Origin of the sequence: Streptomyces spinoverrucosus (genome assembly GCF_015712165.1) — a bacterium.
Lineage (GTDB): Bacteria > Actinomycetota > Actinomycetes > Streptomycetales > Streptomycetaceae > Streptomyces > Streptomyces spinoverrucosus_A.
This window is the reverse complement of record NZ_JADPZX010000001.1, coordinates 5,448,829-5,504,515: the sequence shown is the minus strand read 5'-3', so window position 1 is coordinate 5,504,515 and position 55,687 is coordinate 5,448,829. Positions and strand designations below refer to the sequence as shown.

Sequence of the window (55,687 nt, the reverse complement as noted above, 5' to 3'; positions counted from 1 at the left end):
GCCTGTTCGACCTCGCCTGCGGTCAAGTAGGAGTCGGCGAGCCAGGACAGGTACAGGCTCTTGTCCCGTGCGTGCGCGTCGTCGTACCGCGCAAGCGCGGCCTCGAGGACGGGGACCGCCCGGAGTGGGCGCCGCAGTTCCGTCCAGCAGCGGCCGGTCATGATCTGTAGCTCGTTCTCGTCGACCCACGTCACCCAGTCCGGTTGAGGACGCTCGTCGATGTCGGCAAGCGCGGCCTGCGCGGCATCGAGGGCGCGCTCCGTTTCGTCGGCGAGTCCGGCGACCGCGTACGCCCAGGCGAGCCGCTCGTACAGCAGCGCTCGTACGCCCGGGGCTGCTTCGGGGCCGGCCTCCTCAACGGACCGCGCGGAAATCTGGATCCCGGCGCGCCGGTCGCCGTCGACGGCCTGGTACGCCAGGAAGGCGAGCGCGTTGCCCGCCAGCTCTGCGTCCCCCGCGTCGACCGCCACCTGGTGGCTGGCCTCATACAGGCCGGTCGCGTCCTCGTGCCTCCCGCAGTCGAACGCGGCCCAACCGGCCTGCTGCGCCTGCTCGGCCAGCACAGAGAGCAGGGCCCGGCCGGTCGCTTCCGTGTAGCTCGCCTCCCGCAGCAGAGCTTTCGTGGCCTCGTACTCGCCGAGGTAGACGCGGTAGGTGTCGCCGCCTCCGAGAACGTCATCGAGGCGGCGTAGGCGGGCCGCACGCTCCCGCAACCGTTCAGGAAGGTCGCTTCCGACTCGACTGCCCGCCTGGGGGCGGGTCAGTTCGGGCAATGCGACGACAAGGCCGGCCCCGGCCGATGCCTTGAAGAACTCCCTGCGCCGCACGTCGTCTCCGTCCGCGTCGGGGGTGTGGGCAGGCGAGCGAACCGTACGGTGCAGCGCAGCCGGCGCTTCCCACTCGCGTGGGGCAAGACCGAGCAGGTGACCTGGGATCCGAAGAGCGTCGGCGATACGCGCGATCTTCTCGAACGTGGTAACGCTGCCCTGACCGCGCGCCAGGAGGCCGACACGCTCTGGCTTCATGTCGCACTCAGCCGCGATTTTCGAATAGCTGATCAGCGCTTCGGAGCGCGCGAGCCGGAATACCTTGCCGAAGTCGTGAGCCGCGATCGCGGCCTTCATGTCCTCGCGGTCAAGGAGCGCCCGCGGGAGTGCCGTTGGCGGTTCGTATCCGGTCATGGGATGCCCCGTCGCGCCTGATGTCTCACTGCCTGGGCAGCAGCGTACCCATCGTGGGGATACTCACGGACGGGAAGTCAGTAGCCGAACTCCCTGGCAGGTTGAGGCATTCAGGACCCCGGCGACCGCTGTCACGGCCCCGGGGCATGGCCGACTGCGAAGGAGTCGACAGTGAAGTCTCTACCACGACTGCTCGAAGGGGCCCTTGGAGCGCGCTCGCGTCCCGGCCGCGCGTGCAGGGGAGGCGCAGTGGTGATGACCGCGTACGAGCCGCGCGTCGGCGAGACGGTCGAAGACACGGGCACCAGGAAGACGGGCAAGGTGATGGGCTTTCAGGGCCCCTACGTGCAGCTGCGGCCCATCGGCGGCGGTCTGGAGTGGGACGCCGGCCCGGAGAACCTGAAGCCGGTCCCGGCAGGAGACGCGCTCAGCGAGGGTGTCGCGGCCGCCAACGCCCGATCCAGGGGTGAACTGCCGTGACAGTGACCACCGACCTTACGAACATGCGCGTTACGGCCCAGCGGGTGCTCGCGCGGGGAGCCGCGCCGCTGTCCGACGAGGCACTGGAGGCGCTGCGGCTCCAGCTGCGCGGGCACATCCAGTTGCTCGGCCCCGAGGTCGAGCGGGCGGCTAGCCGCCTTCCCAGGGGAGACATCCGACGCGAGGTTGCTCTGACCGTGGCCGGGGAGGCGCGCATGCGGCTCCGACTGGGACCGGGGAGCACCCTCTACGTCCGCTACGCGGTCGTACAAATGCTCGCCCGCTCGGTCAGTGCCCTGTGCGACCACCACGAAAAGCTGCGAAGCGGGACCGCATAAAGACGACCACGCGTCCCGCGGCGGACGCGCCGGCGCCGTTGGCCGAGCTACCGCACGCCACAGGGGTCCTGCTCCAGCACCGGTGCGGCTGTGCCTGCCACCCCTGGACCGGCGCCCCGTGACCGTCATCCTCGGCCTGCTCGTGTACGTGGCAGCCGTGACCGCTCCCGTCCTCGCCCTGGTGCCGGCGCGGACGCCGTCCTGACGCACCCCCGCGGCGACCACCGGGTCGGGGTCGCAACCAGAGACGGCCGTCCCGTCGGAGGAACGTAAGCCTCCGGCGGGACGGGGCCACCGAACTTCCGCCCCGAGTCCACTGGAACACCTGGACGAAGGAGTCCCTGTGTTGACATCCACTTCCCCGCGCACGACCAGGCGCCCCTTACCACCCGCGCGTGCTGACGCATGTCCGGACTGCCACGGCGGCGGCGCCAATCCTCGCACCGGCAAGAGCTGCGACACATGCAACGGGATGGGCGAGATCTACTGCACCGCCCTCCGCACGGGAGAGGAGAAGACGTCGTGCCACACAAGCTGATCGCCAGCCCGTTCCTCGACGGGCACCTGCTGCTGCGCCCCGGCGCCCGGTCGGGTACGCGAATCCCGGCCGCCCACTACGAGCGGCTCCGAGCCGCCGCAGCCGCCGGGCAGACCGTTCCCCACTGGGTGGCCGACACGGCCGCCGGCATGTGGGGGCTCGACGTCGCCGGGCGCCCCATGGAAGGCACGCTCTTGGTCCGTGAGCCGTCGTCGTACGGCTACTGCCGGGCCTCCTGGGAGATCAACCTCGGATGCAATTACGGCTGCCCGCACTGCTATCTCGGTGAGCGGCCTGTCGCCGGTCTCGGCTGGGAGGACAAGGTCCGGCTCCTGGACGTCGTGCGCGAGGCCGGGGTCCTCTGGCTCCAGATCACAGGCGGCGAACCCACCATGGACCGCGACTTCGAGGGCGCCTACCGGTACGCGTGGCTCGCCGGGATGATGCTCACGATCTCCACGAACGGCTCCCTGCTGTGGCGCCCCGATTTGCTGCGCCTCTTCCGTGACTGCCCGCCCTACCGGCTCGTCATTAGCCTGTACGGCGCCAGCCAGGCCAGCTACGAGAAGGTGACCCGGCGCCGCGGCTCCTGGAAGGCGTTTCAGCGTGGCATGGCCGCCGCCCGCGAGGCCGGCCTGCCGCTGCGCCTCAACCTTGTGGTCACCGAAGCCAACGCCGGCGAGTCCGACGAGATGCGCGCCCTCGCAGAGAGGTGGGGCATTGAGCATCACGCCTACACGAACATGACCCCAACGATCAGCGGCGGCGGCGAGCCGCTGCTTGCCCAGTCCGCCGCCCACCTGCGCCGGCGCAAGCCCTTCGCCGGGTGCAACGCAGGCCACACGTTCTTCCACGCCGATCCTCACGGCCTGGTGTCGATCTGCAAGGTCGGCCGCGACGACCAGATCGACCTCATGGCTGAGGGCGTGGACGGACTGCTGCGGCTCGGCTCGATCGCCGACCACCTGATGCTTCGCACCGGTGGGTGCGAGGGCTGCGCCCTGTCCGGCACATGCCGAGTCTGCCGCCCCCTGGCCAAGCATTACCAGCAGGCCAAGGCGCCGCTGCACAGCTACTGCCAGCACGGAGACACGAAGGAGACCGTCACATGACACCACGACCCGTATCCGTAGAGATCCTGTCCGGCCCGCCCGCAAGCGCCCGTCGCGCGGCCCCGCCTGTGGCCGCCGCCTCCATCACTGCCGTCGCCGACCTGGACGAGATTGTGGAGAGCGCCGAGTGCTCCTGCGACGCCGGTGACGACAACCCCCACTAGGTGTCCGCAGCGCACCAGCTGAACCCTCTGGACCTGGCGGGATCGTCAGGTCCAGAGGCGTGCCCCCCAGAACCACTAAGGTGCCACCATGTTCTTCCGCTGGGACTGGCTGCGCCCGGTGCTCACCGCACCGATCGTGCCTACCCTCGGTCCCGTCCACCCCCACGCGCTCACCGTCGACCTCTTCGAGGACATCCGCGCCGCGGCGGCCATGGGCCGCTTCTTTCTCCACTACGACAAGGACCGCCGGTGGGGCAGTGAGAAGGACGAGACCGTGCTCGCCGACGGCATCGTCCACCAGCCCGATCGCACCCTGATCCCGACTCTGTCGACTCGCGGCCGGGGCGCCACCAAGGTTTTCGCCTACGGCCACCAGACCGACATCGTCGACCAGGCCGCCGAGCTCGCCGCAAAGCTCGCTGCGGAGCACGGCGTGGCAGGTGCCCGCGTCGTACGCCCCTTCGGTCCCGAAGCCAGGCCCGCCGACGGGGTCAGAATCCAGCTCCAGGACTTCACCACCCGCCCCTGCGAGAACCCCGGCGGGCCCGTGCGTGCATTCACCGAGTGGCCGGACGAAGTACGGGAGACCTTCGATTCGTATGCCAGGGCCATGGCCGCTGACGGCTTGCTCTTCCTGTACACCCAGATGCAGGCAGAAGGCACCGGCCCCGTCCTCACCGCCGTCGTCGACGGACGCATCGTCGGGGCCATCGGGCCCATGGAGATCCGCCCTGACGCGGTCGGCTACCGCCAGCTCATGCCGCAGTACTTCGCGGTCCTGCCCGAGGCCCGTGGCAACGGTCTGGGGCGCCTGCTGTGGCGCGCAGCCATGCACTGGGGCCAGTCCCACGGCGCCGACTACCAGCTCCTCCAGACGCAGGTCGGCGGCGCCTCGGACCGTCTGTGCCGCGCCGAGGGGCTGGCCTCCCTCGGTTTCGTGTGCACGCGGAAGATGTGACGGGAAACGGGCGACACAGCATCTGCTATCGCAGACTCACCAAATGCGATGACGTCTCAGTCCGGGAACACCGCCTTCCTGTACCCAGTAATCTTCTTGACCTCCTCCATCTTCGCCGGCCCCTGGAATTGACTCAGATGGGACGCCATCGCGGCCGGGTCCTGGACCTTGAGTAGATACTCGGCCATTTCCTCGTTCTTGATCACGTCACGCAACTCGTTCTCGGTCAGCGGGACGAGCTCTTCCTTCATCGATTCTTTTCGCTCAACCGCGACGATGTCGTAGGGCGCATCCTGCTTCGCGATCCAGCCGCGCTCGGAGCCAGAAGAACCCTTCGCCAGATACTTTCTCTTGATCCGGATGGTGAGCACGTACCCATAACGGGATTCCGACGCGAATTTGGTGGCTATTCCAGGATCTGTGGAGAACTCGATCAGTTTCGCGATCTCATCGTCGCGATGCTGACTCACATATCCCTGGACGTGCTCAGGATCGGGCCTTGTAGTGTTCTCGTCGGGCTTCTGGAGTATCTTCGGGAAACTGACGAAGGAGCCGCGAATTATCTCCTTCTGCAGATGCATCCGCTGCGTGGGCGTCACACCGCGCTTCAGAACGACTTCCTGTTCGCTGTCTTCGGGCAGCGCCGCGATGTGGTCTTCGGCGCTGAGATCCGGAGCTTGATCCTGCAGGGCGATCCGCCTCCCGTCCTGGGCCTCCTCCGACTGCTCCCCCTCCTCCATCATCCGCTGGACGGGGTCGTGCGAGCCGTTCGCCGCTTTGCGCGGGGCGACGACGGAGGGGGCGGTCGGCTTACCCGCGGCGTAGGCGTTGCCGTCCTGCTCGGCTGCCCGTTCGGAGTCCTGCTTCGGGTCGGTGACGGTGACTCCGGCGCCGTTGCTGTGGCCCGTCTCGGGCAGGCCTTTGAGGTTCTTGTCGACGTGGCTGAGCTCGTGGCCGATCAGCTTCTCGCCCGCGGTCCCGGCAGAGAGGAAGATGTGGTTGCCGACGGTCATGGCCTGGGCCCCCATCGCCGCCGTGGCGCGTTGGGCCACCGCGCCACGGTGGACACGGGTGGAGGAGAGCGCGTCGTTCTGATAGAACGCCCCGGCCTTCGCCACGACCGACGAGGGCAACGACTCGCTCGGCGATTTCATGGCGGCGGCCAGCAGGGCGCTCTGCCCTTCCGGGCTGGTGTCCTGCACCCTGCCGCGGACATGCTCGTCCTCCTCCTCGGCGCGCGCCACGGTGACGTCGTCCGAGGAGCGCTGTACGGGAGATTCCTGCGACTGGTGCCCGCATCCAGGACCGTGCTGATGCTGGTCCTGCGCTCCCGGGTGCCCGGCCCGCCGCAGCATCTGGACAACGGCGTTGTTCCCGAAACGGCTCTGCAAAGCGGGCATCCGCTGCACGGCCGTTCCGGCGGATGCGGCAGTCTCTCGCCGACGCTGAGGTGCCCGCTCTTTCCCCGTCGTGGTGTTCTCGTCCCGGGCCAGTCTCATGCGTGTTCCTCCGGCAATCACAGGCGAACCAACCGCCCCACGCTCGCACGGAGGACGGCCACGTTCCAGGTTCCGCGGGGGCAGACCTGGGGCACACTTGCGGCCCTGAAGGGCCCCGTCACAACGCCCGTACGGTCTTCGGTGCGGTCGACTTCACGGTCCTTGCCCGGGATCGTCCGAGCCGAAGGCTGTCGCGAGGTGGTCGTGCAGGAGCGCGGCGGATGGGTGGGGGTCGCGGCGAGGTGTGATCGTGTAGATGCCGCGGGTCGGGGGGTCGACGAGGGCCACCGTGGTGACGTCGGTTCGCAGCGCGCCGGTCAGCACGCCGGGTATCAGCGCGATGGCGTGGCCGGTTGCGACCAGGGCCGTCTTGCCCGGCAGATCGGCGGCGGTGAGGTCGATGCGGGCGGTGACTCCGGCGCGGGCGGCGTGCTGGCGCAGCAGTGCCGCCGAGCCGTCGTTGTCCTCGACCCAGGTCTCGTCGGCCAGTGCCCGGATGTGCACCGGGCCGTGCCCGGCTCGCGGGTGATCGGCGGGCAGTACGACGACCATCTCGTCCATCGCCAGGAACTGCCGTTCGACACGCGGGTCATGGCGTAGACCTGGTGGCGCGTCGGTGACCACGGCGACGTCGAGATCGCCGGCGATCACGCGCTCGTACAGTTGTCCGCTCAGCCCGGGCGACAGGCTCCACCGCAGGGCGCCGGCCGTCTCCAGCAGGCGGCGGATCGCGGCGGGCACGATCCCAGCGGCCAGAGACGGCGTCGCACCGACCGTCAGTGGTCGACTGAGCGCCTCGCCCCACCCCTCCCGTACTGCACGCACGGCACGGTCGGCCTCGTTGAGGGCGACCAGCGCGTGATGACGGAACACCTCCCCGGCAGGCGTCGGACGCACCCCGCGCACATGCCGCCGCACCAGCGGTACCCCGAGCCTGCGCTCCAGCCCGGCGATCTGCCGGGAGACGGCCGACTGCGTGTAGCCGAGTTCGGTGGCCGCCGCCGACAGCGACCCCAGCCGACACACCGTCACGAACGTGCGCCACGCGGTCAGGTCCATGGCGCAAGTATGCCGAGGCGGTATGCGTCGTCCGCATGGCTGTCCTGCCAGACCTGCGCTTGTCGCAGGCATGGCGATCCCGGAGGCTCGGACGTATGACCACACCGCACACGATCGCCGTCCTGGGCCTGGGCCGCATGGGCGCCGCGATCGCGACACGACTCGCCGACCGCGGCTGGGACGTCGTCGGCTGGACCCGCTCCGGGCACTCGGCAGGCGCCGTCGAGACGGTCGGTGACCCGAACGACGCCGTGGCCAAGGCCGACCTCGCGCTTCTGGCGTTGTACGACGGCCGGGCCTGCCGGCAGGTCGTCGACCGCGTCCGCGACTCGCTGCGAACGGACACCGTCGTCCTGAACGTCAGCACCATCGCCCCGGCCGAGGCCGCGAGCCTGGCCCGGCAACTCGGCCCGTCATACGTCCACGCGCCCGTGCTCGGCTCCGTGCCGGCCGCCGCGAGTGGCGCCCTGCGGATCCTGGCCGCCGCCGACCCGGACGCGCTCGACCGGGTCCGACCGGTGCTGGAAACGCTCGGCACCGTGCGGCGCGTCGACGACGCCGCCACCGCCGCCGCGCTGAAGCTGATCGCCAACGACAGCCTCGCCGGCGCCGTCCTCGCGCTGCGCGACTCACTGCGGCAGGCCGACGCCCTTGGCCTGCCCCGTGCCCAGGTGCTGGACGTCCTCGAACTCGGCCAACTCGGCGGGCTCGTGGCCCGCAAGCGAGCCTTCCTCGCCGGCCAGTCGGCCGCCGCCCCGGCCGAGTTCACGATCGGTGCGCTGGCCAAGGACCTGACGCTGCTGGCCGCCGCGTCGAACTCCCCGCTGGGCGGCGCGGCCGTCCTGACCGGCACTCCCGCCGACCCCGAGGACGACATCGCCGTCGCCGCCACGGTCCCGGCCGTGGATGACGCCGTGCTCGAACCGCTGCGCGCCTACATCCGTGGTCATGCCACCGGCGATCCCGCACACTTCCGCGACGCGTTCCTGCCCACCGCCCACATCGAGGGCATCCGGGACGGAGCATTCGTCTCGTGGGGCCTGGACGAGTACTGCGCGCTGTTCCACGGGCGGCCGGCCCCGGACGAGTCGACCCGCTCCCGCCGCATCGACGCCGTCGACGTCCACGGCACCGTCGCGACCGCGACCATGATGCTCTGGCACGGCGCCGACACCTTCACCGACGTCTTCCTGCTGGTCCACGTCGACGACGGGTGGCGCATCGCCAACAAGGCCTACCACCGGGACCAGTAGGCGTCAGCCCTCCGTCGTACCCCACCGTGTCTCCGGGTCCGGCAGGACCTTGCGCAGTTCCGCCTCGACCTCCGCACGCGTCGTCCCCTCCGCCTTCGCGTACTCGGTCACCGTCTGCCCCAGATCGCGGTCGAGGTCGCGCCAGGCCCGCCAGGCCGTCTCGTACGTCTCGCGCTGAGGCTCGTTCCAGCCGCCCTCCTGGGTCGGCGGACCGTAGGCGTCCCGTAGCTCCAGGACCCTCGTGTGCGCCTCGTCCGCGGCCCGCTGTTTCGCCAGAAGTTCCTCGAAGGTGTGTGCCACGCGCGGATCTTATGCACGCCCCGAGGGGCCCGCGCCCCGACCGGGCCGACCGGATGACGCCCCCTGACTCACCCGGCGCAACCCGGGCCGTACAACGACGCCCTTGACTCACGCAGCGCAACCCAGGCCATGTGACGACGCCCCTGACTCACCCGGCCCAACGCAGGCCACACGACAACGCCCCCGACACACCCGGCCCAACCCAGGCCACACGACAACGCCCCCGACACGCCCAGCCCAACCCAGGCCATGTGACGACGTCCCCCGACACGCCCAGCCCAACCCAGGCCATGTGACGACGTCCCCCGACACGCCCAGCCCAGCCCACCACTACGACGACGCCCGCTCCACCAACTCCGTCGCCAGCACCACCTGCCGCCGCTCCAGCCCCCGGGACACCGCCGGGCGTCGGTCGGCGATCTCGCTGAGGAGCAGGTCGATCATCCTGCGGCCCATCTCCTCGATCGGCTGACGGACGCTGGTGAGCGGCGGGTCCATGTGGCGGGCGATCGCGGAGTCGTCGTAGCCGACCAGGGCCACGTCCTCGGGGATACGACGGCCCGCCTCGCGCAGGACCTGGCGGGCGCCCGCCGCGGTCACGTCCGAGGCCGCGAAGACGGCGTCCAGGTCGGGACAGCGGGCCAACAGCTCCGTCATCGCCCGCCCGCCGCCCTCCTCGGTGAAGTCACCCGCCTCGATCAGCCGTTCGTCCACCGCGTGCCCGGCGTCGCGCAGCGCGTCGCGGTAGCCGTCGATGCGCCGCTGGGCGCCGTACACGTCGAGGCGGCCCGTGATGTGGGCTATGCGATGGCACCCCCGAGCGAGCAGGTGTTCGACGGCGGAGCGGGCGCCACCGTAGTTGTCCGAGTCCACCGAGGCCAGCGACTCCTCCGCCGATCTCGGACCGCTGATCACCGCCGGGATCTCCAGCTGGGCCAGCAGATCCGGCAGCGGGTCGTCCGCGTGCACCGAGACCAGCAGGACACCGTCCACCCGGTGCGCCGCCAGATACTGGGCGAGGCGCCGACGCTCCCGGTCGCTGCCCGCGAAGATCAGCAGCAGCTGCATCTCGGTGTCGGACAGCGCGGCTCCGACACCTCGCAGCATGTCCGAGAAGTACGGTTCCGCGAAGAACCGGGTCTCCGGCTCGGGGACGACGAGGGCGATCGCGTCGGTGCGGTTCGCGGCCAGGGCGCGGGCCGCCGTGTTCGGGACGTAGCCGAGCTCGGCGACCGCCGCCTCCACCGCCGCGCGCGTCGCGTCGCTGACCCGGGGCGAGCCGTTGATCACCCGGGAGACCGTGCCCCGGCCCACGCCGGCGCGCGCGGCGACCTCCTCCAGGGTGGGCCGGCCACCGCTCCGGCCCCGCGCTCCGTGGCTTGCCATGGGCTCCGCCTTCCGCCGACGTTCATCACGCTGGCCTGGAATCTAACAGCCCCATGTGCTGGGGTGACGATCGCCGGATCGGGCCCCGGAGGGGCCGAAAACCCCTCCCGCGGGGCGCCCGTCCCGGACTCTCTGGTTCCAGTTAACAGCCCGATAACTGAACACATCTCCCGCTGTCCGCTCCCTTGACACCCCCGCGGGAACCGACGACCCTTCAACACATCACTGGTGGGAGCGCTCCCACAGTACCTGACACATACACAACCCGCACGTTCCCCGCCCGAGCCGCAGCGAGTAACTTACGGGCCCAACCATGCAGTTGGCCGGGGGGTCGGCACGTCAGGGCAACAGGAGGACGCAATGCGAGCACGTAAGTCGGTGGTCCTCGCGGCCATCGCGACGCTGGGCGCCGGGCTGCTGGCCGGCTGTGCCGACGACGGCGGCGACGAGGGCGGCTCCGGCTCGTCCGGCGGCGGCGAGGGCAAGACCACGATCACCCTGGGGCTCTTCGGGACGATGGGCTTCAAGGAAGCCGGCCTCTACGACGAGTACATGAAGCTCAACCCCGACATCACCATCAAGGAGAACGTCACCGAGCGCAACGAGAACTACTACCCCGCGCTCGTCAACCACCTCACCACCAACAGCGGCCTGATGGACATCCAGGCCGTCGAAGTCGGCAACATCGCCGAGGTGGCACAGACCCAGGGCACCAAGCTCGTCGACCTGTCGAAGTACGGCAAGGAGAGCGACTACCTGGAGTGGAAGTGGAAGCAGGCCGCCACTCCCGACGGCCAGACGATCGGCCTCGGCACCGACGTCGGCCCGATGGCCATCTGCTACCGCAAGGACCTGTTCGAGAAGGCCGGGCTGCCCACCGACCGTGAGGAAGTGGCCAAGCTGTGGGCGGGCGACTGGGAGAAGTTCGTCGACGTCGGCCGCGACTACCAGGAGAAGGCGCCCTCGGGGACCACCTTCATGGACTCGCCCGGCGGTCTGGTCCAGGCCATCCTCAGCAGTGAGACCGAGCGGTTCTACGACTCCTCCGGCGAGGTCGTCTACAAGACCAACCCGGCCGTGAAGGCCGCCTTCGACCTGACCGCGGCGGCCGCCGAGGACGGACTGGTCGGCAACCAGACGCAGTTCCAGCCCGCCTGGGACACCACCATCGCCAACAGCAAGTTCGCCGCGATCTCCTGCCCGCCGTGGATGCTCGGCTACATCAAGGGCAAGTCGAAGCCGGAGGCGGCCGGCAAGTGGGACGTGGCCGCGGCTCCCAAGTCCGGCAACTGGGGCGGCTCCTTCCTGGCCGTGCCCAAGTCCGGCAAGAACGTCGAGGAGGCGGCGAAGCTGGCCGCCTGGCTGACCGCGCCGGAGCAGCAGGCCAAGCTGTTCAAGGTGCAGGGCAACTTCCCGAGCACGCCGCCCGCGTACGAGATGGACGAGGTCAAGAGCGCCAAGAACGAGATGACCGGTGACGCCCCGATCGGCGAGATCTTCGCCGAGGCCGCCAAGAGCGCCCCGGTCCAGGTGATCGGCCCCAAGGACCAGATCATCCAGCAGGGTCTGACCGACAACGGCGTGATCCTGGTCGCCCAGGGCAAGTCCGCCAAGGAGGCCTGGGACACGGCCGTGAAGACCATCGACAACAACCTGGACCAGTGACCCGTATGACCACTGGGCACGACACCGCCGCCGCGTCCCCCGCCAAGGAGGGGGGCGCGGCCCCGGCCCGCCCGTCGGCCGGCGCGCCGGTCTCCGACAAGGAGCGGCGGCGCCGGGCCCGGCTGTCCCGCCGCTGGCAGCGGGACATGCGCTTCAGCCCGTACGCCTTCGTCTCGCCGTTCTTCCTGCTGTTCCTGGCCTTCGGGCTGTTCCCGCTGGTCTACACGGGGTGGGCCTCGCTGCACCAGGTGGAGCTGACCGCGCCCACCGACATGAACTGGGTGGGCCTGCGCAACTACACCCGGATCTTCGACGATGACTTCTTCTGGAACGCGGCCCGCAACACGCTCACCATCGGCATCATCTCCACCGTCCCGCAGCTGCTGATGGCGCTGGGCCTGGCCCACATCCTCAACTACAAGCTGCGCGCCTCGACCTTCTACCGGGTCGTGATGCTGGCCCCGTACGCCACCTCGATCGCCGCCGCCTCGCTGGTCTTCGTGCTGCTCTTCGGCCGCGACTACGGCATGATCAACTGGGCGCTGGGGGCCGTCGGCGTAGACAACATCGACTGGCAGAACGACAAGTGGCCCTCGCAGATCGCGGTGTCGGTGATCGTCATCTGGCGCTGGACCGGCTACAACGCGCTGATCTACCTGGCCGCGATGCAGGCGATCCCGCAGGACCTGTACGAGTCGGCGGCGCTGGACGGGGCCAACCGCTGGCAGCAGTTCGTCCATGTGACGCTGCCGTCGCTGCGGCCGACGATCCTGTTCACCGTCGTCGTGTCCACCATCGGCGCCTCGCAGCTGTTCGGTGAACCGCTGCTGTTCGACGCGAACAAGGGCGCCTCGGGCGGGTCCCAGCACCAGTTCCAGACGCTCGGCCTGTATCTGTACGAGCAGGGCTGGGTCAACCAGCACCTGGGCCGCGCCTCCGCCATCGCCTGGACGATGTTCCTGATCCTCATCGTGATCGGGATCGTCAACTACGTCATCTCGCGCCGGCTGCGCGCCAGTAGTTAAGGAGACCGGCCGTGACGACGACACTGACCGAGGTGGACCGGGAGGCGCAGGCCCCCAAGGGGCGCGTACGCCGTCCCAAGGCCGCGCGCGCCGGCGGCACCCTGCACGCCGGGCCCGTCGCGTACGGGATCCTCGCCCTGTTCACCATCGGCTCGCTGTTCCCGCTGGTGTGGACGGCGATCGCCGCGTCCCGCGACAACCAGCGGCTGGCCGAGACGCCGCCGCCGTTCTGGTTCGGCTCGAACCTGATGGACAACCTGGAGATCGCCTGGAAGGACGCCAACCTGGGCGAGGCCTTCCTCAACACCACCATCGTGGCCGGGATCTCGGCGGTCACCATCGTGGTCCTGTCGACGATCGCCGGGTTCGCCTTCGCCAAGCTGCGGTTCAAGGGCCGTAACGCGCTGATGCTGATCGTCATCGGCACGATGATGGTGCCGCCGCAGCTCAGCGTGATCCCGCTGTACATGATGGTCGCCGAGCTGGACTGGACCGACCAGCTCCAGGCGGTGATCCTGCCGTCGATCGTGAGCGCGTTCGGCGTCTTCTTCATGCGCCAGTACCTGTTGCAGGCGCTGCCCGACGAACTGATCGAGGCGGCGCGGGTGGACGGTGCGAGCAGCTGGCGCGTGGTGTGGCACATCGTGTTCCCGGCGGCCCGGCCCGCGATGGCGGTGCTCGGCATGCTGATGTTCGTCCAGACCTGGAACGACTTCCTGTGGCCGTTCCTGGTGCTGACCCAGACCGGCAACCCGACCGTCCAGGTGGCGGTCGCGGGTCTGGGGCGCGGTTACACCCCCGACCAGTCCCTGATCATGGCCGGTGCGCTGCTCGGCACGCTACCGCTGCTGCTGGTCTTCGCGATCTTCGGCAAGCAGATCGTCGGCGGCATCATGCAGGGCGCGGTCAAGGGCTGACGCCCGCTCACCCAGGGGGCCGGGTCACCGCCGCCTCGGCCCCTCTCCTCCTCCCCTCCCCCATCTCCTGATCTCTTCGTCGGTCTCCACGACCTCAATGGGAGCGCTTCCATGCCTGAACCCGAATCGTCGGTGTCCTTCCCTCCCGCCTTCCTCTGGGGCGCGGCCACCTCCGCCTACCAGATCGAGGGCGCGGTGCGGGAGGGCGGCCGTACCCCGTCCATCTGGGACACCTTCAGCCATACGCCGGGCAGGACGGCCGCCGGCGAGACCGGTGACATCGCTGTCGACCACTACCACCGCTTCCGCGAGGACGTGGCGCTGATGGCCGAGCTGGGCCTGACGGCGTACCGCTTCTCGGTCTCCTGGTCCCGGGTGCAGCCGACCGGCCGGGGGCCCGCCGTCCAGGTCGGCCTGGACTTCTACCGGCGCCTTGTCGACGAGCTGCTGAACGCCGGGATCAAGCCGGCGCTCACGCTGTACCACTGGGACCTGCCGCAGGAGCTGGAGGACGCGGGCGGCTGGCCCGAGCGGGACACGGCGTTCCGGTTCGCCGAGTACGCGCAGATCGTCGGCGAGGCGCTGGGCGACCGGGTGGAGCAGTGGATCACGCTCAACGAGCCGTGGTGCAGCGCATTTCTGGGCTACGGCTCCGGGGTGCACGCTCCCGGCCGTACGGAACCGGCTGCCTCGCTGCGGGCGGCCCATCACCTGAACCTGGCGCACGGGTTGGGCACGTCGGCCCTGAGGTCGGTGATGCCTTCCCGCAACTCGATCGCGGTGTCCCTCAACTCGTCGGTGGTCCGGCCCGCTTCACAGGACCCGGCCGACCTGGTGGCGGTCCGCAAGATCGACGACCTGGCCAACGGCGTCTTCCACGGCCCGATGCTGCACGGCGCCTACCCGGAGACGCTGCTTGCCGCGACGGCAACGGTGACCGACTGGTCGTACGTCATGGACGGCGACCTGGGCACCATCAACCAGCCGCTGAACGCGCTGGGCCTCAACTACTACACCCCGACGCTGGTTTCGGCGGCGCGGACCGAGGTGAAGGGCCCGCGCGCCGACGGCCACGGCGCCAGCGACCACTCCCCCTGGCCGGGCGCGGACGACGTGGCGTTCCACCAGACGGCGGGCGAGCGCACAGAGATGGGCTGGACCATCGACCCGTCCGGCCTGCACGAGCTGATCATGCGGTACACGCGGGAGGCGCCGGGCCTGCCGCTCTACGTCACCGAAAACGGCGCCGCCTACGACGACAAACCCGACCCCGACGGCCGCGTCCACGACCCCGAGCGCATCGCCTACCTGCACGGCCACCTGTCGGCGGTCCGCCAGGCCATCACGGACGGCGCCGATGTCCGGGGCTACTACCTGTGGTCCCTGATGGACAACTTCGAGTGGGCGTACGGCTACGGCAAGCGGTTCGGCGCGGTGTACGTGGACTACGCGACGTTGGAGCGGACGCCGAAGTCCAGTGCGCGGTGGTATGGCGAGGCGGCGCGGACCGGGGTGTTGCCGGAGGTTGGGGCCGAGTAGCTGTGTGGGGGGGCGGGGATCTGTGCGGTGTGCGGGTTGGGTGTGGCTTGTCGCGCCCACGCGGCGGAGCCGCACATCGAATACGGCCCCGCGCCCCTGACGTGCGTCAGCCGTCCGCCGATCTACTTGTATGCGGCGAATGCCTTGCTGAAGGCGGACGGCTGCTGGTCGATCGATGAACACGTCGGGTCGGCCGCGGGCTTCGGGCCGCCCGGGCACGCCTTGTCGCGGGTGCCGGACCACATGGAGAGCCAGCCGAGGCCCTTGGCCTTGGCGAAGTTCACGAGCTGCGTGGCGTCCTCGACCTTGAAGACCTCGGTGACGACGTCGTTGACGCCGATCATCGGGGTGACGGCGACCGTCTTCCAGGCCGCGCTGTCGGACAGGCCGAGCACGCTCTTGATCTGGGCCTGGGTGGCGGTGGCGGCCTGCTCGGCGTAGGTGCCCATGTCGCCGCTGTACGCCGGGCCGTAGTCCATCGCCATGATGTTGACGGTGTTGATGTCGACGCCGTTCTTCTTGGCGTCGGCCAGCAGGTTCACGCCGTCCTGTGTGAGGCCCTCGGGCATGACCGGGAGGGTGAAGGAGACGTCCAGGTCGGGGTGCTGCCGCTGGAGCTCGGCGATGGCCTGGGCGCGGCGGGTGTTGGCCGCGGTGTTGGGCAGCGCGCCGCCCTCGACGTCGAAGTCGACCTTGGTGAGGTCGTAGGCGTCGACGACCTTCCCGTACGCCGCCGCCAGCGCGTCCGCCGACGAGCACGCCGTGGCCAGCTCGCTGCCGGCGGCGCCGCCGAAGGACACCCGGACGTCGCCGCCCTTGGCCCGCAGGGCGCCTATCTGCTGGGTCACGGCGTCGCTCGCCAGGTCGGTCACCCCGCCCCACTTCGGCGTACAGCCGCCGCCGTCGGTGACGAAGGCGAGGTTGTAGTCCTTCACGCCGGTCGCGTCGGCGGCGGCGACGAGGTCGAAGGCCGGGTAGAGGGAGGTGTCGACGTACGGGGCGAAGCCGGCGGTGGTGGCCGTGCCGGTGCCGGTGCTCTGGGACGGGGTGGGGGTCGGGGTCGGGGTCGGGGTCGCCGTGGGCTTCTGGGACGGCGTGGCCGTCGGGGTCGGGGTGGGGGTCGGGGTGCCGGTCGGGCGGCCCGTCGGCTGCGGGGTCGCGGAGTCGTCCGTCGAGCACTTCGCGTCGTCGATCAGGCAACCGGTCGGGTCGGCCGAGCCGTTGACGACGAAGCCGACGGTCACCGACTCGCCGGGCGCCAGGCCGTCCTTGTCCCAGGACGGCGGCCGCACGGTGACGTGCTGCCCACGCACGCTCGACTCGCCGTTCCACAGCGAGCTGAGCCTCGCACCCGACGGGAGGTCGAACTCCAGCGTCCAGTCGGCCTTCGCCCGACCGCTGTTGTTGGTGACGACGTACTGCCCGGTGTACCCGGTCGACCAGTCGCTGGTCTTGGTGTACGCCGCGCCGATCCCGGCCGCCTGCGCGGTGCCGGTGAACAGGAACGCGCCACCGCCGGCCACGGCCGCGGCGACCACGCCGCCGATCGCCTTGTTCCTGCCACTGATCCTGCGCCGGTGCGTGCTCATCACGTGCCTGCCTTCGCTGCTCACGGGGGTGGACTGCGGCAGCACGCTAGCGAGCCGGAATCGGGCAAAACGCCTGATCCAGACCGGCGTTGGGGATCTTATGGTGCGCTTAAGGAAGGGATCTGGGGCGGTTAAAGCTCGTGCTCGATCTGCCCGGTCTGCGGCGTCTGACGGACCCGCGGTGGCTGCGCCGCCCGGGCGGCCGCTCGCGCCCGTCCAGCTGGATCCAGATCCGCACCTCCGTGCCGCCCAGTACCGACGAACCGATCCGCACGTCGCCGCCCGTCGACTCCGCGAGCCGCCGCACGATGTCCAGCCCGAGCCCGGTCGAGCCGTCGCTGCCGGAACCCCGGCCGCGCGCCATCGCCGCCTCGGGGTCGGGTATGCCGGGCCCCGCGTCGGAGACGAGCACGATCACCGCGTCCTCGCCGTTGTGCACATCGACCGCGAAGGCGGTGCCCTCGGGGGTGTGCCGGAAGACGTTCCCGAGCAGCGCGTCGAGCGCGGCGGCCAGGTCGGCGCGCGCCACGGGTATGCGTACCGGCCGCTCCACGCCGGCCATCCGCACCTTGCGGCCCTCGTCCTCGGCCAGCGCCGACCAGAACTCCATCCGCTCCCGCACCACCTCCGCCGCGTCGCAGCCGGCGCCGGGACCGGCCGCCGCGGTCTGCGGCTTGGCCTCCCGGGCGGTCCGGATGATCGTGTCGACCTCACGCTCCAGCTGGGCCACCGCGGTCCGGGTCTGCTCGGCGGCGGGACCGTCCCCGAGCGAGGCGGCGTTCAGCCGCAGCACCGTCAACGGTGTCCGCAGCCGGTGCGACAGGTCCGCCGCCAACTCCCGCTCGTTCGCGAGGAGCTGGACGACCTGGTCGGCCATCGAGTTGAACGCGACCGCCGCCAGCCGCAGTTCCCGCGGCCCCTCCTCGGGCACCCGGGCGCCCAGCCTGCCGTCGCCCAGCTCCCGCGCGCCCTCGACCAGCCGCTGCGCCGGCCGCACCATCCGCGCGCCCAACCGGTCCGCGACCGCGACCGACCCGACGATCAACGCGAGCCCGACCCCGGCCAGCACCGCCCACGCCGTACCCACGCCCTTGGCGACCGCCGTGTCGGGGATGAACACCTCGACGACGGCGAACTGGCCCGAGCTCAGCGCCACCGGCTGGAGCAGGGCCGAACCGCCCGGCGCCTCGGCCGTGGAGGCGCGGCCCAACTCCCGGGTGGCCTCGATGTCCGCGTCGGCGGCGCGCTGCCGCCCGATGCCGACGGCCTCAGTGCCCTCGTCGCCCGGTATGTGCAGGGCCATCCCGTCGCCGGAACCCGCGGCGGCGATCGCGCGTTCGAGCTGGGCCCGGTCGGTGGTGATGGACAGCGCGGGGGCGATCTCCGCCGCGTCCCGCTCGGCGTCGGAGAACGCGCGGTCGCGGGCCATCTCCTTGATGACCAGACCGAGCGGCACCGCGAAGGCGACCACGACCATGGCGGTGACCGCCAGCGAGACCTTGACCAGTGCCCACCTCATGGCCGCGCCTCCGCTCCCGGCGGCTCCAGCTTCACACCGACACCGCGCAGGGTGTGCAGATAGCGCGGCCGGGCGGCCGTTTCGCCCAGTTTCCGTCGCAGCCAGGACAGATGGACGTCGATGGTCTGGTCGTCGCCGTACGACTGCTGCCACACCTCGGCGAGCAGCTCCCGGCGCGAGACGACGACTCCGGGCCGCCCGGCCAGGAAGGCCAGCAGGTCGAACTCGCGCCGGGTGAGGTCCAGTCGTACGCCGTCCAGCTCGGCCTGGCGCCGCAGCGGGTCCACCGTCAGTCCGCCGACCCGGAGCACCGGGGACGGCGGAGCCTCGCCCGCGGCCGCGCGGGAGCGGCGCAGGACCGCGGCGATCCGGGCGGAGAGGTGCTCTACGGAGAACGGCTTGGTCAGATAGTCGTCCGCACCGGCGTTCAACAGCCGCACTACCTCCGCCTCGTCGTCCCGGGCGGTGGCGATGATCACCGGTACGTCCGTGATGCCGCGCAGCATCTTCAGAGCCTCGGACCCGTCCAGGTCGGGCAGGCCGAGGTCCAGGATGACCACGTCGAAGCGGAAATGGGCGACCTCGCGCAGCGCCTCCAGTGCCGTACCGACGCTGCGCACGGTGTGCGAGGCGTCGGTCAGATGCCGGATGAGCGCCGAGCGTACGAACTGGTCGTCCTCGACCACGAGCACACTTGCCATGCGCCGCACCGTACGCCATGCGAGCGAGGCGGGTCCGGCGCCTGTGGACAACCCGGCCCTTGTGGACAACTTCTCGTTCCCCGTGACCGATGGGACAGGTGTGGCGTGGGTGAGGCAGTATGGCCCGCGATGCTCAGAGGAGTCGTACACGTACTGGCCTGGTCGCTCGCCACGGGCGCGGCGACCACGCTGTCGTGGTGGGGTGTCCACTCGGTCATGGCGGGCACGGTGTACGACCCGCCGCGCGCCCTGCCCGTCACCGCGGCCGACACGGCGACGCGGGAGCCGGAGCCGAGGTCCACCGCCGCGAGCACGCGGCGGCCCGAACCGTCGAGGAGCCCGAGCCCCTCGCCGACCCGCAAGCCGACGCCCTCGGCCGGCGCGAGCACCGGCCCCAGCCCGAGCCCGAGCGCCTCCGCTTCCGCGTCCGGGCAGGTCAAGAGCTACGCGACCGATGGCGGCCGGGCCGTCTTCGACCTCGGTGAGACCTCCGCGACGCTGGTGTCGGCGACCCCGGACGCGGGCTGGTCGATGCAGGTGTGGAAGACGGAGACGTGGATCCGGGTCGAGTTCGCCGCGGGCGCCGAGCGGGTGTCGGTGTTCTGCACGTGGCACGACGGGCCGCCGCGGGTGGAGATCGGTACGCATTAGGTCACGCGGCGGGGCGTTCAGCGGAAGACCGACGGTGGTGGGGCTCGGGACGTATTGGGTCACGCGGCAGGGCGTTCAGCGGAAGACCGACGGTGGTGGGGCTCGGGACGTATTGGGTCACGCGGCAGGGCATTCAGCGGAAGACCGACGGTGGTGGGGCTCGGGACGTATTGGGTCACGCGGCAGGGCATTCAGCGGAAGACCGACGGTGGTGGGGCTCGGGACGTATTGGGTCACGCGGCAGGGCGTTCAGCGGAAGACCGACGGTGGTGGGGCCGGTGAGGCGACCGCCGCCGCGTCCGTGACCGGGGCGGCGCCTCCGGTGAAGTCGGTGAGCTGCCTGCCGTGTTCGACGCGGCCGGGGTGAGGGTCGGAGGCGGCGCGGCGGGTCAGTTCGGCGATCGGCAGAGGGTGGTCGGAGGCGACGAGGACCGCGTTGCCGAAACGCTTTCCGCGCAGCACCGCCGGGTCGGCGACCAGGGCGAGCTCCGCGAACCGGGCGGCGGCGGTGGCGATCTGGCCGCGCAGGTGGGCGAGCGGCGGGCCGTCGGCCAGGTTGGCGGCGTACAGCCCACCGGGGCGCAGCGCCCTGCGGACCTCGTCGAGGAACTCCGTCGAGGTGAGGTGGGCGGGTGTCCGGGCGCCGCTGAACACATCGGCGACGACCACGTCGGCCCACCCGTCCGGCACCTTGCCGAGCCCTTCGCGGGCGTCCGTCGACCGCACCCGGATGCGCGCGCCCGGCGCCAACGGCAGCTCGCGGCGGACCAGTTGGACGAGGGGCGCGTCGCGTTCGACGACCTGCTGGGTGGAGCGGGGGCGGGTGGCGGCGACGTAACGGGCGAGGGTGAGGGCGCCACCGCCGAGGTGCACGGCCTGTAGGGGTTTGCCGGGCGGCGCGGCGAGGTCGATGACGTGGCCGAGGCGCCGCTGGTATTCGAAGGAGAGGTACGCGGGGTCGTCCAGGTCGACGTGCGACTGCGGGGCTCCGTCGATCAGCAGCGTCCAGGCCCGCGCCCGGTCGGGGTCCGGGATCAGCTGGGCGAGGCCGCCGTCGACGGACTCGACGACGGCGGCGAGGGCGGCCTGTGACCGCCGGAGCTTTCTGGACTTTCCCACCCAGCCATTATCGGCGGGTACGACGGGTTCAGCTCAGTCGGCGTCGGCGCAGGTGGGGAAGGGCGGGCCGCCGCGGCGACGCCCGGCGCCGCTGTGCCCGTCACCCGGCGCCGCTGTGCCCGTCAGCGGCAGTTGTCCGCCGCCTGGATCGTCCGTGCCGCCTCACCCAGCGCCCGGCGCAGCACCGCCGGGTCGGTCGCCAGTTCCGCCTCGCCGGGCGGCAGCAGCCACGCCGAGCCGGGCTGCGCCTCGGACTCGCCGACCGGCGGCTGGGGGGCCAGGGTCAGTCCGCGCCCGTTGGTCTCCGTGCAGGTGCTGCCCGGCATGTCCCACGCCGCCGCCGTCCCGGGCGGCACCACGAAGCAGAGGGTGTCGCAGTCGTCGTCGTGCAGGACGGGCCCCACCGCCTCGACCTCGCCGCGCCGGAGGATGTCCACCGCCTCCAGCCCCTGGCGGGCGGGAACCGTCACAAGGTCGCACGCGGGCAGCGGCGTACGAGAAACGATGCTCTGGCTGGTCTCCATCCCGGCCTCCACCACGGAACCCCTCCTTGGGCGAGCAGGCCGGGAGTCGGGCGGCTCCCGGTCCATCGGATTCAACGCCGGACGACGTCAACGGCTACGGCGGAAGTGCGCCGCAAAGGATGGCAGTTCATGGCAGATCCAGGATGAGATATCCGGTTTGTAGCCAAACACTGCGTACCGGGCCCTGCACAGCAGGTACGTTCTTGCCCGCCGGAAACAGGGCACCACTCTGGATAAATCGCTCAACTCGCCCCGATCCGGCATGGTTCGACGGTTCGCACGAGAGGACCCGGCCATGACGTCGTCAAGCGTGACCTCGTCCCAGCCCAACCGGCCACCGCGGCCGAACCTCGCCTTCCGGCGCCTGCGCGGCAGGCGTTCGCCCGCCGAGTTCGCCGCCGCGGTGCGGCGGGCCGCGCGCGAGATCGGCGAGCGGGTCAGCTGTGACGCGCGCTACATCGGCCGGGTGGAGGCGGGCGAGATCCGCTGCCCCAACTACGCCTACGAACGGGTGTTCCTGCACATGTTCCCCGGACGCACGCTCACCGACCTGGGGTTCGCGCCCCGCTCGTCCGTACGCGGACGAGGACGCGGGGCGTGCACGGACGAGGACACGCCCCCCGTTCACTCCCCGAGCCCGGCGCAGAGCACGAGTGAAACGCGCGGGACGGGCGAGCCGTATGACACGCAGGACCCGTACGACACGCACATCAACTACGAGGAGAGCGACGTGCTGCGTCGCGCATTCATGACGGGCGGAGGCGCCACCGTGGCCGCCGCCTCGCTGGGCCCCTTCGGGCTCGCACTCGACGCGTCGGCGGCGGAACGCCCCGTGCGGCGCGCCGGGGCGAGCGAGGCGGGCGCACTCGAAGAGGCCGTTCGCAGGATCCGGTTGCTCGACGACCGGCATGGCGCGGACGGGTTGTACCGGCGCGCGGCGGCTCCGCTGCGCGCCGCGTACGCGCTACTGGACGCCGGCGCGACGCGGCAGGCGACCGCCGACCGGTTGCACTCGGGCGCCGGTGAACTGGCCATCTCCGTGGGGTGGCTGGCACACGACTCGGGGCGGTTCGACGACGCGCGCTCGCACTACGCGGAGGCGCTGGCGACCGCGCGGATGACCGGGGACCCGGCGCTGGAGGCGCATGCCTTCTGCAACACGGCGTTCCTCGCGCGGGATGCCGGGCGGCCGCGGGAGGCCGTGCGGGCGGCGCAGGCCGCGCAGCGGATCGGGCAGCCCCTGGGGTCGGCTCGGCTGATGTCACTGCTGGCGTTGCGTGAGGCGGGGGGATGGGCGGGGCTCGCCGATCGCACCGGGTGCGCGCAGGCGCTCACGCGCGCGCATGCCCTCTACGAGCGGGGCGCCTCGGACGCCGACCCCGAGTGGATGACCTTCTACGGCGAGGCCGAGTTGGAGGCGCTGGAAGCGCAGTGCTGGTCGACGCTGGGTGACTGGACGCGGGCGGCGCGGCATGCCCGGCGGGCGGCGCATCTGCAGGATCCGCACTTCACTCGGAACATCGCGCTGTACACGGCGGAACTCGCGGACGATCTCGCGCGCGGGGGGCGGCCCGATGAGGCCGCGGCCGCGGGGATGCGGGTGCTGGATCTGCTGGACGAGGTGCAGTCGTCGCGGATTCAGGCGATGTTGGCGGGGACGGCGCGGGTGCTGTTGCCGCATCGGCGGGCGTCGGGTGTGTCGGAGTTTCTGGAACGGCATGCTTCGGTACCGCGGTCGGTTTGACGCGCGCGGGGTTGCGCTGTCCCCTGCGTAATGGCCGAGGCAGGGTGGGACGCTCACCCGCGCCGACCGGGTGCCACTGCGGCAGTTATCCCGCCAGGTGTCCCACGTCGTTCCAGCTCTCGATCGCGGGCTCCCCGTAGGCCCAGCCCAGGATCGACAGTGAGGTCGGGTTGAGGCGGATTCGGGCCGCGAAGTCGAGGGGCAGGCCCAGCCAGCGGGCGGCGATCGAGCGCAGGATGTGGCCGTGGGCGAAGAGCAGGACGTCGTGGTCCCGGGAGCGGGCCCAGGTGACGACCTCGTCCGCGCGGGCCGTCATGTCGGCCAGGGTCTCGCCCTCGGGGACGCCGTCGCGCCAGATCAGCCAGCCGGGGCGGCGGGCCTGGATGTCGGCGGGGGTCAGGCCCTCGTACGCGCCGTAGTCCCATTCCAGGAGCGCGTCCCAGGTGTCGGCGCGGGAACCGAAGCCTGCGAGTTCGCACGTCTCACGCGCGCGGGAGAGCGGGCTGGTGCGGACCTCGACGTCGGGGAGTCCGGCGTACGGCGCCTGGTGCAGGCGTTCGCCGAGGAGTTTCGCGCCGCGCCGCCCCTCGTCGAGGAGGGGTATGTCGGTCCTGCCGGTGTGCTTTCCGGCCAGCGACCACTCCGTCTGCCCGTGCCGGGCCAGCAGGATGCGCGGTGCCATGAGGGGACGGGACCTTTCCTGGAGAAGAACTGAGGCGGAACCTCTCCATCATCGCGCACCCCGTCCGGGGGCAACCCGGGGGGCGATCTCTGCGTCTATCAGGGCCGGAAGGTCCCCGCCCGGGGCCGACACATACACCGTAGAGTGGTGCGACCGGTCCGCCGGGCCGAGCGGCGCCGCGCGATGAGAAGGGGGAGGGCGATCGGATGCCGCATGCCGAGAGACCGGGCATCGAGGCGGCCCCGCACCACCCCCGGCTGCGCTGGTGGACCGAGCTGCCGCTGATCCTGCTGGTGTACGCCTGCTACTCGGCGGGCCGGCTGCTCGCCCGGGGCGACGCCTCCACCGCCGTCGACCACGGTCTGGCGATCCTGCGCGTCGAGAAGGCCCTGCACCTCAACGCCGAACACCCGCTCAACCGCCTGTTCACCCGCGAGGCGTGGATCGGCATACCGGCGGACTTCTGGTACGCGTCACTGCACTACCTGGTCACACCCGCCCTCCTCATATGGCTCTTCCGGACCCGGACGGTGCGATACCGGGCGGCCCGCACCTGGCTGATGACCTCGACCTTCATAGGCCTCGTCGGATTCACGCTGCTACCAACCTGCCCGCCCCGCCTGCTGTCGGCCGGGTACGGATTCGTGGACACGATGGCCCAGTACAGCGCGTACGGCTGGTGGGCCGGTGAGGCGAGCGCGCCGCGCGGGCTGGGCGGCATGACCAACCAGTACGCCGCGATGCCGAGCCTGCACGTCGGCTGGGCGCTGTGGTGCGGGGTGATCCTGTGGCGGTACGGCGGGACGCGCCTCTCCAAGGTCGCGGGGGTCGTCTACCCGCTGGTGACCACGATCGTGGTGATGGGCACCGCCAACCACTACCTCCTCGACGCGGTCGCGGGCGCCGCCGTGATGGGCGCCGGGCTGCTGCTGACGCCGTACGTGATGCGGTCCGCGAACCGCGCGCGGACGTGGCTGACGGCGCGTGCCGCACCCGCCGCAACGGACTCTCCTGCCGCTCGTGCCTCGATTGTCAGTGGCGGATGTCAGACTTCGGCGGGTGAGCGAATTCCACGGCAGCGCGAGTCGCGGTTCGGATCAGGAGCCGAGCCGAGTGCCTCCCCCACGGACGCGGGGGACGGCGCTCCGGCACCGGCTCGCTGAGCTGCGCGGTCCCGACGTACCGGCCAAGGCGCTGGACGCGCGCGCCCTCGCGGCCCTGGCCGCCAACCCGGGCTGCAGACGACGCGCGATCCTCGACGGCGCCGGGGTGAACAAGGCGGCGCTGGCCGGTGCGCTGGGCTCCCCGTCGGCGTTCGGACAGTCGCAGTTCGCCTTCATGCGCGGCAACGCGTTCGAGGCGCGGGTCAAGGCGGACGGCGGCGCGGACCTGCTGCGGCTGGCGCACGAGAAGCTCGACCCGGCCGCCGAGCCCCCCGTACACGCGCGCGTGCCGGAGCTGTCCGCCATCGGCCCCGAGGGCCGTGCCGCGCGTACGGCGCTGGCGCTGCGCGAGGCCGTCGAGGCCGGCGGCTGGACGCTGCTCGACCATCCGATGCTCGCGCTGGACGTCGCCGGCTCCCCCGCGTTCCTGGAGCCGGACGCCGTGGTCGTGCACCCGGACGGCGGCTGGACGGTCGTGGAGATCAAGTCGTTCCCGATGCTGGACGGTTCGGCGGACCCGGCGAAGGTGGGCGCGGCCGCCCGGCAGGCGGCGGTGTACGTGCTGGCGCTGGAGGAGGTCGCCGCCCGCATGGCGCCCGCCCCGCCAGTACGGCACCAGGTGCTGCTGGTCTGCCCGAAGGACTTCTCCAACCTCCCCACCGCCTCCGCCGTCGACGTCCGCAAGCAGCGCGCGGTCACCCGGCGGCAGCTGACCCGCCTCACCCGCATCGAGGACATCGCGGACGCGCTCCCCGAGGGCACCTGCTTCTCTCCCGAGCTGCCCGCCGACCGGCTCACGGCCGCCGTCGAGTCGGTCCCGGCGACGTACGCGCCCGAGTGCCTGTCCGCGTGCGAGCTGGCCTTCCACTGCCGCGAACGCTCCCGCGCGCGGGGCGCGGTGACCTCCCTCGGCCGCTCGGTCCGCGCCGAACTGGGCGGCCTGACGACCGTCGGGGACGTCCTCGCGGCGGCCCGCGGCGAGGCCGGCGACCCGGACGACCCGGCGGTGGCGGCCCTGCGCCGGGCGGCCCACCTGCGCGCGGAGGCGCTGGGCCGACAGCACCCCGACAACCCCGGCGACGAGCGTCCCTTCGACCAGGGGCACCCCCAGACCCCGCACCAGCGCGCCGCGTCCCCGGAGGCCGCCCGGTGTCGCTGATCTCCACCCTCGCCCGCCTCGAAGCCGTCGACACCGGCCGCGCCCAGCCCACCGCCACCGTCCGGCATCGGCACCTGTCCGAGCACCCGCTGGTCCTCGTTCCGCTGACCACCGCAGGTGAGGCCGGCGCCCCGCTCGGCGCGCTGGTCGGCACCGACCGGGACGCCCCGCGCCTGCTGGTCGTGCCGCAGCCGCGCGACCGCGACCTCAGGTTCACGTTCCTGGCCGAACTGGCGGACGTGGTCCTGCCGTACATCGACGCCCACGCCGACAGCGTCGAGGCGGCGGAGCGCACCGAGACCGACCCGGAGACCGGCAAGCGGGTCAAGGTCGAGGTCGAACTGTGCGCGGACGCCCCCCAGCTGGTCGTGCCGAGCCGCGCGGGCATCGACTTCGTACGGCTGCTGGGACGCTCGATGCGCTTCCGCCGTACGGCGGAACAGGAGCCGGAGACGCCCCATCCCGCGCCGCCGAGGGTGCCGTTGCTGGGGCGGTGGCTGACGCACTACGGGGAGCGCGCCCGGGTCCCCGGCTCCTCGCTGCTGCTGGCGCTGACGGACGTGCTCTCCCGGCACTGGGCGACCGGCCAGTCCAGCCTGGAGGACCAGCACCTGGGGGCGCTGCTCGCCTGGATCGACCCGCCGGAGGGAACGACCGGCGCCGAGGCCGCGCTGCGGGCCGAGCTGCACCGGGACGAGCGGGGCCAGCTGTGGTGCCCGCCGGCGGGACCGGCCACCGACCCCGCGTTCGACAACAAGCTGCTCGCCCCCGCGATCGAGCGCTACGACCGCGCGCGTACCGCCCTCGCCGCCGCCGAGGACGGACTGGAGGCGGACGACCGGCTCGGGGACGTCACCGCCGCCGAGCGGGAGATCCGCGCCCTGGTCGAGCGGGTCACGCGCCCCACCTGGGACGCGGTCTGGCGCGGCCTGGACCTGCTGCGGGAGCTGCCCGAGGGGGCCCGGGTCGAGGAGCGGTGGACGCGTGACCGCTGGTCGTTCACCGGCCATCGGGACCGGGTGCTCGCGGGCGAGCCCCCGCAGCCGCGCCGCGACGACGCGGTGACGGCGGCGAACAAACTGGCCGCGCGCGAGCGCGAACAGGCTCGCCTGGAGGCCCAGGAGGCCCTCGACGACCCGCTGGTGATGGCCGGGCGGCGGCTGTCCGGGGAGGCGTTCGCGGGCGAGGTCACGGATGTGGTCATGGCGTACAGCAAGGGCAAGCGCCCCAGCCCGCGCCCGCTGGTCACCGTGCGCACGGACGACCGGCCGCACCTGGGCGAGCGGGCAAAGGTGTTCCGCTCGCTGGGCGGCAAGCCGCAGTCCGCCGAGTTCGTCGGACACGAGGACGACGAGACCGGAGACGGCGAGGGCTCCCTGGTCGTCCTGCGGATCCTCGACAAGATGGGGCGCGGCAAGGAGCCCGAGGCCGGGTCCGTGCCGGAGAAGGGTGACGCGCTGTGCTTCACGCTGTTCGAGCACGAGCAGCGGGGCGGCGCGAAGCTGCCCGACCCGGAGCAGACGCCGTGGACGCACGGCGGGCCGCCGGGAGAGGCGGCCGCCGTGCCCGAAATCGCCGACCCCGCGACCGAGGAGGACGTCCTTTGAACCCTCCCCTCGCGAACGAGCGGGATTCCTGGCTCACGCCGCTCAATCGCTCAGCGAGCGAACGAGTCTTCCGCGATCAGCACCAGCCGGGTTGGAACCAGCCCGGTGTCCCCAGAGATTGGAGGCTGCTGTGCTGGCTTGGCTCTCGCTCAGCACACCGCGACACTACCATCTGCCATCAGGGTGGAACTCTCAGTGACCGTTCACGCGCAGGAAGCCGCCTTCGACCCCGGTGCGGCGGCGGGCCGCGCCACCGACGCGATCCTCCGCGACACCCTGCACGGCCCGCACCGCGGTGTCGTCGTCGACTCCCCGCCCGGCGCCGGCAAGTCGACGCTGGTGGTGCGCGCGGCGCTCGAACTGGCCGACGCGGGCCGCCCGCTGATGGTCGTCGCGCAGACCAACGCCCAGGTCGACGACCTCGTGCTGCGGCTCGCCGAGAAGAACCCCGAGCTGCCGGTGGGCCGGCTGCACAGCAGTGACGCCGACCCGTACGACAAGGCGCTGGACGACCTGCCGAACGTACGGAAGTCGGCGAAGGCGGCGGAGCTCGCCGGGCTGCCGGTGGTCATCTCCACGGCCGCCAAGTGGGGTCATGTCAAGGTCGACGAGCCGTGGCGGCACGCGATCGTCGACGAGGCGTACCAGATGCGGTCGGACTCGCTGCTGGCCGTGGCCGGGCTGTTCGAGCGGGCGCTGTTCGTGGGCGACCCCGGGCAGCTGGACCCGTTCGCGATCGTGGGCAGCGAGCAGTGGGCGGGGCTGTCGTACGACCCCTCGGCGTCCGCCGTGACCACCCTGTTGGCCCACAACCCCGAGCTGCCGCAGCACCGGCTGCCGGTGTCCTGGCGGCTGCCGGCTTCAGCGGCGCCGCTGGTGTCGGACGCGTTCTACCCCTACACACGCTTCCGCAGCGGCACCGGGCACGGCGACCGGCGGCTCACCTTCGGCGTGCCCTCGGACGGCTCCGGGCCCGACCTGGTGATCGACGAGGCCGCGGAGTCGGGTTGGGGCCTGTTGGAGCTGCCCGCCCGGCACACGCCGCGCACCGACCCGGAGGCGGTGCGGGCGGTGGCGACGGTGGTGCGACGGCTACTCGACCGGGGTGGGGCGGCCACGTCGGAGCGCTCACCCGAGCCGACGCCCCTCACCCCCGACCGGATCGCCGTCGGCACCGCCCACCGCGACCAGGCGGCGGCCGTCCGGGCGGCCCTCGCGGAACTGGGCGTGCGCGAAGTCACCGTCGACACGGCGAACCGTCTCCAGGGCCGGGAGTACGACGTCACCGTCGTCCTGCACCCCCTCTCAGGCCGCCCCGACGCCACCGCCTTCCACCTGGAGACCGGCCGCCTGTGCGTCCTGGCCTCCCGCCACCGGCACGCGTGCATCGTGGTGTGCCGTGCGGGGGTGAGCGAACTCCTGGACGACTATCCGTCGACGGAACCGGTCCAACTGGGAACGCTGGTGAAGTTCCCGGACGGCTGGGAAGCGAACCACGCCGTACTGGCCCATCTGGCCGAGCACCGGGCGGCGTGGCGACCATGAACGACACCGCGCGACGAGCGCCGGCTGCGACGCCGCACCCCCGCCGGACGGAGCCGGTCCAACTGGGAACGCTGGTGAAGTTCCCGGACGGCTGGGAGGCGAACCACGCGGTACTGGCCCATCTGGCCGAGCACCGGGTGGCGTGGCGACCATGAACGACACCGCGCGACGAGCGCCGGCTGCGGCGCCGCACCCCCGCCGGACGGAGTCCGGCACGCCGCCGGAGGCGGCCAATGAATACAGCCCGGACGGCTGGGAAGCGAACCACGCCGTACTGGCCCATCTGGCCGAGCACCGGGTGGCGTGGTCCCACGGCCCCCTTGCGCGGGCGCGAGAGAATTGAGGAGGGTGGCGCGCCTCGGACAGGCGGCGTCATCGGAACCGTACGAGGAGGAGATGAGGACATGGCGGAGCAAACGCCGCGTCGGCACGAACCGCGGCTACGCCCCGCGCCCCTGCTCTTCGAGCCCGCGGAAGCGGCCTCGGATCCGGAGCACTTCTTCGATCTCGAGTCGATCGACGACCCCGGGACGCTGCTGGCACGGGCCACGGAGCTGACGCAGGCGTTCCGGGCGGCGGCGGACCGGGCGATGGAGTTCCAGGCCATGGCGGCGGCCCAGCTCGCCGATCCACGCCGGTTCGACCGGCTGACGGCCGCGGACATCGCCGAGCAGGCCGAGTGGACCGAGGACTACGCCAAGAAGATGGTGGAGTTCGGCCGGGATCTGCTGCGCGGGGCCGACGCGCAGGGCCCTGATCCGGTCTGAGGCCTCGGACAACCCCCTCGGACAACCTCCTGCGGCCAACCCCCTGGGCATATGCCAGCCGCGTAAGGTACCCGCTCCCGCCCCCTCCTGTCCCGATTTTCGGCAACTCACCGAAACGAAGCGTTCACACCCGGTACCTGTAAGTGCCATGAGCAGCAGCACACTGACCTCGGACGGCGCCGCCTGGCTAGCCTCGGCCGGAGCATATCCGCGCAGCACCCTGGCCTTCTGGGAGGAGCGCCCGGACGCCCCCGTGGTGCTGCCCTGCGGTGCCACCTTCGACATCGTGAGCGCGCCCGCGGTCTTCGGACGGCAGATGCTGGACCGCCTATGGGACGAGGGCCCGGGATCGGGCCCGGTCGCGGTGTTCCGCGGCCGGACGCTGCTGTTCGCCGCACCGGGCACGGCTCAGCGGCTGCCCTCGCTGCTGGAGTGGGAGGAATGGGGCGCCACCGGCCCGCGCTCCCAGGGCCGTACGGCCGCCGTCCCGCCCCTCCTCTGCCACGGCACCGGCGACGCGGTCACCGTCCCCGCCCCCACCGGTACGGCGTCGGTCTCCGGCTCCCGCTGGCTCGTCGCCCCCGATACCCGGCACCCCTGGCTTCCGGGCCCCGAAATCCTGCTCTGGGCGGCCGTCCGGGCGGCCCGCTCAGCGGTGCGGATATCGATTTTTCCTCCCCCCGAGCAGAGTGCTAAGGTCTACGACGTCAGCAGGCGCCGCTAGCTCAGTTGGTTAGAGCAGCTGACTCTTAATCAGCGGGTCCGGGGTTCGAGTCCCTGGCGGCGCACGATGTCGATGGCGAGGCGTGTTCGCGGAAAGCGCGAACCGGCTCGCCATCGTCGTTTCTGCGCGGCTGCGCCGCGCGCGGTGAGGGCTCCGCCACCCACACCCCCTCGGCGCCGGCCGCAGTGACCGTCGGCCGAGAGGTCACCCGTTCGCGATCTTCACCGTCCACGCCCCCGAAGCCGTGCGCCCCTCCACCTCCACCCGCACCCTTGCTCCCGGCACGGTGAAGCTCTCCCCCAGCTCGACCGGCGCGTCCGCGAGCGGGGGGTACACCGAGCCCTCCCAGCACGCCTCGGTGCGCGGGTGGGCGTCGATCACCTGGACCGGGCCGCCGCCGGACTCGGCGCCGGCGTGGACGCGGTAGACGAGGATGCCCTGCCGGCAGCTCTCCTGATCGTTGCCGACCGCGCCACGGGCCTCGAAGGCGAGGACGCTGTCGGCCCCGGTGCGCACCACCGCCAGCTTGGTCCCGCGGCCCATCCCGAAGGCCGGGGCGCCCGCCGGGGCGGTCGTCGGCTGTCCGGGCCCGGCGCCGAGCGACTCCAGCGTCAGCCGTACGGGCCTGTCGCCCCCGACGCACACCACCTGCCGTGGCTCCAGCCAGCCCAGCTTCCACTTGTGCCAGCCGAACAGGTCCGGGGCGAGTCCGAACTGGCTGCCCATCAGGTCCCAGTCACCCACATGGGTGTCCCAGTCACCTTTGCCGTCGACGGGGCGGTGGTAGAGGTCCGGCAGGTCGAAGACATGTCCGGTCTCATGGGCGAGGACGAGCCGGTCCGGCGGATGGTTCTCGAACACCGTGACGACCCGGTGGATGTCGGTGCCGTCGGCGCGCAGCGGGGTGTCCAGGTTGACCACTTTCGTGGCGTCCGAGTCGACGCCGGGGGCGTGCGGGTCGGCGACGAAGTAGATGACGTCGTAGCGCGAGAAGTCGACCTGGCCGTCGGCGGCGGCGAGCGCGTCGCGCAGATAGGCGGCCCGGTGCGGGGCGGCCCAGTCGCGCTGTATGGCGTACGCGGTGGACGGCCTCGGCATGCGGATCCAGTGCCGCAGCGGGTGTGGGCGAAGGCGGAACTTGCCGTACGAGGCACGTTCGAAGTAGCTGCTCGTCGTGGGGAAGTGGTCGGCCGTCAGTTCGGCGGGGGTGATCAGCGGGCGGGAGTCCGGGAAGGACAGGAAGACCATCACCGCGTCCAGGGTGCCGGACGGCCGTGGATAGGCGGCGTTCCACGTGTCCAGGCCCTCGGAGTGGTGGGCCTGGGTGCGGGTGAGGGCGCAGGGCGCGGCCGCGAAGGGTTCCGCGACCGAGGGGCAGGTGATGAGGGAGGTCGCCGCGACCGCCGAAAGGGTGGTGAACACGGCCGCTGTGCTGCGCAGTCGGGGGCGGGCGGCGGCGCGGCCGAGCCCCGCCAAGGCCTCACGGGCGCGTTCCCCCAAGGGCAGCAGGCGCGGCACATGGACCTCCGGATGCGGTTCGCGGGACACCGCATCCAGCCTGTGTGATTTTATTGTTGTATGCCCTGTTTGCCTGCACCGGACGAGTGAGGCGCCCGGGGTCCACGCCGGGTCACCGAACCGGCCGACACCCCCGAACCGCTCACGGACCGTCACGATCGGCCGAACCGTGGGGGAACCGGGCCTCAGACGGGCAGAAACGATCTGTCGGGAGGGCGGGTCGTTCCGCGCGTGTTCCGCGACACTGGACAGTGGGCTGCGAGCGCCACGGGCAGCCCTCTATGATCGGCACACTTCCTGACCCTTTCCTGCCCGGACAGAGATCGAGCAGAGATCGAGCGGATCGAGTGCACTGCGGGAGCGAGCGGTGAGCGGAACGTCCGAAGGGCCGACGCCCGCGGCAGACCTCATCGGGCCAGCCGTCACAGACAGTAATCACCAGGCGTCGCGAAGTACCGGGGCCGACGCCTCCGACCCCCATCGAACCGAGGCCGACGCCTCCGACTCCTACCGATCAGCCTTCGCGGCGGCCCCGCTCGCGATGGCGGTCGTCGACCGCGAGGGCCTGGTGACCGGCGCCAACGCGGCCCTCGCCGACCTGCTCGGCATCGAACCCGGCGAACTCACGGGCCGGGTCGCCGCCGACCTGGTCGACCTGGCCTCCGACGCCCGCACTTGGCACGCGTACCGCGAGCTGCTGCGCGGCCGCGACGCCAAACTGCGCTGCGCACGGCGGCTGAAGCACCCCGAGGGGCACAACGTCTGGGTGCAGGTCACCGTCGCCCCGCTGCCCGACGGCGCGGACGGCGTGCTGCTGGCCGCCGCCGACATCAGCGCCCGGCGTGAACTCCAGGGCAGGCTGCGGCACTTGCAGATGCACGACCCGGTGACCCGGCTGCCCAACCGCACCCTGTTCTTCGAGCGCCTCTCGGCCGCCCTCGACGTGGAGTCGTACGAACGCGGCGGCACCGGCCGGATCGGCCTGTGCTACCTGGACCTGGACGGCTTCAAGGCGGTCAACGACACCCTCGGCCACCGGGTCGGCGACCGGCTGCTGGCGGCCGCGGCGGAGCGCCTCAACCGCTGTGCGGACGAGGCCGGTTACGGCAGGGCGAGCGCGCCACTGGTGGCCAGGCTCGGTGGTGACGAGTTCGCCCTGCTGGTCGAGGACTCCACCGGCACCGAGCAACTCGCCGACCTGGCCGAGTCGGTGCTGACGGCGCTTCAGGAGCCTTTCGACCTGGCCGGTCAGCGGCTGTCGTTGTCGGCGTCGATCGGGGTCGTCGAACGGCAGGCCGCCGGCACCACCGCCACCGGTCTGATGCAGGCCGCCGACACCACGCTGTACTGGGCGAAGGCGGACGGCAAGTCCCGCTGGACGCTGTTCGACCCGGAGCGCAACGCGCACCGCATGACCCGCCAGGCGCTCGCCTCCACGCTCCGCCCGGCCATCGACCGGGGCGAGTTCGTCCTGGAGTACCAGCCGCTGGTCGGGATGGCGAACGGACGGCTGAGCGGGGTCGAGGCGTTGGTCCGTTGGAACCATCCGCAGTTCGGCATGCTGACGCCGAATCGGTTCATCGGATTGGCGGAGGAGGACGGCGCGATCGTCCCGCTGGGCCGCTGGGTACTCGCCACCGCCTGCCGCCAGGCCCGCCGCTGGCAGCTCGAACGCCCGGACGGGCCACCCCTGTTCGTCTCCGTCAACGTGGCCGTCCGCCAGGTCTGGGACTCCGATCTGGTCGCGGACGTCGCCGAGATCCTCGCCGAGACGGGCCTCGCCCCGCAGCTGCTCCAGCTGGAACTCACCGAGTCCGCGGTGATGGGCTCCGCCGGCCGCCCGTTGCAGGCCCTTCAGGCGCTCAGCGAGATGGGCGTCCGCATCGCCATCGACGACTTCGGCACCGGCTACTCCAACCTCGCCTACCTCAGCCGGCTGCCGGTGTCGGCGCTGAAGCTGGACGGGTCCTTCGTCCGGGGCTTCCAGTACGAGGATTCCGGCGCGCACCCCAGCCCGGCCGACGAGGTCATCGTCGAGGCGATGATCCAGCTGGCGCACCGGCTGGGGCTGACCGTCACCGCGGAGTGCGTCGAGACCTCCGCGCAGGCCGGTCGGCTGCGCCGGATCGGGTGCGACACCGGGCAGGGGTGGCTGTACTCCCGGCCGGTGCCGCCGGATCGCATCTCGCAGTTGATGGACTGCCCGTTCGGTCAGGCGGTCGGCAATCCGTAGGCGTCCGCGACGAGTTCGTAGGAGCGCAGCCGGATCTCGCCGGTGTGCGCGTTGGCGGTGATCATCAACTCGTCGGCGCCGGTGCGCTTCTGGAGGTCGTCCAGGCCCGCGCGGACCTCGTCCGAGGTGCCGTGGATGACGTTGGCGTTCCAGGAGGTGACGAACTCCCGCTCCATCGGGCTGAATTCGTACGCCTCCGCCTCCTCCGGGGTGGGCACGAGTCCCGGCCGTCCGGTGCGCAGCCGGACCATGCTGAGCGCGGCGGCGCGGACCTGGCGCCGGGCCTCCCGCTCGTCGTCGGTGGCGAGCGCGGAGACGCCGATGAGGGCGTACGGCTCGTCGAGGACGGCGGACGGCTTGAAGGACTCCCGGTAGAGGTCGAGCGCGGGGATCGTGTTCTGCGCGGAGAAGTGGTGCGCGAACGCGAAGGGCAGGCCGAGCAGGCCGGCCAGGCGGGCGCTGAAGCCGGAGGAGCCCAGCAGCCAGATCGGCGGGCGGTGCGGGGACTGGACGCCGCCGGGCGAGGTGGCCTGGACGGGGCCGGGGACCGCGTGGATACGGCGGTAGGGGTGGCCGTCGGGGAAGTCGTCGTCCAGGAACCGGGTCAGCTCGGCGAGCTGCTCGGGGAAGTCGTCGGCGCCCTCGCCCAGCCGGTCGGTCCGGCGCAGGGCGGCTGCGGTGGCGCCGTCGGTGCCGGGAGCGCGGCCGAGGCCCAGGTCGATCCGGCCGGGGGCCATGGCCTCCAGCGTGCCGAACTGCTCGGCGATCACCAGCGGGGCGTGGTTGGGCAGCATCACACCGCCCGAGCCGAGCCGGATGCGGTCGGTGTGGGCGGCGAGATGGGCGAGGATCACGGCCGGGGACGAGGAGGCGACGCCCGGCATGGAGTGGTGCTCGGCGACCCAGTACCGGTGGAAGCCGCGGGCCTCCGCGAGGCGGGCCAGGGAGACGCTGGTGCGCAGGGCGTCGGTGGCGGTGCGGCCCGCGCCGACGGTGACCAGGTCCAGTACGGACAGGGGGACGGGGGCGGTGCCGGGTGCGGCGCCGCGGATCTCGTCGCGCTCGTCGTGCTCATCGTCGGGCAAGGGGTGCCTCCTGGTCCGGTCCGTGCGGTGTCCTCACGCCGCTAACAGGAGACGGTCCCCGGTTATTCCCTCGCCGTGTCACACCTGCACGATCGGCTCCCTGGTGAACAGCGCCCCCAGTCCCGGCGCGTTCACCCGGCGGTCCGCCAGCCGCAGCGCCTCCCAGACGGTGACCTGGTTGGCGGTCAGCACCGGCTTGCCGAGCTCCTTCTCCAGGGCCGTGATGTGGGCGGCCGTGTGCAGGGCCGTGTCCGGCAGGAGGACCGCCTGTGCGTCGGGCGCGTCGGCCGCGCGGGCCAGCGCGAAGACCTCGGCCTCGCCCCAGGTGCCGACCTCGGCCGCCGTGATGATCCCGGAGCTGCGCACGCCGGTCACCTCGATGCCGGCCGCCCCCAGGAAGTCCGCGAACAACGACGCCACGTCCTCCGGATAGGTGGCCCCCACCGCGACCCGCCGCAGGTCGAGCTCCTGTACGGCGTGCACGAAGGCGAAGGACGTCGAGGACGCCGGCATGCCGGCCGCCCGGGCCAGGGTGCGCACCTGTTCGTGGGCGCCCTCCCAGCCGTGCACGAAGCTGCCGCTGGTGCACGCCCACACCACGGCCTCGGCACCGGCGTGCCGCAGTTCCTGGACGCCGGCCGCGAGGCGGTCCGGGGAGCCCATCTCCAGCAGGGCGTCCACCCGGTGGGCGTCCTCGCCGATGTCGGTGTGCACCAGGTCCACCCGGATGTCGCTGCCCAGGAGCTGCTCGATGCGCGGATAGTCGTCCTCGGCGGAGTGTCCCGGGTAGAGGAATCCCAGTGCTGTCATGTCCAGCCTTCCTGCTGCTGCTCTTCTTCCGGCACTACGGCACCGGGGGCCGCCCCCGGCAGTACGGGGCCGGTGCGCGCCGCCGGTTCGATCAGCGCCTGATACGGCCCCACGGCACGGGTACCCAGTCGGCGCAGCGCAGCCCACATCGTCACTTGGTTGGCCGAGATCACCGGCATGCGCAGCTCGGCCTCCAGTTGCGGGATCACGTCGTAGGTCGGCAGGTTGGTGCAGCTGATGAACAGGGCGTCGGCGGCGCCGCGCACCGCCTGCCGGGCCATGTCCACGACCTCGCGGTACGGCACCTTCCAGATGTGCCGGGTCAGGCCCATGAACGCGCAGCCCGTGACCGCGACGCCCGCCTGCGCCACGTACCCCTCCAGCGCCCGCGTCACCGACACCGTGTACGGCGTCACCAGCGCCACCCGCCGCACGTCCAGCTCGACCAGCGCCTCCAGCAGCGCGCCCGAGGTGGTGATCGCGGGCACGTTGCCCGCCCGGCTCATCGCCTCGCACATCGCGCGCTCGCCGATCATGCCGCCGACGAAGCTGCCCGAGGTGCAGGCGTAGGCGACCACCTCGGGTTCGATCGCGTTCAGCGTGCGTACCGCCTCGCCGAGCGTCTCGTGCTCGCTGACCAGGCGGGCGAGGTCGAGACTCACCTCGACCGGCACGTACGGGGTGCGGGTGACGTGCAGGGACACCTCGTCCGGTACCCAGCGCCACAGTTCGCGGTCCAGCGCGAAGTCGAAGGGGGCGACGACTCCGACGCCCCGCTGCGGACCCGGTCCGCCGAGAAAAGCGACGTCCATGGCAGGCACCGGCCTCACGCTCGGAGACGAGTGGGCAACGGATCGTGGAGAACGCCCGTGTTGACGACGGTAGGTTCGGGTGCGAGCGTGGTCAATCCGCCCGGATCACCCCCAGGTCAACACGTGGTTAAACCCCGTTGACATGTCGTCACCGGCCGACCCGCCACACTCGGCCGCCCCCGCGAACGGCTGGAGAAACGGCTGCCCATGACCACCCCGACCCTGCTCGTCCTGGACGCCGACCCGCTCCCCCGGCTCGGCCGCCTCACCGGCCGCGCCCGGATCGAGCACGCGGACGCCTCGACGCTCGCCGAGCGGCTGCCGTACGCCGACGTGCTGCTCGTGTGGGACTTCACCTCGCACGCGGTGCGCGAGGCCTGGCCGGGGGACGGGCCGCGGCCGCGCTGGGTGCACACGGCGAGCGCGGGCGTGGACCATCTGATGTGTCCGGAACTCGCCGCGTCGGACACCGTGGTGACCAACGCGCGCGGCGTTTTCGACCAGCCCATCGCCGAGTACGTCGCCGCCCTCGTCCTGGCGATGGCGAAGGACCTGCCGCGCACGCTGGATCTCCAGCGGGAGCGGACCTGGCGGCACCGCGAGTCGCAGAAGGTCACCGGGAGCCGGGCGGTCGTGGTCGGCTCCGGCCCGATCGGCCGGGCGATCAGCGGCACTCTCAAGGCGCTCGGCGTCACCACCGCGCTCGTCGGCCGCACCCCGCGCACCGGCGTCCACGGCCCCGACGACCTGGACCGGCTGATGTGCCGCGCCGACTGGGTGATCGCGGCGGCGCCGCTGACGGAGCAGACGCGGGGCATGTTCGACGCCCGCCGCTTCGGGGTGATGCAGCCGTCCGCCCGGTTCGTGAACGTCGGACGCGGGCCGCTGGTCGTCGAGGACGCGCTCGCCGAGGCGCTGGCCAAGCGGTGGATCGCGGGCGCCGCGCTGGACGTCTTCGAGGCCGAACCCCTCCCGCCGGACAGCCCGTTGTGGCAGGTCCCGAACCTGATCGTGTCCCCGCACATGAGCGGCGACACCGTCGGCTGGCGGGACGAACTGGGCGCCCAGTTCGTGGAGTTGTACGACGCCTGGGAGGCGGGTCGGCCGCTGCCGAACGTGGTCGACAAGCAGCGCGGGTATGTACCCGGACACTGACGTTCCTGGGAGGGTGGATGACCGAGCTCACCGAGCTGACCGCCGTACGACTCCTCGACGGCTACCGCAAGGGCGAGTTCAGCCCCGTGGAGGCGACCCGCGCGGCGCTTCAGCGGGCCGAGGAGATCCAGCCGGAGGTGAACGCCTTCGTCCGGCTGACCGCCGAGGACGCCCTGCGCCGGGCGCGGGAGTCGCAGGAGCGATGGCGGCGCGGTGAGCCGGACGGGCTGCTGGACGGGGTGCCGGTCACCGTGAAGGACATCCTGCTGCTGCGCGGCGCCCCCACCCTGCGCGGTTCCAGGACCGTCGCCCCGGACGGCCGCTGGGACGAGGACGCGCCCTCCGTCGCCCGGCTGCGCGAGCACGGCGCGGTGTTCCTCGGCAAGACCACGACCCCCGAGTTCGGCTGGAAGGGCGTCACGGACTCGCCGCTCAGCGGGGTGACGCGCAATCCGCACGACCCGGCGCGCACGGCGGGCGGCTCCAGCGGGGGCGCGGCGGCGGCCGTGGCGCTCGGCGCGGGACCGCTGGCGCTCGGCACGGACGGCGGTGGCAGTGTCCGGATCCCGGCCGCGTTCTGCGGGATCTTCGCGCTGAAACCGACGTACGGACGTGTGCCGCTGTACCCGGCGAGCGCGTTCGGGACGCTGGCGCACGTGGGGCCGATGACGCGGGACGCGGCGGACGCGGCGCTGCTGATGGACGTGATCGGCCATCCGGACTCCCGCGACTGGTCGGCGCTCGGGCCGGCGGCCGGGGCCTTCACCGACGGTCTGGCGGGCGGGGTGCGCGGGCTGCGGGTGGCGTACTCGCCGACACTGGGCGGGCAGGTGGCGGTGCGCCCGGCGGTCGCGGCGGCGGTACGGCGGGCGGTGCAGCGGCTGGCGGAGCTCGGCGCGTACGTCGAGGAGACCGACCCCGACCTCACCGACCCGGTAGAGGCCTTCCACACCCTGTGGTTCAGCGGGGCCGCCCGCGTGATCCAGCGGCTCGGGCCGGAGCAGCGTGCGCTGCTGGACCCCGGGCTGCGGGAGATCTGCGCGCAGGGCGCCCGCTACTCGGCGCTGGACTATCTGGCCGCGGTGGACGTCCGGATGGACCTGGGGCGCCGGATGGGCCGCTTCCACGACACCTACGACCTGCTGGTCACCCCGACCCTGCCGATCACGGCGTTCGAGGCGGGCGCCGAGGTGCCGAAGGGGTCCGGTCACCGGCGGTGGACGGGGTGGACCCCGTTCACGTACCCGTTCAACATGACCCAGCAGCCGGCGGCGACCGTGCCCGTCGGGACGGACGGGGACGGCCTGCCCATCGGGATGCAGCTGGTGGCGGCCCGGCACCGGGACGACCTGGTGCTGCGGGCGGCGCACACGCTGTACGAGGCCGGTGTCACATCCGGCTGAAACTGAGCGTCTCGCCCGCCGCTCCGGAGCGCCACAGGTCGTTGCACGCCTCGGCCATGTCCTCAAGGCCCTCGACGACCTGACCCCAGACGATGCCGGGGACCCAGCCGACGTCCCCGTTGAGCAGCAGGTTGTTGCGTTCGTAGAAGAGGGCGAGGTCCACGACGGTGGTACCGGCGCGGACCTCGCGGTCGTAGCCGTAGGCCTTGGTGCCCAACTCTGTTCCGGCGAAGGCGAAATAGCACAGGTCGCCCGGAATGGGGGTAACTGTCGGATTCTCCAGGGGTGGTTCCGTTTCCGCGAACGGCGGGAACAGGGCGTAGATCTCGTTGCGTGCGTACTTCGCGTGGTACACGTCACCGGACAGGGGCAGGGCCTCCCAGACGGCCGCGCAGGTCAACGGGGCACGGTCGGCCAGCAGTTTCGCCGTGCAGCGCACTCCGCGCCGGGTCAGTGAGACCTCGATGAACCGATCACTCATGGGTTCCCGGATGCCCAGGGGGCATACATCTCATGCTCCCGGGTAGCCGCGCGCCCATGGCTCCACCACTCAGAAACAGCCACCACATATCCGGGCCCACCCGCCGGTCGCTGCTCGCGGGGGTCGCGGCGCTCGGCGCGCTGGGTGCCGCCGGCTGCAGCCGCGTGGCCACCGCGTCCGGCACGAACGGCGGTGACCTGCTCGACCGGCTGAAGGCCGCCGGTGTCGTACGCCTGGGCATCGCGGGTGAGATCCCCTTCGGGTACATCGACAAGGACGGCGAGCTGACCGGCGAGGCGCCCGAGCTGGCCAAGGCGATCTTCAAACGGCTCGGGGTGGACCGGGTACAGCCCGTGCCGACCGAGTTCGGCTCGCTCATCCCCGGCCTGAACTCGCAGCAGTTCGACGTCGTGGCCGCCGGGATGTACGTCACCCCGGAACGCTGTGAGCAGGTCATCTTCGCGGACCCCGACTACCAGATGCCCGACGCGTTCGTCGTACGCAAGGGCAATCCGATGGGGCTGCGCGACTACAAGGACGCGCTCGCCAAGAAGGCGCGGATCGCCACCGGGACCGGCTACGCCCAGATCGAGCACGCCGTCGAGGCCGGGTACCGGCGCGGCGACATCCTCATCGTCCCCGACCAGGTCGCCGGACTGAACGCCGTCGAGGCCGGGCGGGTCGACTACTTCACCGCCACCGCGGTCACCTCCCGCCTGGTCGTACGGACCTCCTCGAAGACGGAGGCGACCGAGCCCTTCACCCCGATCGTCGACGGCAAGCCGCAGCTCGCCGGCGGCGCCTTCGCGTTCCGGCCGACCGAGACCAAGCTGCGGGACGCCTTCAACGCGGAGCTGCACAAGCTGAAGAAGAGCGGCGAGGTCTTCCGGATCCTGCGCCCGTTCGGCTTCACCGAGACCGAGATGACCGAGATGACCGCGAAGGAGCTGTGCGGCGGATGACCTCGGGACTCTGGGAACTGGTACTGACGGGCACCTGGACCACGGTCCAGCTGCTGGTGCTCAGCGCGCTGCTGGCCGCGGTCGTGTCCTTCGTCGTCGGCATCGCGCGCACCCACCGGCTGTGGATCGTGCGGTTCGCCGCGGGCTTCTACACGGAGGTGTTCCGCGGCACCTCGGCCCTGGTGATGATCTTCTGGGTGTTCTTCGTGCTGCCGCCCGCCTTCGGCTGGCAGCTGGTCCCGCTGTGGGCGGGCACCCTGGCCCTGGGGCTGACCTACGGGGCGTACGGCTCGGAGATCGTGCGCGGCGCGCTGAACTCCGTCGACCCGGCGCAGCGTGAGGGCGGGATCGCGCTCAGCTTCACGCCGTGGCAGCGGATGCGGCTGATCCTGCTGCCGCAGGCGGTTCCGGAGATGATCCCGCCGTTCTCCAACCTGCTGGTCGAGCTGCTCAAGGGCACCGCCCTGGTGTCGATCATGGGCATGGGCGACCTGGCGTTCAGCGGCAACCTGGTGCGGCTCGCCCTTCAGGAGAGCACGGAGATCTACACGTACGTGCTGCTCATCTACTTCGTGATCGCGTTCCTGCTCACCCGTGTGATGCGCGGTCTTGAGCACCGACTCAAGGCGGGGGTGGCCCGATGAACTGGGACTGGGGAGCGGTCCGCGACTTCATGCCGCAGTTCTGGGAGGGCCTGCTCGTCACCCTCCAGGCGCTGGTGCTGGGTTCGCTGATCTCGTTCGTGCTGGGGCTGGTGTGGACGCTGCTGATGCGCACGCCGAGCCGCTGGGTGCGCTGGCCGGTCGGGGTGTTCACGGAGTTCGTGCGGAACACGCCGCTGCTGGTGCAGCTGTTCTTCCTCTTCTACGTGCTGCCCGAGTGGGGGCTGACGTTCTCGGCGCTGACCACCGGCGTCTTCGCGATCGGCCTGCACTACTCGACGTACACCATGCAGGTCTACCGGGCCGGTATCGAGGCGGTGCCCGCCGGGCAGTGGGAGGCCGCGACGGCGCTCAGCCTGCCGACGGCCAGGACGTGGCAGGTGGTGATCCTGCCGCAGGCGATCCGCCGGGTGGTGCCGGCGCTCGGGAACTACGTGATCTCGATGCTGAAGGACACGCCGCTGCTCATGGCGATCACCGTGCTGGACATGCTCGGCCAGGCGCGGCTCTTCTCCCAGGAGCACTTCCGTTTCACCGAGCCCCTCACCGTGATCGGCGTGGCCTTCGTCCTCGTCTCGTATCTGGCCTCCGTACTTCTGCGCACCCTGGAGCGACGTCTTGTCCGTTGAGATCAACAAGCAGCCCGCCGACAGCCCCCATACCGGTCCCGCCCCGCTGATCCGCCTGGAGCAGGTCTCCAAGCGGTTCGGGGACAACACGGTCCTCGACCACCTCGACTTCTCCGTCGACGCGGGGCGGCACGTCACCCTGATCGGGCCGTCCGGGTCGGGCAAGACCACGATCCTGCGGCTGCTGATGACCCTGACCAAGCCCGACGAGGGCACGATCACCGTCGACGGGGAGAAGCTCTTCCCGGCGCCGGAGAAGCAGATCCGTGAGGTCCGCAAGAAGATCGGGATGGTCTTCCAGCAGTTCAACCTGTTCCCGAACATGACCGTGCTCAGGAACGTCACCGAGGCGCCGGTCACCGTGCTCGGCCTGTCGAAGGACGAGGCGGAGGCGCGCGCCCGTGAGCTGCTGGACCTGGTGGGCCTCGCCGACAAGTGCGACGCGCGGCCGTCCCAGCTGTCCGGCGGGCAGCAGCAGCGGGTGGCGATCGCGCGGGCGCTGGCGATGCGGCCGCAGGTGCTGCTGCTCGACGAGGTGACCTCGGCGCTGGACCCGGAGCTGGTCGCGGGCGTCCTGGACGTGCTGCGGGACATCGCGCGCAGCACCGACATCACCATGCTCTGCGTGACCCACGAGATGAACTTCGCCCGGGACATCTCCGACCAGGTCCTGATGTTCGACTCGGGTCGGGTCATCGAGTCGGGCCCGCCGGAGAAGATCTTCGGCGACGCCGAACACGAGCGGACACGGGAGTTCCTCAGCGCTGTGCTGTGACGTTCCGGACTGGCTCGTGCCAATGGCATATGCCACACGCTTACGCCCCTGTTGACAGGGTCGCAATCTCGTCAACTGCCGCTCACTAATGGCCCCTTGCCGGTTATCGTGGAAGGTGAGAGCAGGCCCAGGACGGGGAGCGGGAGCGAGCGCACAGGGGGGAAACCGTGGCGCTGAAGCACGAGCCGACCGCGCCGTACCACTCGGCTCAGGACGCGTTGCGCGTTCTGGAGGCGGTGGCGCGGCACCCCGCCGGTGTCACCGTCGGCGAGATCGCCCGCCACACCCGCCTCGGCGCGGACCGGCTCACCGGGCTGCTGCGCATGCTGCGCCGCGAGCGGTACGTCGAACAGGTCACGGACGGCGCATACGTCACCGGCGTCACATTCGCCCGTCTCGGCTCCGCCCACAACCGCGATCAGGCCCTGCGCGAACAGCTCCAGCACACCCTCGACCGGCTCCGGGACTCCGTCGGCGCGGCCGTGTACATCAGCCGGTACCTCGACGGCGAGGTCCGGGTCACCCAGTACGCGGCCGGCCCGGGCACCCCGGCGGTCAACGAGTGGGTCGACTTCCGCTACTCCGCGCACGCCACGGCGGTCGGCAAGAGCCTGCTCGGTCAGCTCGACCACGCGGGCCGCCGCGATCATCTCGCCCGGCACAAGATGGCCCGCCTCACCTCGCGCACGATCACCAGCGACAAGGTGCTGCTCTCCCGCCTGGACGCCCAGCCGGCCACGGTTCCCGTGCTCGACCTGCAGGAATACGCGATCGGCACGGTCTGCGCGGCCGTCCCGATCACCGCCGGCTCCTCGGTGGGGTGCCTTGCCCTGTCCCTCCCGGTCGAGCACGCCCACCGGCTGCGCCAGGCGGCGGACACCCTGAACCGCAACGCGGCCCCGGTGCTGCTGTCCCTGACGATCTAGGCGGCGCCGATACCGGTCAGGAGCACCCCCGCGGACCGGGTAGTATTTTCTACGTCGCCGACCGCGGGAACGCGGAAGGCGGGAGTCATGCGCCGCTAGCTCAGTTGGTTAGAGCAGCTGACTCTTAATCAGCGGGTCCGGGGTTCGAGTCCCTGGCGGCGCACAGATGAGGAGCCCCTCGCGGTGAGCGAGGGGCTCCTTCGCGTGTCCGGCGCGATCGGAACGCTCAGAACGTGACGTCCGAGCAGGCGTAGAACGCGTTGGCCGTGTCCGCGATCGTCCACACCGCGACGATCACATGCCGGCCGCTGAGCCCGGACGGCAGGGTGCCGGTGTGCGAGAGGGTCTGCGGCGGGCGCTGACCGCCGTAGGGGACCGTGAAGAACGGGGTCAGGTTGAGGTCGGAGCGGGCCAGGTTGTGGTTCTGGTTCCAGCCCGGCTTGGTGATGTAGTACTTGAAGTCCGTCGTGGCGTGCATGGCGGTGAACTGCCAGCGGAACGTGTAGCTCTGACCGCCGTTCACCTTGGTGGCGGGCCAGGCCGCGCCTGACGGTGTCCTCGGTGCGCTGAGCTGGGCGAAGTGGCCCAGTCCCGCGTTGCATATCTGCCCGTCGGCCGGGCCGCCGCCCGGGAAGCCCTTCGGGCCCTCGACGCTCTGCGGCTCCCACTGGATCGCTCCGCAGTTGGTCACGGTGCCGTTCTGGCAGAGCTTCTGCCGGCTGATCGGCAGGTCGGTGTAGCCGTGGCCGCTGGCACCGCCGGAGGAGAGCACGAGGGCACCGGTGGTCGCCAGACCGAGCACCGCGGCGGACAACTTGGTCTTTTTGCGCATACTGCCGCTCCTGGAGACGTGGGGGAAGTTCAGTGAGCTTGCAGGTCTAGACCAAGTCAGAGCGTATTGCCGTTAGTTGAACATGTCCATACCAATCACGGACCTGTTTCTCCCCGCCCGGCGCAGAACGCCACCGTCAAGTCCTTCACCAGCACCTTGCGTTCGTAGTCGTCCAGCTCCACCAGCCCGCGCATGGTCAGCCGGGTCACCGTGTCCTCCACCGAGTCCACGACCGACGTCAGCACGCTCGCCCGGTGCTGGGCGTCCAGTGCGGCGATCCGGCGGCGGTGCATCGCGGCGGCCACCTCGGGGGCGTACTCCACCCGCACCGGCTGCACCGAGAACACCTCGAGCCCCACGGGTGTCGCGTCCGCCGTCACCAGCCGGGTCAGCGCGTCGGCCGCCGCGTCCACCGCGGGCTTCGCCGCGCCCGGCATCTCCACCGGCACCCGCGCCAGCGCCGCCTCCACGCACACCCGCAGATACTCCTCGTGGTCCTCCACCCCCAGCATCGCCCGCGCGGTGTCCCGCACCCGCCACACCACGAGCACCACCACCCGCAGCGCGACCCCGCTCCCGTCGGCCGCCGGCATCGGCTCACTGCGCCAGTGCCGCAGCCGTACGTCGACCCGGCGGCGCAGCAGCAGCGGGTTGACCCACATCAGACCGGTCCGCCGGACGGTCCCCCGGTAGCGGCCGAACAGCCCCAGCACCCAGGCCCCGCCGGTCCGCCCCCGTGCCAGTCCGCCGAACCCGAACAGACCCAGCACCCCCGCCCCGGCGTACGCCGCCCACTGCGCCGGACCGAGCCCGGCCCCCGCGTACGCCGGCAGGCCCAGGGCCGCGGCCACCACCGGCGGCAGGGTGCCCGCCCACCACGAGGTGACCGTGCACCCGGCCGCCCCGACCGCACCGGCGAGCACCCCCACCGCGGGGGGCAGCACGCGCGCGGGCCGCTCGACCAGGGCGGGGTCGACCTGCGGCACCGGGCGGGCCCGCGACGGGACCGGGCGGCGCAGCCGTGGCTGCTCCCCGGTGCCCTGCCGACGGCTCACCACGGCGGGCCGCAGCTGGACGGAGACCGGGTCGGGGTCGTCGCGGAACAGCAGATGGACGGGGATCTCGGTGGTCGCCTCGTTCTGGATCAGCCGGGCCGGCCGGGCCGGGGGCGGCGGGTCCTCCTCGGCTCCCCCGGGGTCGGGTGTCTCGGGAGTGGTCGTGGTCATGCGTGTCTCCAGCCTCCGCGCCAGATGCGTTCATACCGAGCAGGTCAGAAGAAGAGCCGCCGCCAGGTCTCCGGCCCGGGGTAGCCGTCCGCCGCGCCGCCCCGCCAGCCCTGGGTGCGCTGGAAGGCCTCGACACCTCGCCGGTCCGCCTCGCCCCAGCGCGGTCCCGGCCCGTTCGGGTAGTACCTGCCGAACCCCTTCTTCACCAGCTGCCTGCCGAGCTGGGTGACATGCGGGTTGTTCGCGCCGGGCCGGAACATCGCCCGCCCGGGATACGGCGCCGCGGCGTGCTTGTCGTCCTGCGGGACATCGACCGAGGGCATGGTGGGCGTCTCCGGCGGGATCGCGGGCGGTGTCTCGGGGGGCGTCACGGGCGGGATCGTGGGCGGTGTGGCGGGCGGGGTCGTCGGCGGCGTCTCGGGTGGGATTTCCACCACGCCCTTGTAGCGATACGGGATGTATCGCGACGAGTTCGTCCAGTAGGCGTAAGGGGTGGTCAGCCTGCGGGCGTGCGGGCGGGTCGACTCGTAGGCGACGTAGTACGTCCGGGAGGAGTCGACCCAGCCGCCGAAAAGGACGACGTGCGAGCCGTTCTGCGGGTTGTCGGGGTTGTGGAACAGCAGCATGTCGCCGGGCTGGAGTTCCGCCTTGGTGATACGGGTGCCGAAGGTGTGAAGAGAGCCGGTCCATTCGTTCTGCGGCAGGCTCCAGGCCATCGAGACAAAGCCCGAGCAGTCCTGCCGGTAACCGTCCTCCCAGTAGGAGGTCATGCTGTACGGGACCTTCGCGTCGACCCATTTCTGGGCGCGCTCGATGATCTCCGCCCGGGTGATCTCGGGCGTCTTCCCCGCCTCCGACGGCTTGGCCGGTGTCCCGGCCGGGCCGTGCAGCGGGGCCTTGTTCCCCTGCGGGCTCTGAGGCTCGTCACCTGCGGGAACGCCGGGTCGGAGGGGGGCGTGGACGGCGGCGAGGGCGGGCACGGTGTGGCCGACGCCGAGGGCCGTGGAGGTCACGGCGGCCAGGGCGAGGACGCGTCGGGTGGCGAGGTGGACGGAGGGGCGGTGGGGAGCGGAATGGGGGAGTACGAGGCGCCAGTGGGCGCATCCGGGGCAGTCGCAGTCGCTCGCGGGATCGATTTCCTCGAATACCGGAGTTTTCATGCGATTCCCCTCACACTTCACGTGGGCATTTCCGGGCCAGTGCACGTTGATCAGTTTCACAACTGTCTTCCGGGCGCGCATGTTGACGGTCCGAATGATGTACGGCGTCCGCCCGGGCCCCGGCGGGCCCCTCCCCGGTGGTCAGAAGCACCCCCGGAGGTCATGTAGGGTTAACGACGTCAGCACGCGCCGCTAGCTCAGTTGGTTAGAGCAGCTGACTCTTAATCAGCGGGTCCGGGGTTCGAGTCCCTGGCGGCGCACTCGACAGCGAGGCCCCTCACTTCGGTGGGGGGCCTTCTGCATGCCCTCGGTTACCCTCTGGCCATGGCAGCGCGTGACCTCCAGGAGAGGATCAAGAAGCTCATCGTCGACCGCCGGCTGGCCTCCGGGGCGCCGCTGCCGACCGAGCCCGAGCTGATGGTGTTCCTCGGCGCGAGCCGGAACTCGGTCCGGGAGGCGCTGAAGGCACTCCAGGCGATGGGGATCGTCGAGATACGACACGGCTTCGGCACCTATGTCGGCCGGATGTCCCTCGCCCCGATGATCGAGGGCCTCGCCTTCCGCACGGTCGCCGGGCACTACCGGGGCGAGGACAGCCTGCTGCAGCTGCTGGAGCTGCGTGAGGCGGTGGAGACGGGACTGGTCTCCCGGCTCGCGGGGCGGCTGCCGGAGTCGGACCTCGTCGCGCTGGAAGCGCTCGTGGATCGTATGGATCACCGAGCCGCGCAGGGTGTCGGCTTCGCCGAGACCGACCGGGCCTTTCACGCCACCCTCTACCGGGGGCTGGACAACGTGCTGCTGAGCGAGGTGCTGGAGGCGTTCTGGGATGCCTTCCACCGGGTGAGCCGGGATCTTGTCGAGGTGCCACAGGACCCGCGGATCACCTGGCGGCAGCACCGGGAGATCCTGGACGCGGTGCGGTCCGGCGACTCGCCACGCGCCGAGCAAGCAATAAGAGACCACTTCAGTCACATTCGCACCCGACTGATATCAAGTGCACCAACCGACACTGACTTGTGTCCGAATGAGCCCCTATAACGGGTAAATACCGTGTATCGCATCTTGCGATCATGCGGAACGGCGTAGAACCCTGGTTTTCAAGTGGCTGCTGACAGGCGCCACTTGGGGGGCAAGTAACCGGTTGCTGGTGTTGCGGGGAGAGGGGGCCCCTTCACGCACCGATGCCGAGGGGGGCATCACGCGACCGGAACGTCGCAGTTCCATGTTTTAGGGACACGCGGAGTTGAGCCGCGTGTGGGGGGATGACTCATGACGTCGACGCCGACGGGCGCCCGGCAGAACTTCGACCCGTCACAGACCACCCAGCTCAGGGCGCCTTCGCACCGGACCGGCAGCATCACGGGGGCGCTCCGCCGGCTCAGGAAGACCCTGCCTCGGTACGACTACGAGCACTACAGTCGGCTGGCCGGCCCCCTCACCGAGCCCGATCCCGACAGGCCGTACAAGGTGCGGTACCGCTCGCTGATCTCGCAGGAGCCGCACCGCGTGCGCGTGGCCCTGATGCTGGCGGCCGCGCCCCTGCTCTCGCTGGTCCTGCTGGTCTGGCTGCTGCAACCCGCGCACTGGACCGAACGCGACTACCCGGCCTACGACTTCCTGCCGGCACTGGACGTCGTGATGCTGGTCTCGATCGGTCTGATCGAGTTCTTCCGCTGCATGAACGTGCTGTCGAACGCGCATGCCACGCTGGTCGCCCGCGACCCGATCCCGGTGGTGCCGCAGACCGGCACGAGAGTCGCCTTCCTCACCTCCTTCGTGCCCGGCAAGGAGCCGCTGGAGATGGTGACGAAGACCCTGGAGGCGGCGGTGCGGATCCGCCACCGGGGTCTGATGCACGTCTGGCTGCTCGACGAGGGCGACGACCCGGCGGTGAAGGAGGTCTGCGCCCGGCTCGGCGTGCACCACTTCTCCCGCAAGGGCATCGCGAAGTGGAACCAGGCCAAGGGCCCGCACCGCGCCAAGACCAAGCACGGCAACTACAACGCCTGGCTCGACGCGCACGGCGACGACTACGACTTCTTCGCGTCCGTCGACACCGACCACGTACCGCTGCCCAACTACCTGGAGCGGATGCTCGGCTTCTTCCGCGACCCGGACGTCGGCTTCGTGATCGGCCCGCAGGTGTACGGCAACTACGACACGTTCGTCACCAAGGCCGCCGAGTCGCAGCAGTTCCTCTTCCACGCGCTGATCCAGCGCGCCGGCAACCGCTACGGCGCCCCGATGTTCGTCGGCACCTCCAACGCGGTGCGGATCAAGGCGCTGAAGCAGATCGGCGGGCTGTACGACTCGATCACCGAGGACATGGCGACCGGGTTCGAGATCCACCGGCACCGCAACCCGGCCACGGGCCGCAAGTGGCGCTCGGTCTACACGCCGGACGTGCTCGCCGTCGGTGAGGGCCCGAGCGCCTGGACGGACTTCTTCACCCAGCAGATGCGCTGGTCGCGCGGCACGTACGAGACGATCCTCAAGCAGTACTGGAAGGGCTGGTTCACGCTGCCGCCGACCAAGCTCTTCAACTACACGATGATGATCATCTTCTACCCGATGTCGGCCCTCAACTGGATCCTCGCGGCGCTGAGTTGCGCGCTGTTCCTGGGCCTCGGCGCCTCGGGTGTGAACATCGACCCGGCGGTCTGGCTGATGCTCTACGGCAACGCCTCCGCCCTGCAGATCGGCCTGTACGTCTGGAACCGCCGCCACAACGTCTCGCCGCACGAGCCGGAGGGCTCCGGCGGGGTGGCCGGCATGGTGATGTCCGCGCTGTCGGCGCCGCTGTACGCGAAGGCGCTGATCGACTCGGCGCTGCGGCGCAAGAGCAAGTTCGTGGTCACGCCCAAGGGCGACTCGGCGAGCCCGGACCGCTGGTTCGGGACCTTCCGGTACCACTGGTACTTCATCCTGATCTTCGGCGGCTCGATAGCCGCCGGCTACTACTTCGGCCACTCCCACCCCGCCATGGTCATCTGGGCCTCGTTCGCCATGCTGATCACCGCGTTCCCGGTCTTCGCCTGGCGCTGGGAGCTGCGGCAGGCGAGGAAGAAGCCCGCCGCTCAGAGCCCGCCGGAGCCGCAGGACGCGGTGCCCACTCCGACACCGGCGCACTCGGCGGCCGCGCCGTACGCGCCGCACGTCCCCCAGCCGCGGCCCACATGGGTGGCGTCGAACGGGGGCGACGACCAGACCATGCAGATCGCCCTTGGTGGGTTTGGGGGGCGTAAGGAATGAACGACCGTGCCAGACGCCGCCGCGCCCGTCGACTCGCGATAGGCACGGCGGTGGTACTCGCGCTGGCCGGAATGAACGGGCCGTGGCTCCATCAGGTCGGGACCGAGAAGTACCACCAGTACCAGATCAACAGACCCGAGTACAAAGCGGAGAACGGCCGCTGGGAAATCGTCGAGTTCCCGGAGGAGTACCGCCAGAACACCATTCACGCGGCGCTGCTGCACACCGGCAAGATCCTGCTGGTGGCCGGGTCGGGCAACAACCAGGACAACTTCGACGCGAAGAAGTTCGACACTCGGTTGTGGGACCCGGTCAAGGACACCATCAAGAAGATCCCGACGCCCAACGACCTGTTCTGCACCGGCCATACGCAGCTGGCGAACGGCAATCTGCTGATCGCGGGCGGCACCAAGCGGTACGAGAAGCTCAAGGGTGACGTGAAGAAGGCCGGCGGCCTGATGATCGTCTACAACGAGAACCCGGACAAGCCGATCACGCTGCCCGCGGGCACGAAGTTCACCGGCAAGGAGAACGGCAAGACGTTCGTCTCCAAGGACCCGGTGCTGGTGCCGCGCGCGAAGAAGGTCTTCGACAAGAAGACCGGGCGTTTCCTGCGCAACGACCCCGGGTTCGGGCGGATCTATGTGGAGGCCGCGCGGGAAGGCGCGAAGTACGAGACCGGCACGCAGGACAACTACCGTGTGCAGGGGCTGACCGGCGCCGACGCGCGGAACACCTACGGCATCGCGCAGAAGCTGGCGCTGGACAAGAAGGACTTCCAGGGGATCCGGGACGCCTACGAGTTCGACCCGGTCGCGGAGAAGTACATCAAGGTCGATCCGATGAAGGAAGCCCGCTGGTATCCGACGCTCACCACGTTGAGCGACGGGAGGATCCTCAGTGTGTCCGGGCTGGACGACATCGGGCAGTTGGTGCCGGGGAAGAACGAGATCTTCGACCCGGAGACCAAGGAGTGGAGCTACACCGAGAAGGAGCGGCAGTTCCCGACGTATCCGGCGCTGTTCCTGATGCAGAACGGCAAGATCTTCTACTCCGGGGCGAACGCGGGGTACGGGCCCGACGACGTGGGCCGGGATCCGGGGATCTGGGACGTGGAGACCAACAAGTTCACCAAGGTGCCCGGCATGAGCGACGCGAACATGCTGGAGACCGCGAACTCCGTGCTGCTTCCGCCCGCGCAGGACGAGAAGTACATGGTGATCGGTGGGGGTGGGGTCGGCGAGTCCAAGCTGTCCAGCGACAAGACGCGGATCGTGGATCTGACGGCGGATGATCCTCGATTCGTGGACGGGCCGTCACTGGGCAAGGGCACCCGGTATCCGCAGGCCTCGGTGCTGCCGGACGACAGTGTGCTGGTATCCGGCGGCTCGGAGGACTATCGCGGGCGCAGCGACTCCAACATCCTTGAGGCGCGGCTGTATCACCCTGAGCGCAATGAACTCCAGCGGGTTGCCGACCCGTTGGTGGGGCGGAACTATCACTCGGGGTCGATTCTTTTGCCCGACGGGCGGGTGATGTTCTTCGGGTCGGACTCGTTGTTCGGGGATGCGGCGAACACCAAGCCGGCGAAGTTCGAGCAGCGGATCGAGATTTATACGCCGCCGTATCTGTATCGGGGGGCTCAGCCTTCGTTGTCGGGTGGGCCGCGGACCATTGCGCGCGGCGAGTCGGGGGCGTTCACCTCGAAGCACGCGTCTTCTGTCAAGAAGGTGCGGTTGATTCGGCCCAGCGCTTCGACGCATGTGACGGATGTGGATCAGCGGTCCATTGCGTTGGACTTCAGTGTGGCCGGCGACAAGGTGACCGTGACCGTGCCGGGGAATCGGAATCTGGTGCAGGGTGGGTGGTACATGATGTTTGTGGTTGATGATCAGGGGACGCCGTCGCAAGCGCAGTGGGTTCGGGTGCCGTAGCGCTCCCGCGGGTTCGTTCTCGGGTGCGGGAGCGCTGTGGCTTGTCGCGCAGTTCCCCGCGCCCCTAGGTCGTTGAGCCCCGCGCCAGTTTCAGGGCATAGTCGGGCCACCAGGCGCCTGCCCTCGGGCCGCCCTTGCATTCGCCGTCCGATTCTCCTGGGCGTTTGATCCAGAGGTAGGCGTCCACCAGGGGGTCGGCTGTTTTTGTCGTCGGGGTTTCTCCCAGGGCCCTGCCCGGAGGGTTGCACCAGCGTTCGTTGGGGTCGCCCTCCGTGTAGGGGCCGTTGCCGTTGCGGCTGGTGTCGATGACGAAGTGTTTGTCGCCGACCTTGGCGGAGAGTTCCTTGCCGTAGGCGATGGAGTCCTCGGTGGAGTAGAAGTTGGAGACGTTGACCGAGAAGCCGTCGGCCTGGGTGATGCCGGCGCGGTTCAGGGGTTCGAAGATCTGGTCGGGGTGGCCCCAGCCGGCGTTGCCCGCGTCCAGGTAGACCTTGGTGTTCTGCTGGGACTTGAGCCTGTCGATGGCGTACTTGAGCAGGGCGTAGCGCTCCTCGTGGAACTCGCCCGGCGTGCAGCCGTCCACCAGGTGCAGCACGGCGTCCGGTTCCAGGATCACCGTCGCGGAGCGGTCGCCGATGCCCCGGGCGACGCCGTCGATCCAGGAGCGGTAGGCGTTGCCGTCGGCGGCGCCGCCTCCCGAGTACTGGCCGCAGTCGCGGTGCGGGATGTTGTAGAGGACGAGCAGGGCCGTACGGTCGGCCTTCGCGGCGGCCTCGGTGAAGCCGCGCGCCTCCTGCTCGGGGTTCTCCGGGCCGATCCACTCACCGGTCGGCTGCTGGGCGATCTTGCGGATCTGGTCGGCCTCGGTCTTCTTGTTGTCCTTGACATAGTCGGCGACCTGCTGGGCCGCGTTCCCGTCCGGGTTGACCCAGAACGGGGCGGCGTCCTTGGGCTGTTGGGTGATCCCGGCGCCGCCCGCCTTGTCGCCGCCGTCCCCGTCATCGTCTCCGTCGCCGGACGAGCAACCCGCGATCAGCAGTGCCGCCCCCAGCACCGCCGCGGTCGCCCGCATTCCGGCCGCCCCCCTGCTGCCGTACATCCAACTCCCCCTTGGGTGCACTGGTATCGGCCCCAATCCTGACATACGTCGCGCTGCCCCCACGAGGCCGCCGCCGGGCTTGGCCGTGAGCTGTTACAGGCCGGTTCGGGTGAGGTAGGCCGAGACGACGACGTTCGCCGTGTAGCTGCGGGTGGTGCGGTCGAAGGTGCCGCCGCAGGTGATCAGCCGCAGCTCGGCCCGGCCGGACTTGCGTACGCCGTAGGCCTGTTGGGCGTCGAAGTGGTCGCGGCTGAGGACCAAGACGTCGTCGACGGTGAACTCGGCGACCTTGCCGTCGTCGCGGACGACCCGGACGGTGGCGCCGGGCTTCAGGGCGCTGAGCCTGTAGAAGACGGCGGGGCGGGTCTCGGTGTCGACGTGGCCCACCATCAGCGCGGTGCCGACCGCGCCCGGCTTGGTGCCGGCCGCGTACCAGCCGACGACGGCCGGCTGGTCGTACGGCGGTGGATCGACCGCTCCCTGCGGGTCGAGCCCGCGGGCCACGACCGGCGCCTGGACGCCGAGGCCGGGGATGTCGAGGCGCTGGGGCAGCGCGCCGGTCAGGGGTTCGGCGGGGGGCGGCAGGTCGGCGGTGGGCGGGCGGCCGGCCGCCGCCATGTCGCCGGTGGTGGGCGCGGCGATCCCGTGCCGTACGTCGGTGACCTCGCGGCCCCACAGCCACAGCCCGAGCAGCAGCAGCGCCCAGACCACGCCCATGACGAGCCGCCAGGTGCCGACGGAGCGTTCCCGGTCGGACATGATCGGTCAACCCGTCCTGCCGCTCCGGCGGCTGCCGAGCACGACGACGGCGACCCCGGCCGCGCCGACGAGGATCAGTCCGATGACCGCGTGCGCCGGGTTGGGGCCGGTGTCGCGGGTGTCCGCCGCGGCGAGGCCCGCGGTGCCGCCGCCGCCCGCCTTGACGGGGGCGACCGGGGAGGCGTACGCGGACGGGGAGCCGAGGTCCGGACCGGACGCCGGGGCACCGGCGAGGGTGAGGGGTGTCGTGATCGACTTGGGCCCGTCCGCGCCGTCGCAGGTGACCTTGACCTCGTAGGACTGTGCCGGCCGGAGCGAGGAGCGGACGCGGGTCTCGCCGGTCAGCACGCCGTCCGCACCACTGAGGCGGACGTCGGCGATGAAGGCGGGCGAGGCGGCGAGGCCGGTCCGGCCCGTGCAGCCGGTCACCCGGAGCGCGACATCGCTGCCGGGCGCCGGGGTGGAAGGGCTGACCGAGACACCGTCGTCCGCCGCGTGGGCCGCCGGGGTGAGGGTGGCGGTGGCGGCCAGGACGCCCGTACAGAGAGTGAGTCGCAGTGAACCCATCGTGAACCTCCAGATACCTGGAGACTCCCCCGCACGACCCGCCCCCGCATCCTCAGCGGGGGCGGGACTGCTCCGTACGGGTGGGTTTCGCCCCGATATGCCCGGCGGATGGTTTGCGGCGGCTAGACGCGGTCCACGAGTTCCGCGATCGAGTCGACGACCTGCGACGGCCGGTAAGGGAAGTCCTCGACCTGCTCGGGCCGGGTCAGGCCGGTCAGCACCAGGAAGGTCTGCATGCCGGCCTCCATGCCCGCCAGCACGTCGGTGTCCATCCGGTCGCCGATCATCGCGCTGGTCTCGGAGTGGGCGCCGAGGGTGTTGAGGCCGGTGCGCATCATCAGGGGGTTCGGCTTGCCCGCGAAGTAGGGCTTGCGGCCGGTGGCCTGGGTGATCAGCGCGGCGACGGCGCCGGTCGCGGGGAGCGGGCCCTCGGCGGAGGGGCCGGTCTCGTCCGGGTTGGTGCAGATGAACCGGGCGCCGCCGAGGATGAGCCGTACCG

Annotated in this window: 53 protein-coding genes and 3 tRNA genes (2 of these 56 running past the window's edge); 33 read left to right on the top strand and 23 right to left on the bottom strand. The window is 71.1% G+C overall.

Features of this window, described 5'->3' with window-relative positions; translation table 11 throughout:
- A protein-coding gene (locus tag I2W78_RS25060) for an XRE family transcriptional regulator (RefSeq protein WP_196462521.1) crosses the window boundary here: on the bottom strand, positions 1–1,181 show its 5' portion. Its footprint begins 148 nt before the window's first position; only the first 1,181 of its 1,329 coding nucleotides appear in the window; its start codon is at positions 1,179–1,181; its stop codon lies off the left edge, out of view.
- A 255-nt stretch (positions 1,182–1,436) separates the two neighbouring features.
- Between I2W78_RS25060 and I2W78_RS25055 the strand changes: the two genes are divergently transcribed.
- The 5 genes from I2W78_RS25055 to I2W78_RS25035 all read left to right on the top strand — a co-directional run bounded on the left by I2W78_RS25055 (position 1,437) and on the right by I2W78_RS25035 (position 4,771).
- A complete protein-coding gene (locus I2W78_RS25055) occupies positions 1,437–1,661 on the top strand; it encodes a hypothetical protein (protein WP_196462520.1) in 225 nt (74 codons plus the stop codon).
- 23 nt (positions 1,662–1,684) lie between these two features.
- A complete protein-coding gene (locus I2W78_RS25050) occupies positions 1,685–1,999 on the top strand; it encodes a DUF6415 family natural product biosynthesis protein (RefSeq protein WP_196462519.1) in 315 nt (104 codons plus the stop codon).
- 522 nt (positions 2,000–2,521) lie between these two features.
- Entirely contained in the window at positions 2,522–3,649 is a 1,128-nt protein-coding gene (locus I2W78_RS25045) for a radical SAM protein (RefSeq protein ID WP_307783770.1), read from the top strand.
- Positions 3,646–3,813, top strand: coding sequence for a hypothetical protein (locus I2W78_RS25040; RefSeq protein ID WP_196462517.1), 168 nt, complete (start codon positions 3,646–3,648; stop codon positions 3,811–3,813). Before I2W78_RS25045 ends, I2W78_RS25040 begins: the two co-directional genes overlap by 4 nt.
- 88 nt (positions 3,814–3,901) lie before the next feature.
- Positions 3,902–4,771, top strand: coding sequence for a GNAT family N-acetyltransferase (locus tag I2W78_RS25035; protein WP_196462516.1), 870 nt, complete (start codon positions 3,902–3,904; stop codon positions 4,769–4,771).
- Between the two features lie 56 nt (positions 4,772–4,827).
- Here I2W78_RS25035 and I2W78_RS25030 read toward each other — a convergent pair whose 3' ends face one another.
- Together I2W78_RS25030 and I2W78_RS25025 are read right to left on the bottom strand one after the other, a co-directional pair.
- On the bottom strand, positions 4,828–6,270 hold the full coding sequence (locus I2W78_RS25030) for an eCIS core domain-containing protein (RefSeq protein WP_196462515.1): 1,443 nt from the start codon (positions 6,268–6,270) through the stop codon (positions 4,828–4,830).
- Between the two features lie 153 nt (positions 6,271–6,423).
- Positions 6,424–7,329 carry a LysR family transcriptional regulator gene (locus tag I2W78_RS25025; RefSeq protein WP_196462514.1) on the bottom strand — a complete coding sequence of 302 codons (906 nt, stop codon included), beginning with the start codon at positions 7,327–7,329 and terminating at the stop codon, positions 6,424–6,426.
- A 95-nt stretch (positions 7,330–7,424) separates the two neighbouring features.
- Here I2W78_RS25025 and I2W78_RS25020 point away from each other — a divergent pair, with 95 nt between their 5' ends.
- The gene (locus I2W78_RS25020) at positions 7,425–8,582 is read left to right on the top strand and encodes a nuclear transport factor 2 family protein (protein WP_196462513.1); all 1,158 of its coding nucleotides are present in this window, start codon (positions 7,425–7,427) and stop codon (positions 8,580–8,582) included.
- A 3-nt stretch (positions 8,583–8,585) separates the two neighbouring features.
- Here the strand turns inward: I2W78_RS25020 and I2W78_RS25015 are convergent, their stop codons facing one another.
- Both I2W78_RS25015 and I2W78_RS25010 read right to left on the bottom strand, forming a co-directional pair.
- On the bottom strand, positions 8,586–8,882 hold the full coding sequence (locus I2W78_RS25015; protein ID WP_196462512.1) for a hypothetical protein: 297 nt from the start codon (positions 8,880–8,882) through the stop codon (positions 8,586–8,588).
- 330 nt (positions 8,883–9,212) lie between these two features.
- Positions 9,213–10,268 carry a LacI family DNA-binding transcriptional regulator gene (locus I2W78_RS25010; RefSeq protein WP_196462511.1) on the bottom strand — a complete coding sequence of 352 codons (1,056 nt, stop codon included), beginning with the start codon at positions 10,266–10,268 and terminating at the stop codon, positions 9,213–9,215.
- A gap of 360 nt (positions 10,269–10,628) precedes the next feature.
- Here I2W78_RS25010 and I2W78_RS25005 point away from each other — a divergent pair, with 360 nt between their 5' ends.
- The 4 genes from I2W78_RS25005 (at position 10,629) to I2W78_RS24990 (ending at position 15,414) form a co-directional block, all read left to right on the top strand.
- Positions 10,629–11,933 carry an ABC transporter substrate-binding protein gene (locus tag I2W78_RS25005; protein WP_196462510.1) on the top strand — a complete coding sequence of 435 codons (1,305 nt, stop codon included), beginning with the start codon at positions 10,629–10,631 and terminating at the stop codon, positions 11,931–11,933.
- Between the two features lie 5 nt (positions 11,934–11,938).
- The gene (locus I2W78_RS25000; protein WP_196462509.1) at positions 11,939–12,958 is read left to right on the top strand and encodes a carbohydrate ABC transporter permease; all 1,020 of its coding nucleotides are present in this window, start codon (positions 11,939–11,941) and stop codon (positions 12,956–12,958) included.
- Between the two features lie 11 nt (positions 12,959–12,969).
- Positions 12,970–13,875, top strand: coding sequence for a carbohydrate ABC transporter permease (locus tag I2W78_RS24995; protein ID WP_196462508.1), 906 nt, complete (start codon positions 12,970–12,972; stop codon positions 13,873–13,875).
- Positions 13,876–13,986: 111 nt separating this feature from the next.
- Positions 13,987–15,414, top strand: a complete 1,428-nt coding sequence (locus I2W78_RS24990) for a GH1 family beta-glucosidase (protein ID WP_196462507.1) — start codon at positions 13,987–13,989, stop codon at positions 15,412–15,414.
- Positions 15,415–15,536: 122 nt separating this feature from the next.
- On the opposite strand, the gene I2W78_RS24985 is transcribed toward I2W78_RS24990, so the two are convergent.
- The 3 genes from I2W78_RS24985 to I2W78_RS24975 form a co-directional block, all read right to left on the bottom strand.
- Positions 15,537–17,003, bottom strand: coding sequence for a glycoside hydrolase family 18 protein (locus I2W78_RS24985; protein WP_196462506.1), 1,467 nt, complete (start codon positions 17,001–17,003; stop codon positions 15,537–15,539).
- Positions 17,004–17,112: 109 nt separating this feature from the next.
- Positions 17,113–18,522, bottom strand: a complete 1,410-nt coding sequence (locus I2W78_RS24980; RefSeq protein WP_196462505.1) for a HAMP domain-containing sensor histidine kinase — start codon at positions 18,520–18,522, stop codon at positions 17,113–17,115.
- Complete coding sequence (locus I2W78_RS24975; protein ID WP_196462504.1) at positions 18,519–19,223, bottom strand: response regulator transcription factor; 705 nt, start codon at positions 19,221–19,223, stop codon at positions 18,519–18,521. The genes I2W78_RS24980 and I2W78_RS24975 overlap by 4 nt, the downstream gene beginning before the upstream one ends.
- 129 nt (positions 19,224–19,352) lie before the next feature.
- Here I2W78_RS24975 and I2W78_RS24970 point away from each other — a divergent pair, with 129 nt between their 5' ends.
- Positions 19,353–19,874 carry a hypothetical protein gene (locus I2W78_RS24970; protein ID WP_196464703.1) on the top strand — a complete coding sequence of 174 codons (522 nt, stop codon included), beginning with the start codon at positions 19,353–19,355 and terminating at the stop codon, positions 19,872–19,874.
- Between the two features lie 249 nt (positions 19,875–20,123).
- Here the strand turns inward: I2W78_RS24970 and I2W78_RS24965 are convergent, their stop codons facing one another.
- Together I2W78_RS24965 and I2W78_RS24960 are read right to left on the bottom strand one after the other, a co-directional pair.
- Positions 20,124–20,993: a spermidine synthase gene (locus tag I2W78_RS24965; protein ID WP_196462503.1), complete on the bottom strand. Its 870-nt coding sequence runs from the start codon at positions 20,991–20,993 to the stop codon at positions 20,124–20,126.
- 122 nt (positions 20,994–21,115) lie between these two features.
- Positions 21,116–21,532, bottom strand: coding sequence for a hypothetical protein (locus tag I2W78_RS24960; RefSeq protein ID WP_196462502.1), 417 nt, complete (start codon positions 21,530–21,532; stop codon positions 21,116–21,118).
- A 280-nt stretch (positions 21,533–21,812) separates the two neighbouring features.
- Here I2W78_RS24960 and I2W78_RS24955 point away from each other — a divergent pair, with 280 nt between their 5' ends.
- Positions 21,813–23,261: a hypothetical protein gene (locus I2W78_RS24955; protein WP_196462501.1), complete on the top strand. Its 1,449-nt coding sequence runs from the start codon at positions 21,813–21,815 to the stop codon at positions 23,259–23,261.
- A gap of 85 nt (positions 23,262–23,346) precedes the next feature.
- Here I2W78_RS24955 and I2W78_RS24950 read toward each other — a convergent pair whose 3' ends face one another.
- Complete coding sequence (locus I2W78_RS24950; protein ID WP_196462500.1) at positions 23,347–23,943, bottom strand: histidine phosphatase family protein; 597 nt, start codon at positions 23,941–23,943, stop codon at positions 23,347–23,349.
- Between the two features lie 206 nt (positions 23,944–24,149).
- On the opposite strand from I2W78_RS24950, the gene I2W78_RS24945 reads away from it, so the two are divergent.
- The 8 genes from I2W78_RS24945 (at position 24,150) to I2W78_RS24910 (ending at position 30,972) form a co-directional block, all read left to right on the top strand.
- Positions 24,150–25,106 carry a phosphatase PAP2 family protein gene (locus I2W78_RS24945; protein ID WP_196462499.1) on the top strand — a complete coding sequence of 319 codons (957 nt, stop codon included), beginning with the start codon at positions 24,150–24,152 and terminating at the stop codon, positions 25,104–25,106.
- Positions 25,057–26,265: a hypothetical protein gene (locus I2W78_RS24940; protein WP_307783769.1), complete on the top strand. Its 1,209-nt coding sequence runs from the start codon at positions 25,057–25,059 to the stop codon at positions 26,263–26,265. The genes I2W78_RS24945 and I2W78_RS24940 overlap by 50 nt, the downstream gene beginning before the upstream one ends.
- Positions 26,256–27,872 (top strand): hypothetical protein, encoded by a 1,617-nt coding sequence (locus I2W78_RS24935; protein ID WP_196462498.1) that lies wholly within the window; start codon positions 26,256–26,258, stop codon positions 27,870–27,872. The genes I2W78_RS24940 and I2W78_RS24935 overlap by 10 nt, the downstream gene beginning before the upstream one ends.
- 195 nt (positions 27,873–28,067) lie before the next feature.
- Positions 28,068–29,417: an AAA domain-containing protein gene (locus I2W78_RS24930; protein ID WP_196462497.1), complete on the top strand. Its 1,350-nt coding sequence runs from the start codon at positions 28,068–28,070 to the stop codon at positions 29,415–29,417.
- The gene (locus I2W78_RS24925) at positions 29,414–29,572 is read left to right on the top strand and encodes a hypothetical protein (protein ID WP_196462496.1); all 159 of its coding nucleotides are present in this window, start codon (positions 29,414–29,416) and stop codon (positions 29,570–29,572) included. Before I2W78_RS24930 ends, I2W78_RS24925 begins: the two co-directional genes overlap by 4 nt.
- A 249-nt stretch (positions 29,573–29,821) precedes the next feature.
- Positions 29,822–30,184, top strand: a complete 363-nt coding sequence (locus I2W78_RS24920; RefSeq protein ID WP_196462495.1) for a hypothetical protein — start codon at positions 29,822–29,824, stop codon at positions 30,182–30,184.
- Entirely contained in the window at positions 30,141–30,908 is a 768-nt protein-coding gene (locus tag I2W78_RS24915; RefSeq protein ID WP_374222730.1) for a bifunctional DNA primase/polymerase, read from the top strand. Before I2W78_RS24920 ends, I2W78_RS24915 begins: the two co-directional genes overlap by 44 nt.
- Positions 30,899–30,972 (top strand) — tRNA-Lys (locus I2W78_RS24910). Before I2W78_RS24915 ends, I2W78_RS24910 begins: the two co-directional genes overlap by 10 nt.
- Before the next feature lie 140 nt (positions 30,973–31,112).
- Here the strand turns inward: I2W78_RS24910 and I2W78_RS24905 are convergent.
- Positions 31,113–32,456, bottom strand: a complete 1,344-nt coding sequence (locus tag I2W78_RS24905; RefSeq protein WP_196462493.1) for a M6 family metalloprotease domain-containing protein — start codon at positions 32,454–32,456, stop codon at positions 31,113–31,115.
- A 337-nt stretch (positions 32,457–32,793) separates the two neighbouring features.
- On the opposite strand from I2W78_RS24905, the gene I2W78_RS24900 reads away from it, so the two are divergent.
- Positions 32,794–34,659, top strand: coding sequence for a putative bifunctional diguanylate cyclase/phosphodiesterase (locus I2W78_RS24900; RefSeq protein ID WP_196462492.1), 1,866 nt, complete (start codon positions 32,794–32,796; stop codon positions 34,657–34,659).
- On the opposite strand, the gene I2W78_RS24895 is transcribed toward I2W78_RS24900, so the two are convergent.
- From I2W78_RS24895 to I2W78_RS24885, 3 genes are all read right to left on the bottom strand, one after another.
- Entirely contained in the window at positions 34,638–35,744 is a 1,107-nt protein-coding gene (locus tag I2W78_RS24895) for an LLM class flavin-dependent oxidoreductase (RefSeq protein WP_196462491.1), read from the bottom strand. The two genes, I2W78_RS24900 and I2W78_RS24895, sit on opposite strands and share 22 nt — an antisense overlap.
- Before the next feature lie 78 nt (positions 35,745–35,822).
- A complete protein-coding gene (locus I2W78_RS24890) occupies positions 35,823–36,554 on the bottom strand; it encodes a maleate cis-trans isomerase family protein (RefSeq protein ID WP_196462490.1) in 732 nt (243 codons plus the stop codon).
- Positions 36,551–37,366 carry a maleate cis-trans isomerase family protein gene (locus I2W78_RS24885; protein ID WP_196462489.1) on the bottom strand — a complete coding sequence of 272 codons (816 nt, stop codon included), beginning with the start codon at positions 37,364–37,366 and terminating at the stop codon, positions 36,551–36,553. The genes I2W78_RS24890 and I2W78_RS24885 overlap by 4 nt, the downstream gene beginning before the upstream one ends.
- Before the next feature lie 207 nt (positions 37,367–37,573).
- Between I2W78_RS24885 and I2W78_RS24880 the strand changes: the two genes are divergently transcribed.
- Positions 37,574–38,521 (top strand): D-2-hydroxyacid dehydrogenase, encoded by a 948-nt coding sequence (locus I2W78_RS24880; protein WP_196462488.1) that lies wholly within the window; start codon positions 37,574–37,576, stop codon positions 38,519–38,521.
- A gap of 17 nt (positions 38,522–38,538) precedes the next feature.
- A complete protein-coding gene (locus I2W78_RS24875; RefSeq protein WP_196462487.1) occupies positions 38,539–39,924 on the top strand; it encodes an amidase in 1,386 nt (461 codons plus the stop codon).
- On the opposite strand, the gene I2W78_RS24870 is transcribed toward I2W78_RS24875, so the two are convergent.
- Positions 39,911–40,405 carry a DUF3830 family protein gene (locus I2W78_RS24870; RefSeq protein WP_196462486.1) on the bottom strand — a complete coding sequence of 165 codons (495 nt, stop codon included), beginning with the start codon at positions 40,403–40,405 and terminating at the stop codon, positions 39,911–39,913. The two genes, I2W78_RS24875 and I2W78_RS24870, sit on opposite strands and share 14 nt — an antisense overlap.
- Positions 40,406–40,461: 56 nt before the next feature.
- Between I2W78_RS24870 and ehuB the strand changes: the two genes are divergently transcribed.
- The 6 genes from ehuB (at position 40,462) to I2W78_RS24840 (ending at position 44,522) form a co-directional block, all read left to right on the top strand.
- Entirely contained in the window at positions 40,462–41,367 is a 906-nt protein-coding gene (ehuB, locus tag I2W78_RS24865) for an ectoine/hydroxyectoine ABC transporter substrate-binding protein EhuB (protein WP_196462485.1), read from the top strand.
- Positions 41,364–42,011 (top strand): ectoine/hydroxyectoine ABC transporter permease subunit EhuC, encoded by a 648-nt coding sequence (gene ehuC, locus I2W78_RS24860; protein WP_196462484.1) that lies wholly within the window; start codon positions 41,364–41,366, stop codon positions 42,009–42,011. Before ehuB ends, ehuC begins: the two co-directional genes overlap by 4 nt.
- The gene (gene ehuD / locus I2W78_RS24855) at positions 42,008–42,658 is read left to right on the top strand and encodes an ectoine/hydroxyectoine ABC transporter permease subunit EhuD (protein ID WP_196462483.1); all 651 of its coding nucleotides are present in this window, start codon (positions 42,008–42,010) and stop codon (positions 42,656–42,658) included. Before ehuC ends, ehuD begins: the two co-directional genes overlap by 4 nt.
- Positions 42,648–43,433 (top strand): ectoine/hydroxyectoine ABC transporter ATP-binding protein EhuA, encoded by a 786-nt coding sequence (gene ehuA, locus I2W78_RS24850; protein WP_196462482.1) that lies wholly within the window; start codon positions 42,648–42,650, stop codon positions 43,431–43,433. Before ehuD ends, ehuA begins: the two co-directional genes overlap by 11 nt.
- Before the next feature lie 167 nt (positions 43,434–43,600).
- The gene (locus I2W78_RS24845) at positions 43,601–44,359 is read left to right on the top strand and encodes an IclR family transcriptional regulator (protein WP_196462481.1); all 759 of its coding nucleotides are present in this window, start codon (positions 43,601–43,603) and stop codon (positions 44,357–44,359) included.
- Positions 44,360–44,448: 89 nt separating this feature from the next.
- Positions 44,449–44,522: transfer RNA gene (locus I2W78_RS24840), tRNA-Lys, on the top strand.
- A gap of 63 nt (positions 44,523–44,585) precedes the next feature.
- On the opposite strand, the gene I2W78_RS24835 is transcribed toward I2W78_RS24840, so the two are convergent.
- The 3 genes from I2W78_RS24835 to I2W78_RS24825 all read right to left on the bottom strand — a co-directional run bounded on the left by I2W78_RS24835 (position 44,586) and on the right by I2W78_RS24825 (position 47,577).
- Positions 44,586–45,191, bottom strand: a complete 606-nt coding sequence (locus I2W78_RS24835) for a lytic polysaccharide monooxygenase auxiliary activity family 9 protein (RefSeq protein ID WP_196462480.1) — start codon at positions 45,189–45,191, stop codon at positions 44,586–44,588.
- Positions 45,192–45,286: 95 nt separating this feature from the next.
- A complete protein-coding gene (locus tag I2W78_RS24830; protein WP_196462479.1) occupies positions 45,287–46,417 on the bottom strand; it encodes an SPFH domain-containing protein in 1,131 nt (376 codons plus the stop codon).
- Positions 46,418–46,461: 44 nt separating this feature from the next.
- Complete coding sequence (locus I2W78_RS24825) at positions 46,462–47,577, bottom strand: peptidoglycan-binding protein (RefSeq protein WP_196462478.1); 1,116 nt, start codon at positions 47,575–47,577, stop codon at positions 46,462–46,464.
- Positions 47,578–47,763: 186 nt separating this feature from the next.
- Between I2W78_RS24825 and I2W78_RS24820 the strand changes: the two genes are divergently transcribed.
- The 4 genes from I2W78_RS24820 (at position 47,764) to I2W78_RS24805 (ending at position 52,763) form a co-directional block, all read left to right on the top strand.
- A tRNA-Lys gene (locus I2W78_RS24820) sits at positions 47,764–47,837 on the top strand.
- A 64-nt stretch (positions 47,838–47,901) separates the two neighbouring features.
- Positions 47,902–48,615 carry a FadR/GntR family transcriptional regulator gene (locus I2W78_RS24815; protein ID WP_196462477.1) on the top strand — a complete coding sequence of 238 codons (714 nt, stop codon included), beginning with the start codon at positions 47,902–47,904 and terminating at the stop codon, positions 48,613–48,615.
- Between the two features lie 231 nt (positions 48,616–48,846).
- Complete coding sequence (locus tag I2W78_RS24810) at positions 48,847–50,829, top strand: glycosyltransferase family 2 protein (protein WP_196462476.1); 1,983 nt, start codon at positions 48,847–48,849, stop codon at positions 50,827–50,829.
- On the top strand, positions 50,826–52,763 hold the full coding sequence (locus I2W78_RS24805) for a kelch motif-containing protein (protein ID WP_196462475.1): 1,938 nt from the start codon (positions 50,826–50,828) through the stop codon (positions 52,761–52,763). The genes I2W78_RS24810 and I2W78_RS24805 overlap by 4 nt, the downstream gene beginning before the upstream one ends.
- 64 nt (positions 52,764–52,827) lie before the next feature.
- Here I2W78_RS24805 and I2W78_RS24800 read toward each other — a convergent pair whose 3' ends face one another.
- The 4 genes from I2W78_RS24800 to I2W78_RS24785 all read right to left on the bottom strand — a co-directional run.
- Complete coding sequence (locus tag I2W78_RS24800) at positions 52,828–53,862, bottom strand: glycoside hydrolase family 6 protein (RefSeq protein WP_196462474.1); 1,035 nt, start codon at positions 53,860–53,862, stop codon at positions 52,828–52,830.
- A gap of 93 nt (positions 53,863–53,955) precedes the next feature.
- Entirely contained in the window at positions 53,956–54,621 is a 666-nt protein-coding gene (locus tag I2W78_RS24795) for a class F sortase (protein WP_196462473.1), read from the bottom strand.
- A gap of 6 nt (positions 54,622–54,627) precedes the next feature.
- Positions 54,628–55,188, bottom strand: coding sequence for a hypothetical protein (locus tag I2W78_RS24790; protein WP_196462472.1), 561 nt, complete (start codon positions 55,186–55,188; stop codon positions 54,628–54,630).
- 122 nt (positions 55,189–55,310) lie between these two features.
- A protein-coding gene (locus I2W78_RS24785; RefSeq protein WP_196462471.1) for an HAD-IIA family hydrolase crosses the window boundary here: on the bottom strand, positions 55,311–55,687 show its end. It continues 403 nt past the right edge of the window; the window shows 377 of its 780 coding nt (coding positions 404–780); its start codon lies off the right edge, out of view — the gene reads right to left on this strand; the stop codon is at positions 55,311–55,313.

What these genes read in the sequence shown, in the direction of transcription:
- I2W78_RS25055 (WP_196462520.1), top strand. Translation starts at nt 1,437, where the DNA reads ATGACCGCGTACGAGCCGCGCGTCGGCGAGACGGTCGAAGACACGGGC.
- I2W78_RS25050 (WP_196462519.1), top strand. Translation starts at nt 1,685, where the DNA reads ATGCGCGTTACGGCCCAGCGGGTGCTCGCGCGGGGAGCCGCGCCGCTG.
- I2W78_RS25040 (WP_196462517.1), top strand. Translation starts at nt 3,646, where the DNA reads ATGACACCACGACCCGTATCCGTAGAGATCCTGTCCGGCCCGCCCGCA.
- I2W78_RS25035 (WP_196462516.1), top strand. Translation starts at nt 3,902, where the DNA reads ATGTTCTTCCGCTGGGACTGGCTGCGCCCGGTGCTCACCGCACCGATC.
- I2W78_RS25030 (WP_196462515.1), bottom strand. Translation starts at nt 6,270, where the DNA reads ATGAGACTGGCCCGGGACGAGAACACCACGACGGGGAAAGAGCGGGCA.
- I2W78_RS25025 (WP_196462514.1), bottom strand. Translation starts at nt 7,329, where the DNA reads ATGGACCTGACCGCGTGGCGCACGTTCGTGACGGTGTGTCGGCTGGGG.
- I2W78_RS25020 (WP_196462513.1), top strand. Translation starts at nt 7,425, where the DNA reads ATGACCACACCGCACACGATCGCCGTCCTGGGCCTGGGCCGCATGGGC.
- I2W78_RS25010 (WP_196462511.1), bottom strand. Translation starts at nt 10,268, where the DNA reads ATGGCAAGCCACGGAGCGCGGGGCCGGAGCGGTGGCCGGCCCACCCTG.
- I2W78_RS25005 (WP_196462510.1), top strand. Translation starts at nt 10,629, where the DNA reads ATGCGAGCACGTAAGTCGGTGGTCCTCGCGGCCATCGCGACGCTGGGC.
- I2W78_RS25000 (WP_196462509.1), top strand. Translation starts at nt 11,939, where the DNA reads ATGACCACTGGGCACGACACCGCCGCCGCGTCCCCCGCCAAGGAGGGG.
- I2W78_RS24990 (WP_196462507.1), top strand. Translation starts at nt 13,987, where the DNA reads ATGCCTGAACCCGAATCGTCGGTGTCCTTCCCTCCCGCCTTCCTCTGG.
- I2W78_RS24985 (WP_196462506.1), bottom strand. Translation starts at nt 17,003, where the DNA reads ATGAGCACGCACCGGCGCAGGATCAGTGGCAGGAACAAGGCGATCGGC.
- I2W78_RS24980 (WP_196462505.1), bottom strand. Translation starts at nt 18,522, where the DNA reads ATGAGGTGGGCACTGGTCAAGGTCTCGCTGGCGGTCACCGCCATGGTC.
- I2W78_RS24975 (WP_196462504.1), bottom strand. Translation starts at nt 19,223, where the DNA reads ATGGCAAGTGTGCTCGTGGTCGAGGACGACCAGTTCGTACGCTCGGCG.
- I2W78_RS24970 (WP_196464703.1), top strand. Translation starts at nt 19,353, where the DNA reads ATGCTCAGAGGAGTCGTACACGTACTGGCCTGGTCGCTCGCCACGGGC.
- I2W78_RS24955 (WP_196462501.1), top strand. Translation starts at nt 21,813, where the DNA reads ATGACGTCGTCAAGCGTGACCTCGTCCCAGCCCAACCGGCCACCGCGG.
- I2W78_RS24950 (WP_196462500.1), bottom strand. Translation starts at nt 23,943, where the DNA reads ATGGCACCGCGCATCCTGCTGGCCCGGCACGGGCAGACGGAGTGGTCG.
- I2W78_RS24945 (WP_196462499.1), top strand. Translation starts at nt 24,150, where the DNA reads ATGCCGCATGCCGAGAGACCGGGCATCGAGGCGGCCCCGCACCACCCC.
- I2W78_RS24925 (WP_196462496.1), top strand. Translation starts at nt 29,414, where the DNA reads ATGAACGACACCGCGCGACGAGCGCCGGCTGCGACGCCGCACCCCCGC.
- I2W78_RS24920 (WP_196462495.1), top strand. Translation starts at nt 29,822, where the DNA reads ATGGCGGAGCAAACGCCGCGTCGGCACGAACCGCGGCTACGCCCCGCG.
- I2W78_RS24890 (WP_196462490.1), bottom strand. Translation starts at nt 36,554, where the DNA reads ATGACAGCACTGGGATTCCTCTACCCGGGACACTCCGCCGAGGACGAC.
- I2W78_RS24885 (WP_196462489.1), bottom strand. Translation starts at nt 37,366, where the DNA reads ATGGACGTCGCTTTTCTCGGCGGACCGGGTCCGCAGCGGGGCGTCGGA.
- I2W78_RS24880 (WP_196462488.1), top strand. Translation starts at nt 37,574, where the DNA reads ATGACCACCCCGACCCTGCTCGTCCTGGACGCCGACCCGCTCCCCCGG.
- I2W78_RS24875 (WP_196462487.1), top strand. Translation starts at nt 38,539, where the DNA reads ATGACCGAGCTCACCGAGCTGACCGCCGTACGACTCCTCGACGGCTAC.
- I2W78_RS24870 (WP_196462486.1), bottom strand. Translation starts at nt 40,405, where the DNA reads ATGAGTGATCGGTTCATCGAGGTCTCACTGACCCGGCGCGGAGTGCGC.
- ehuB (WP_196462485.1), top strand. Translation starts at nt 40,462, where the DNA reads ATGGCTCCACCACTCAGAAACAGCCACCACATATCCGGGCCCACCCGC.
- ehuC (WP_196462484.1), top strand. Translation starts at nt 41,364, where the DNA reads ATGACCTCGGGACTCTGGGAACTGGTACTGACGGGCACCTGGACCACG.
- ehuD (WP_196462483.1), top strand. Translation starts at nt 42,008, where the DNA reads ATGAACTGGGACTGGGGAGCGGTCCGCGACTTCATGCCGCAGTTCTGG.
- I2W78_RS24835 (WP_196462480.1), bottom strand. Translation starts at nt 45,191, where the DNA reads ATGCGCAAAAAGACCAAGTTGTCCGCCGCGGTGCTCGGTCTGGCGACC.
- I2W78_RS24830 (WP_196462479.1), bottom strand. Translation starts at nt 46,417, where the DNA reads ATGACCACGACCACTCCCGAGACACCCGACCCCGGGGGAGCCGAGGAG.
- I2W78_RS24825 (WP_196462478.1), bottom strand. Translation starts at nt 47,577, where the DNA reads ATGAAAACTCCGGTATTCGAGGAAATCGATCCCGCGAGCGACTGCGAC.
- I2W78_RS24815 (WP_196462477.1), top strand. Translation starts at nt 47,902, where the DNA reads ATGGCAGCGCGTGACCTCCAGGAGAGGATCAAGAAGCTCATCGTCGAC.
- I2W78_RS24810 (WP_196462476.1), top strand. Translation starts at nt 48,847, where the DNA reads ATGACGTCGACGCCGACGGGCGCCCGGCAGAACTTCGACCCGTCACAG.
- I2W78_RS24805 (WP_196462475.1), top strand. Translation starts at nt 50,826, where the DNA reads ATGAACGACCGTGCCAGACGCCGCCGCGCCCGTCGACTCGCGATAGGC.
- I2W78_RS24800 (WP_196462474.1), bottom strand. Translation starts at nt 53,862, where the DNA reads ATGTACGGCAGCAGGGGGGCGGCCGGAATGCGGGCGACCGCGGCGGTG.
- I2W78_RS24795 (WP_196462473.1), bottom strand. Translation starts at nt 54,621, where the DNA reads ATGTCCGACCGGGAACGCTCCGTCGGCACCTGGCGGCTCGTCATGGGC.
- I2W78_RS24790 (WP_196462472.1), bottom strand. Translation starts at nt 55,188, where the DNA reads ATGGGTTCACTGCGACTCACTCTCTGTACGGGCGTCCTGGCCGCCACC.